The organism is Stenotrophomonas beteli (assembly GCF_001431665.1).
Classification (GTDB): domain Bacteria; phylum Pseudomonadota; class Gammaproteobacteria; order Xanthomonadales; family Xanthomonadaceae; genus Stenotrophomonas; species Stenotrophomonas beteli.
Genome location: NZ_LLXV01000040.1, coordinates 1 through 54100, shown reverse-complemented (window position 1 = coordinate 54100; position 54100 = coordinate 1). Strand labels below are relative to the sequence as shown.

At 67.4% G+C, this 54100-nt stretch carries 55 protein-coding genes, 2 tRNA genes and 1 pseudogene (1 of these 58 cut by a window edge); 22 read left to right on the top strand and 36 right to left on the bottom strand.

Annotated features, from left to right (window positions below):
- Positions 1-144 carry the 5' portion of a DUF4287 domain-containing protein gene (locus ARC23_RS10855; RefSeq protein ID WP_057497244.1) on the bottom strand. 69 nt of this gene lie to the left of the window's left edge, so only the first 144 of its 213 coding nucleotides appear in the window; its start codon is at positions 142-144; its stop codon lies off the left edge, out of view.
- 93 nt (positions 145-237) lie between these two features.
- Here ARC23_RS10855 and ARC23_RS10850 point away from each other — a divergent pair, with 93 nt between their 5' ends.
- Positions 238-1137, top strand: coding sequence for a LysR family transcriptional regulator (locus ARC23_RS10850; protein WP_057497243.1), 900 nt, complete (start codon positions 238-240; stop codon positions 1135-1137).
- A 42-nt stretch (positions 1138-1179) separates the two neighbouring features.
- Here the strand turns inward: ARC23_RS10850 and ARC23_RS10845 are convergent, their stop codons facing one another.
- The 4 genes from ARC23_RS10845 to ARC23_RS10830 all read right to left on the bottom strand — a co-directional run bounded on the left by ARC23_RS10845 (position 1180) and on the right by ARC23_RS10830 (position 5319).
- Complete coding sequence (locus ARC23_RS10845) at positions 1180-2163, bottom strand: aldo/keto reductase (RefSeq protein WP_057497242.1); 984 nt, start codon at positions 2161-2163, stop codon at positions 1180-1182.
- 111 nt (positions 2164-2274) lie between these two features.
- Complete coding sequence (locus tag ARC23_RS10840) at positions 2275-2916, bottom strand: hypothetical protein (RefSeq protein WP_152985249.1); 642 nt, start codon at positions 2914-2916, stop codon at positions 2275-2277.
- A gap of 122 nt (positions 2917-3038) precedes the next feature.
- Positions 3039-4181 (bottom strand): PilT/PilU family type 4a pilus ATPase, encoded by a 1143-nt coding sequence (locus ARC23_RS10835; RefSeq protein ID WP_080393071.1) that lies wholly within the window; start codon positions 4179-4181, stop codon positions 3039-3041.
- Between the two features lie 100 nt (positions 4182-4281).
- Positions 4282-5319: a type IV pilus twitching motility protein PilT gene (locus tag ARC23_RS10830; RefSeq protein WP_006422551.1), complete on the bottom strand. Its 1038-nt coding sequence runs from the start codon at positions 5317-5319 to the stop codon at positions 4282-4284.
- A gap of 87 nt (positions 5320-5406) precedes the next feature.
- On the opposite strand from ARC23_RS10830, the gene ARC23_RS10825 reads away from it, so the two are divergent.
- Both ARC23_RS10825 and proC read left to right on the top strand, forming a co-directional pair.
- On the top strand, positions 5407-6084 hold the full coding sequence (locus ARC23_RS10825; RefSeq protein ID WP_057497240.1) for a YggS family pyridoxal phosphate-dependent enzyme: 678 nt from the start codon (positions 5407-5409) through the stop codon (positions 6082-6084).
- 18 nt (positions 6085-6102) lie between these two features.
- Positions 6103-6924, top strand: coding sequence for a pyrroline-5-carboxylate reductase (gene proC / locus ARC23_RS10820; RefSeq protein WP_057497239.1), 822 nt, complete (start codon positions 6103-6105; stop codon positions 6922-6924).
- A gap of 60 nt (positions 6925-6984) precedes the next feature.
- Here proC and ARC23_RS10815 read toward each other — a convergent pair whose 3' ends face one another.
- Positions 6985-7860, bottom strand: coding sequence for a LysR family transcriptional regulator (locus tag ARC23_RS10815; protein WP_057497238.1), 876 nt, complete (start codon positions 7858-7860; stop codon positions 6985-6987).
- 71 nt (positions 7861-7931) lie between these two features.
- Here ARC23_RS10815 and ARC23_RS10810 point away from each other — a divergent pair.
- Positions 7932-8561, top strand: a pseudogene (locus ARC23_RS10810) (short chain dehydrogenase); the annotation flags it as partial.
- 67 nt (positions 8562-8628) lie between these two features.
- On the opposite strand, the gene soxR reads toward ARC23_RS10810, so the two are convergent.
- Positions 8629-9063: a redox-sensitive transcriptional activator SoxR gene (gene soxR, locus ARC23_RS10805; RefSeq protein ID WP_057497236.1), complete on the bottom strand. Its 435-nt coding sequence runs from the start codon at positions 9061-9063 to the stop codon at positions 8629-8631.
- 80 nt (positions 9064-9143) lie between these two features.
- Between soxR and ARC23_RS20995 the strand changes: the two genes are divergently transcribed.
- Positions 9144-9287 carry a hypothetical protein gene (locus ARC23_RS20995; RefSeq protein WP_160321656.1) on the top strand — a complete coding sequence of 48 codons (144 nt, stop codon included), beginning with the start codon at positions 9144-9146 and terminating at the stop codon, positions 9285-9287.
- Positions 9288-9355: 68 nt separating this feature from the next.
- Here ARC23_RS20995 and ARC23_RS10795 read toward each other — a convergent pair whose 3' ends face one another.
- Together ARC23_RS10795 and ARC23_RS10790 are read right to left on the bottom strand one after the other, a co-directional pair.
- Positions 9356-11368 (bottom strand): esterase/lipase family protein, encoded by a 2013-nt coding sequence (locus ARC23_RS10795; RefSeq protein ID WP_057497234.1) that lies wholly within the window; start codon positions 11366-11368, stop codon positions 9356-9358.
- Positions 11368-12342, bottom strand: a complete 975-nt coding sequence (locus ARC23_RS10790) for an Lnb N-terminal periplasmic domain-containing protein (protein ID WP_057497233.1) — start codon at positions 12340-12342, stop codon at positions 11368-11370. The genes ARC23_RS10795 and ARC23_RS10790 overlap by 1 nt, the downstream gene beginning before the upstream one ends.
- Before the next feature lie 171 nt (positions 12343-12513).
- On the opposite strand from ARC23_RS10790, the gene ARC23_RS10785 reads away from it, so the two are divergent.
- Complete coding sequence (locus ARC23_RS10785) at positions 12514-12918, top strand: GFA family protein (protein WP_014646209.1); 405 nt, start codon at positions 12514-12516, stop codon at positions 12916-12918.
- 279 nt (positions 12919-13197) lie between these two features.
- Here the strand turns inward: ARC23_RS10785 and ARC23_RS10780 are convergent, their stop codons facing one another.
- Positions 13198-14715: an MFS transporter gene (locus ARC23_RS10780; protein WP_057497268.1), complete on the bottom strand. Its 1518-nt coding sequence runs from the start codon at positions 14713-14715 to the stop codon at positions 13198-13200.
- Positions 14716-14821: 106 nt separating this feature from the next.
- Between ARC23_RS10780 and ARC23_RS10775 the strand changes: the two genes are divergently transcribed.
- Positions 14822-15739 (top strand): LysR family transcriptional regulator, encoded by a 918-nt coding sequence (locus ARC23_RS10775; RefSeq protein WP_057497267.1) that lies wholly within the window; start codon positions 14822-14824, stop codon positions 15737-15739.
- 55 nt (positions 15740-15794) lie between these two features.
- Here ARC23_RS10775 and ARC23_RS10770 read toward each other — a convergent pair whose 3' ends face one another.
- A complete protein-coding gene (locus tag ARC23_RS10770) occupies positions 15795-16658 on the bottom strand; it encodes a DMT family transporter (RefSeq protein WP_057497232.1) in 864 nt (287 codons plus the stop codon).
- Positions 16659-16790: 132 nt separating this feature from the next.
- Between ARC23_RS10770 and ARC23_RS10765 the strand changes: the two genes are divergently transcribed.
- The gene (locus ARC23_RS10765; protein ID WP_057497231.1) at positions 16791-18170 is read left to right on the top strand and encodes an aminotransferase-like domain-containing protein; all 1380 of its coding nucleotides are present in this window, start codon (positions 16791-16793) and stop codon (positions 18168-18170) included.
- On the opposite strand, the gene ARC23_RS10760 is transcribed toward ARC23_RS10765, so the two are convergent.
- Positions 18109-19053 (bottom strand): LysR substrate-binding domain-containing protein, encoded by a 945-nt coding sequence (locus ARC23_RS10760; protein WP_057497230.1) that lies wholly within the window; start codon positions 19051-19053, stop codon positions 18109-18111. The genes ARC23_RS10765 and ARC23_RS10760 overlap by 62 nt on opposite strands.
- A 115-nt stretch (positions 19054-19168) precedes the next feature.
- On the opposite strand from ARC23_RS10760, the gene ARC23_RS10755 reads away from it, so the two are divergent.
- Positions 19169-19867: a glutathione S-transferase family protein gene (locus ARC23_RS10755; RefSeq protein ID WP_057497229.1), complete on the top strand. Its 699-nt coding sequence runs from the start codon at positions 19169-19171 to the stop codon at positions 19865-19867.
- 87 nt (positions 19868-19954) lie between these two features.
- The gene (locus ARC23_RS10750) at positions 19955-20629 is read left to right on the top strand and encodes a class I SAM-dependent methyltransferase (RefSeq protein WP_057497228.1); all 675 of its coding nucleotides are present in this window, start codon (positions 19955-19957) and stop codon (positions 20627-20629) included.
- A 3-nt stretch (positions 20630-20632) separates the two neighbouring features.
- On the opposite strand, the gene smqnr is transcribed toward ARC23_RS10750, so the two are convergent.
- Positions 20633-21280: a SmQnr family pentapeptide repeat protein gene (gene smqnr, locus ARC23_RS10745; RefSeq protein ID WP_057497227.1), complete on the bottom strand. Its 648-nt coding sequence runs from the start codon at positions 21278-21280 to the stop codon at positions 20633-20635.
- Between the two features lie 160 nt (positions 21281-21440).
- Between smqnr and ARC23_RS10740 the strand changes: the two genes are divergently transcribed.
- Both ARC23_RS10740 and ARC23_RS10735 read left to right on the top strand, forming a co-directional pair.
- Positions 21441-22217, top strand: coding sequence for a DeoR/GlpR family DNA-binding transcription regulator (locus tag ARC23_RS10740; RefSeq protein ID WP_057497226.1), 777 nt, complete (start codon positions 21441-21443; stop codon positions 22215-22217).
- Positions 22218-22228: 11 nt separating this feature from the next.
- Positions 22229-23362: an MFS transporter gene (locus ARC23_RS10735; protein ID WP_057497225.1), complete on the top strand. Its 1134-nt coding sequence runs from the start codon at positions 22229-22231 to the stop codon at positions 23360-23362.
- Between the two features lie 9 nt (positions 23363-23371).
- Here the strand turns inward: ARC23_RS10735 and ARC23_RS10730 are convergent, their stop codons facing one another.
- From ARC23_RS10730 to ARC23_RS10715, 4 genes are all read right to left on the bottom strand, one after another.
- On the bottom strand, positions 23372-24877 hold the full coding sequence (locus tag ARC23_RS10730; RefSeq protein WP_057497224.1) for a PepSY domain-containing protein: 1506 nt from the start codon (positions 24875-24877) through the stop codon (positions 23372-23374).
- Between the two features lie 11 nt (positions 24878-24888).
- Complete coding sequence (locus tag ARC23_RS10725) at positions 24889-27027, bottom strand: TonB-dependent receptor (RefSeq protein WP_057497223.1); 2139 nt, start codon at positions 27025-27027, stop codon at positions 24889-24891.
- A gap of 128 nt (positions 27028-27155) precedes the next feature.
- A complete protein-coding gene (locus ARC23_RS10720) occupies positions 27156-27542 on the bottom strand; it encodes a DUF2946 family protein (RefSeq protein ID WP_057497222.1) in 387 nt (128 codons plus the stop codon).
- Between the two features lie 168 nt (positions 27543-27710).
- A complete protein-coding gene (locus ARC23_RS10715; protein ID WP_057497221.1) occupies positions 27711-28091 on the bottom strand; it encodes a tautomerase family protein in 381 nt (126 codons plus the stop codon).
- Between the two features lie 276 nt (positions 28092-28367).
- On the opposite strand from ARC23_RS10715, the gene ARC23_RS10710 reads away from it, so the two are divergent.
- The 4 genes from ARC23_RS10710 to ARC23_RS10695 all read left to right on the top strand — a co-directional run bounded on the left by ARC23_RS10710 (position 28368) and on the right by ARC23_RS10695 (position 31572).
- Positions 28368-29450 carry a NucA/NucB deoxyribonuclease domain-containing protein gene (locus ARC23_RS10710; RefSeq protein ID WP_057497220.1) on the top strand — a complete coding sequence of 361 codons (1083 nt, stop codon included), beginning with the start codon at positions 28368-28370 and terminating at the stop codon, positions 29448-29450.
- Positions 29447-30082, top strand: a complete 636-nt coding sequence (locus ARC23_RS10705; RefSeq protein WP_080393070.1) for an SMI1/KNR4 family protein — start codon at positions 29447-29449, stop codon at positions 30080-30082. The genes ARC23_RS10710 and ARC23_RS10705 overlap by 4 nt, the downstream gene beginning before the upstream one ends.
- 466 nt (positions 30083-30548) lie before the next feature.
- Positions 30549-30956, top strand: coding sequence for a hypothetical protein (locus ARC23_RS10700; RefSeq protein ID WP_057497218.1), 408 nt, complete (start codon positions 30549-30551; stop codon positions 30954-30956).
- A 52-nt stretch (positions 30957-31008) separates the two neighbouring features.
- Positions 31009-31572: a hypothetical protein gene (locus tag ARC23_RS10695; RefSeq protein WP_057497217.1), complete on the top strand. Its 564-nt coding sequence runs from the start codon at positions 31009-31011 to the stop codon at positions 31570-31572.
- Positions 31573-31657: 85 nt separating this feature from the next.
- Here the strand turns inward: ARC23_RS10695 and ARC23_RS10690 are convergent.
- The 14 genes from ARC23_RS10690 to ARC23_RS10625 form a co-directional block, all read right to left on the bottom strand.
- Positions 31658-31732: transfer RNA gene (locus tag ARC23_RS10690), tRNA-Val, on the bottom strand.
- Positions 31733-31902: 170 nt separating this feature from the next.
- On the bottom strand, positions 31903-32256 hold the full coding sequence (locus ARC23_RS10685; protein ID WP_057497216.1) for a PilZ domain-containing protein: 354 nt from the start codon (positions 32254-32256) through the stop codon (positions 31903-31905).
- Positions 32253-33209: a DNA polymerase III subunit delta' gene (locus ARC23_RS10680; protein WP_057497215.1), complete on the bottom strand. Its 957-nt coding sequence runs from the start codon at positions 33207-33209 to the stop codon at positions 32253-32255. The genes ARC23_RS10685 and ARC23_RS10680 overlap by 4 nt, the downstream gene beginning before the upstream one ends.
- Complete coding sequence (gene tmk, locus ARC23_RS10675) at positions 33206-33871, bottom strand: dTMP kinase (RefSeq protein ID WP_057497214.1); 666 nt, start codon at positions 33869-33871, stop codon at positions 33206-33208. The genes ARC23_RS10680 and tmk overlap by 4 nt, the downstream gene beginning before the upstream one ends.
- On the bottom strand, positions 33868-34929 hold the full coding sequence (gene mltG, locus ARC23_RS10670) for an endolytic transglycosylase MltG (RefSeq protein ID WP_057497213.1): 1062 nt from the start codon (positions 34927-34929) through the stop codon (positions 33868-33870). Before mltG ends, tmk begins: the two co-directional genes overlap by 4 nt.
- A gap of 165 nt (positions 34930-35094) precedes the next feature.
- Positions 35095-36459, bottom strand: a complete 1365-nt coding sequence (locus ARC23_RS10665; protein WP_057497212.1) for an aminodeoxychorismate synthase component I — start codon at positions 36457-36459, stop codon at positions 35095-35097.
- 213 nt (positions 36460-36672) lie between these two features.
- Positions 36673-37935 (bottom strand): beta-ketoacyl-ACP synthase II, encoded by a 1263-nt coding sequence (gene fabF / locus ARC23_RS10660; protein ID WP_057497211.1) that lies wholly within the window; start codon positions 37933-37935, stop codon positions 36673-36675.
- A 143-nt stretch (positions 37936-38078) separates the two neighbouring features.
- Complete coding sequence (gene acpP / locus ARC23_RS10655) at positions 38079-38318, bottom strand: acyl carrier protein (protein ID WP_005415509.1); 240 nt, start codon at positions 38316-38318, stop codon at positions 38079-38081.
- A 152-nt stretch (positions 38319-38470) separates the two neighbouring features.
- Complete coding sequence (gene fabG, locus ARC23_RS10650) at positions 38471-39214, bottom strand: 3-oxoacyl-ACP reductase FabG (RefSeq protein ID WP_057497210.1); 744 nt, start codon at positions 39212-39214, stop codon at positions 38471-38473.
- 82 nt (positions 39215-39296) lie between these two features.
- A complete protein-coding gene (gene fabD, locus ARC23_RS10645; RefSeq protein ID WP_057497209.1) occupies positions 39297-40241 on the bottom strand; it encodes an ACP S-malonyltransferase in 945 nt (314 codons plus the stop codon).
- Between the two features lie 159 nt (positions 40242-40400).
- Positions 40401-41183 carry a BUD32 family EKC/KEOPS complex subunit gene (locus ARC23_RS10640; RefSeq protein WP_057497208.1) on the bottom strand — a complete coding sequence of 261 codons (783 nt, stop codon included), beginning with the start codon at positions 41181-41183 and terminating at the stop codon, positions 40401-40403.
- Positions 41184-41258: 75 nt separating this feature from the next.
- Positions 41259-42236 carry a beta-ketoacyl-ACP synthase III gene (locus tag ARC23_RS10635; RefSeq protein WP_057497207.1) on the bottom strand — a complete coding sequence of 326 codons (978 nt, stop codon included), beginning with the start codon at positions 42234-42236 and terminating at the stop codon, positions 41259-41261.
- Between the two features lie 91 nt (positions 42237-42327).
- Complete coding sequence (gene rpmF, locus ARC23_RS10630; protein ID WP_005408308.1) at positions 42328-42522, bottom strand: 50S ribosomal protein L32; 195 nt, start codon at positions 42520-42522, stop codon at positions 42328-42330.
- A 107-nt stretch (positions 42523-42629) separates the two neighbouring features.
- Positions 42630-43139, bottom strand: a complete 510-nt coding sequence (locus ARC23_RS10625) for a YceD family protein (RefSeq protein ID WP_019659501.1) — start codon at positions 43137-43139, stop codon at positions 42630-42632.
- Between the two features lie 114 nt (positions 43140-43253).
- Between ARC23_RS10625 and ARC23_RS10620 the strand changes: the two genes are divergently transcribed.
- On the top strand, positions 43254-43823 hold the full coding sequence (locus tag ARC23_RS10620; RefSeq protein WP_057497206.1) for a Maf family protein: 570 nt from the start codon (positions 43254-43256) through the stop codon (positions 43821-43823).
- A 124-nt stretch (positions 43824-43947) separates the two neighbouring features.
- Here ARC23_RS10620 and ARC23_RS10615 read toward each other — a convergent pair whose 3' ends face one another.
- On the bottom strand, positions 43948-45783 hold the full coding sequence (locus tag ARC23_RS10615; RefSeq protein ID WP_057497205.1) for a glycosyltransferase family 39 protein: 1836 nt from the start codon (positions 45781-45783) through the stop codon (positions 43948-43950).
- Positions 45784-45824: 41 nt separating this feature from the next.
- On the opposite strand from ARC23_RS10615, the gene ARC23_RS10610 reads away from it, so the two are divergent.
- From ARC23_RS10610 to ARC23_RS10595, 4 genes are read left to right on the top strand one after another with little or no spacing between them, the layout of a single operon-like run.
- The gene (locus tag ARC23_RS10610; protein WP_057497266.1) at positions 45825-46778 is read left to right on the top strand and encodes an AAA family ATPase; all 954 of its coding nucleotides are present in this window, start codon (positions 45825-45827) and stop codon (positions 46776-46778) included.
- A 2-nt stretch (positions 46779-46780) separates the two neighbouring features.
- Positions 46781-47725: a DUF58 domain-containing protein gene (locus ARC23_RS10605; RefSeq protein WP_057497204.1), complete on the top strand. Its 945-nt coding sequence runs from the start codon at positions 46781-46783 to the stop codon at positions 47723-47725.
- Positions 47718-49667, top strand: a complete 1950-nt coding sequence (locus ARC23_RS10600; protein ID WP_057497203.1) for a transglutaminase TgpA family protein — start codon at positions 47718-47720, stop codon at positions 49665-49667. Before ARC23_RS10605 ends, ARC23_RS10600 begins: the two co-directional genes overlap by 8 nt.
- Positions 49664-50191: a Slp family lipoprotein gene (locus tag ARC23_RS10595; protein WP_005408301.1), complete on the top strand. Its 528-nt coding sequence runs from the start codon at positions 49664-49666 to the stop codon at positions 50189-50191. The genes ARC23_RS10600 and ARC23_RS10595 overlap by 4 nt, the downstream gene beginning before the upstream one ends.
- 76 nt (positions 50192-50267) lie before the next feature.
- Here the strand turns inward: ARC23_RS10595 and ARC23_RS10590 are convergent, their stop codons facing one another.
- The 4 genes from ARC23_RS10590 to dnaX form a co-directional block, all read right to left on the bottom strand.
- Entirely contained in the window at positions 50268-50627 is a 360-nt protein-coding gene (locus ARC23_RS10590) for a histidine triad nucleotide-binding protein (protein ID WP_057497202.1), read from the bottom strand.
- Positions 50628-50694: 67 nt separating this feature from the next.
- Positions 50695-51294, bottom strand: coding sequence for a recombination mediator RecR (recR, locus tag ARC23_RS10585; RefSeq protein ID WP_049441038.1), 600 nt, complete (start codon positions 51292-51294; stop codon positions 50695-50697).
- 82 nt (positions 51295-51376) lie between these two features.
- Positions 51377-51697: a YbaB/EbfC family nucleoid-associated protein gene (locus ARC23_RS10580; protein ID WP_019659509.1), complete on the bottom strand. Its 321-nt coding sequence runs from the start codon at positions 51695-51697 to the stop codon at positions 51377-51379.
- Between the two features lie 6 nt (positions 51698-51703).
- Complete coding sequence (dnaX, locus tag ARC23_RS10575) at positions 51704-53734, bottom strand: DNA polymerase III subunit gamma/tau (protein WP_057497265.1); 2031 nt, start codon at positions 53732-53734, stop codon at positions 51704-51706.
- Between the two features lie 161 nt (positions 53735-53895).
- Here dnaX and ARC23_RS10570 point away from each other — a divergent pair.
- A tRNA-Ser gene (locus ARC23_RS10570) sits at positions 53896-53988 on the top strand.
- Positions 53989-54100: the final 112 nt, after the last annotated feature.

Genomic DNA, 54100 nt, shown 5'->3' with positions numbered 1-54100 from the left:
CTTCAGCAAGCCGACCAGCTCCATGTGCTTGAGTCCCTTCTGTTTCGACAGCAGGCCGAACCAATGTGCCACCGGCTGGCCGTAGGTCTTCTCGATGGAGGGGAAATACGAGGCCGGGCCTTTCGGCTTGGTGTCAGTGCCCACGCGGAAGCTCCTTCTGTTGGATGTACCGGTACGACGAACCCGGGAGCCGGAAATCGACGGATCCGTTCAATCCGGGAGCCGTATCATCCCCTCATGCCCCGCGAAAACCTCAACGACCTGCAGGCCTTCGTCCACGTTGCCCGCGAGGGCAGCTTCACCAAGGCCGCCGCGCAGCTGGGCGTCTCCCAGTCCGCGCTCAGCCATGCCATGCGCGGGCTGGAACAGCGCCTGGGCGTGCGCCTGCTGACCCGTACCACCCGCAGCGTGTCCACCACCGAAGCTGGCGCCCGCCTGCTCGAGACCCTCGCTCCGCGCCTGGCCGAGATCGAGGATGGGCTGGCCGCACTGGCCGAGTACCGCGAACGTCCAGCCGGCACCATCCGCATCAACGCCACCGGCCATGCCGCCGAGTACCTTGCCTGGCCGCGGCTGGCGCCGTTGTTGCAGCGTTATCCGGACCTCAAGGTGGAACTGACCACCGACTACGGCCTGGCCGACATCGTCGCCGAGCGCTACGACATCGGCATCCGTCTCGGCGAGCGGCTGGCGCGCGACATGATCGCGGTGCCGATCAGCCCGCCGCTGCGCATGCGCGTGGTCGGCGCGCCCAGCTACTTCCGTCGGAACGCGGCGCCACGGCATCCGCACGAGCTGGCCGACCACAACTGCGTCACCCTGCGCCTGCCCACGCACGGCGGTCTGATGCCGTGGGATTTCGGCAAGCACGGCAACGAACTGAGCGTGCGCGTAAGTGGCCAGTGGATCTTCAACAGCATGGGCATGACCCGCACCGCGGCACTGGCCGGCAGCGGCCTGGCCTGGCTGCCGGAAGACCAGGTGCAGCCGATGCTGGACGATGGGCGACTGCAGTCGGTGCTGGACGACTGGTGCCCGCACTTCGATGGCTACTACGCGTATTACCCGTCGCGCCGCCACGTCACCGTGGCGATGCGGACGGTGCTGGATGCGCTGCGTGGGCCGATGAAGGGGTGAGGGTCAAGGAGTGCGGACCAACGGTCCGCACCCACCTGGTGATCAACCCTTGGCCTGTGCCGCACGCTGCGCGTTGTAGCGCTCGCCAACGATCGACACTTCGTCCAGCGCCTGCGCGATGCGTTGCAGTTCTTCCGGCGCCAGCTGCAGGTCGGCCGCGCCCAGGTTTTCTTCCAGGCGATGAACCTTGGTGGTGCCCGGGATCGGCACGATCCACGGCGCCTGCGCGAGCAGCCAGGCCAGGGCCACCTGCGCCGGCGTCGCACCGCGCGCTGCCGCGATCGTGCTGATGCGATCCACCAGCGCCTGGTTGGCGCGGCGCGCCTCCACTTGGAAACGCGGCACGCTGTTGCGGAAGTCGTTGGCGTCGAAGGTCGTATCGGCGTTGATTGCACCGGTCAGGAAGCCACGGCCGAGCGGGCTGAACGGCACGAAGCCGATGCCCAGTTCCTGCAGCGTCGGCAGCAGCTCGCGCTCCGGTTCGCGCCACCACAGCGAGTACTCACTTTGCACGGCGGCGACCGGCTGCACCGCATGCGCGCGACGCACGGTGGCGGCGCTGGCCTCGGACAGCCCGAAGTGCCCGACCTTGCCCTCGGCGATCAGGTCGCGCACGGTGCCGGCCACATCTTCGATCGGCACGTTCGGGTCGACGCGGTGCTGGTAGAACAGGTCGATATGGTCGGTACGCAGGCGCTTGAGGCTGGCTTCAGCCACGGCACGGATGTTCTCCGGACGGCTGTCGAGGCCGTCATCGGTGCGCGCGTCCTTGAAACCGAACTTGGTGGCGATCACCAGCCTGTCGCGGTAAGGCGCCAGCGCCTGGCCAAGCAGCTCTTCATTGGTATACGGGCCGTACACCTCGGCGGTATCGAAGAAGGTCACGCCGCGCTCGACGGCGGCCTCCAGCAGGGCGATGCCTTGGCTCTGCTCGACCGGCTGGCCGTAGGCATGGGTCAGGCCCATGCAGCCCAGGCCGAGGGCGGAAACCTTCAGGCCGCTTCGGCCAAGTTCACGTGTCTGCATCGTCGTGCTCCAGAGGGGAAGTACTGACGATACGCCTGTCGTGGGGCTGGAGTGAGCCAGCCCGGCCGCAGTCGGTCATGACTGGAATTCATCAATCGCCTGCGGTGCCCGTCATTCCATGCCCTGCAGGGTGTCAGTGCAACCCGCCAGTTCCACCATCATCCTGCCGGTGTTGCGGAACGCCGGATCCCGCGGCACCCATCGCGCGAACCAACGCTGCTCGCCGTCCACCACGGACTCGAACATCCACGTTGAGCCATCAAGCCCGGCGCTCGCGTCTTCGCCCTGCAACAGCGCAAACGCGGCGGCGATGGCCTTCCATTCCTGCGCACTCAGCGCGCGCGGTGCAGCGCACGTGCCGCCCTTGATGACGGTGGATGGACGCCCGGGCGACGATCCGGGAATCTCGAAATCGCGCACACTGCGGCCGACGATCCAAGCTTGACCCGCCGCGTTGCGCTGTGCGCGAACGACCACGCCCGGGAAGAATGCAGGATCCCAGACAAAGCGATATGCCTGTGCCGGCACGCTGCCACAGCGGAACGACGGCTCCGGCAAGCCATCGAGATCCCGCAACCGGGCATCATAGATCCTCCTCGCTGACCCGGTGAAATCGATGAACGGTGGCAAGTCTCCGCCGCGCTTCGCCGCAGGCGGTGGCAGCAGATACCAGGCATGTGCCTGCGGATCGTCGCAGCCCTCGGCCGGGGCAGCCGGTTCGGGGGTACGGGCACAGCCGGCCTGCAGCAGCACGGCGATGGCCAGTATCACGCTCGCAGTCGCACGCATGCAGGCCTCCCTGGCAGGTTCACGCCGGCGTGCATCCGGCGCTGCGGTCATCCCGGAGCAGGGGGCGCCCGCAGGCGCCCGTCCGGTCACCGGATCTCGGAAATCTCCACGCCATCCAGCCCCTGCGACAGGGTGCGCGCGTCGCCGCCCTGGCTGAGCTTGATGCGCAGGCGCACCTCGTTCTGCGAGTCGGCGTAGCGCAGTGCATCCTCGTAGCTGATCTCGCCGGCCTGGTACAGCTCGAACAGGCTCTGGTCGAAGGTCTTCATGCCCAGCTGGACCGAGTCCTTCATCACTTCCTTCAGCTTGTGGATCTCGCCGTCGCGGATGTAGTCCTGCACCAGCGGCGTGCCCAGCAGGATCTCCATCGCCACCTTGCGCGAGCGGCCATCGGGCGAAGGCACCAGCTGCTGCGCGACCACGCCCTTGAGGTTCAGCGACAGGTCCATCAGCAACTGGTTGCGGCGGTCTTCCGGGAAGAAGTTGATGATGCGGTCCATCGCCTGGTTGGCGTTGTTGGCATGCAGCGTGCACAGCACCAGATGGCCGGTTTCAGCGAAGGCGATGGCATGATCCATGCCCTCGCGTGTGCGCACCTCGCCGATCATGATCACGTCCGGCGCCTGGCGCAGGGTGTTCTTCAACGCCGCTTCCCAGCTGTCGGTATCGATGCCGACTTCGCGCTGGGTGATGATGCAGCCTTCGTGCTTGTGCACGAATTCGATCGGGTCTTCAATGGTGATGATATGGCCGGTCGAATTATGGTTGCGGTAGCCGATCATCGCCGCCAGCGACGTCGATTTACCGGTACCGGTGGCACCGACGAACAGGATGATGCCGCGCTTGGTCATCGCCAGCGTCTTGATGATCGGCGGCAGGCTCAGCTCTTCCACGGTCGGGATGCGCGTCTCGATGCGACGCAGCACCATGCCCACCTGGTTGCGCTGGTAGAAGCAGCTGACACGGAAGCGGCCGACACCGGACAGGCCGATGGCGAAGTTGCATTCGTGGGTCTTCTCGAATTCCTCGCGCTGCGCCGGGGTCATCACATTGAGGACCAGGTCGCGGCTCTGCTGCGGCGTCAGTGGCGTCTGCGTGATCGGCGAGATCTTGCCGTTGACCTTCATCGCCGGCGGCATGCCTGCGGTGATGAACAGGTCCGAGGCGCGCTGGTGCGCCATCAGCTTGAGGAATGAAGTGAAATCGATGGTGGTCGCGGTGCTGTTCACGGCGGGCTCCCAGAAGGGCGTGTACCAGGAAACGGTCGGTGGAGGAAACAACACGGTGGCGGCCGCGGCATGGCGCGCACCGCCCCGTCGCTGCCCCGCCTTACTCGAACAGGCGCTTGTCCTTGGCGTAGTCGCGGGCCTGGTTGCGGGTGATCAGGCTGCGCTTGACCAGGTCCTGCAGGTGCTGGTCCAGGGTCATCATGCCGTACTGCTGGCCGGTCTGGATGGCCGAATACATCTGCGCCACCTTGTCCTCGCGGATCAGGTTGCGGATGGCCGGGGTGCCCACCATGATTTCCCACGCTGCGGTACGACCGCCGCCGACCTTCTTCAGCAGCGCCTGCGAAATCACCGCGCGCAGCGACTCGGACAGCATCGAGCGCACCATCGGCTTTTCGCCGGCCGGGAACACGTCGATGATGCGGTCGATGGTCTTGGCCGCCGAGCTGGTGTGCAGGGTGCCGAACACCAGGTGGCCGGTTTCCGCGGCGGTCAGCGCCAGGCGGATGGTTTCCAGGTCGCGAAGTTCGCCGACCAGGATGATGTCCGGGTCCTCGCGCAGTGCCGAGCGCAGCGCTTCGTTGAAGCCATGCGTATCGCGGTGCACTTCGCGCTGGTTGATCAGGCATTTCTGCGAGGTGTGCACGAATTCGATCGGATCCTCGACGGTGAGGATGTGGCCGTATTCGTTCTTGTTGATGTAGTCGATCATCGCCGCCAGCGTGGTCGACTTGCCCGAGCCGGTCGGACCAGTCACAAGGATCAGGCCCTGCGGCTGCTGGATCACTTCGCGGAACAGCGGCGGGCAGGCCAGGTCCTCGAGGGTGAGCACCTCGGACGGAATGGTACGGAACACCGCACCGGCACCGCGGTTCTGGTTGAACGCGTTCACACGGAAGCGCGCCAGCGACGGGATCTCGAAGGAGAAGTCCACTTCGAGGAATTCCTCGTAATCGCGGCGCTGCTTGTCGGACATGATGTCGTACACCAGCGCATGGACCTGCTTGTGGTCCAGGGCCGGAATGTTGATCCGGCGCACGTCGCCGTCCACGCGGATCATCGGCGGCAGGCCTGCGGACAGGTGCAGGTCGGACGCTTTGTTCTTTACGGAAAACGCCAGCAGTTCGGCGATATCCATGAGCGGCTACTCCCCAATAACGGCTTCGACTGGAAGGATCTTTCCCCGGGCGGCAGTATAGCCTCCTGATTCAACGGAACGCGTCACGTGGCCACTCCCCTGCCCCAGATCCTGAGCAACCTGCATGCCGCCGCCGAGGCGGCCGGCCGGCCTGATCCGCGCCTGCTGGCCGTGTCCAAGACCCAACCGGCCGAGGCCGTGGCCGCGCTGGCCGCGCAGGGCCAGCAGGCCTTCGGCGAAAACTATGTGCAGGAAGCGCTGGCCAAGATGCAGGCGCTGCAGCACCTGGCGCTGGAGTGGCACCTGATCGGGCACCTGCAGTCGAACAAGGCCGATGCCGTGGCCAGCCATTTCGACTGGGTACAGAGCGTGGACCGGCCCAAGCTGGTGACCGCGCTGGCGCGCCATCGCCCGGCCGCACGCGGCCCGCTGAACGTGCTGATCCAGGTCAACATCGACGACGAATCCAGCAAGCACGGCTGTGCGCCGGAGGCTGTCGAGGCATTGGCCGCCGCGATTGCCGCTGAGCCCAACCTGCGCCTGCGTGGCCTGATGGCGATTCCCGCGCCATGGCCCGAGGCCGAGCGTCGCCGCGATGCATTCGTGCGCATGCGCACACTTTTCCAGGCGCTGGCCGCCCGGCACGCGCAGGTCGATACGCTGTCGATGGGCATGAGCAGCGACTACGCCGACGCCATCGCCGAGGGCGCCACCCTGGTGCGCATCGGCACCGCCCTGTTCGGCGCCCGCCCGCGCCCGGCCTGACATTCGAAGGAGACCTCCATGGCAACTGATTCCATCACCTTCATCGGCGGCGGCAACATGGCCCGCAGCCTGATCGCCGGCCTGATCCGCCAGGGCGTGCCGTCCACGCACATCCATGTGGCCGAACCGGTTGCCGCGCTGCGCGAGTCGCTGGCGGCGGACTTCGGCGTGCAGGTGCATGACAACGCAACCGAGGCCGCCGCACAGGGCGGCACCTGGCTGCTGGCGGTCAAGCCGCAGGTGCTGCGCGAGGTCTGCCAGTCGCTGCAGGCGCTGGCCCAGGCGAACCGGCCGCTGGTGGTGTCGATTGCCGCCGGCATCACCAGCGCGCAACTGGAGCGCTGGCTGGGTGGCAATCTGCCGGTGGTGCGTGCAATGCCGAACACGCCCGCCCTGCTCGGCGCCGGCGTGACCGGCCTGTACGCCACGCCGTCGGTGGATGCGCAGCAGCACGCGCAGGCCGAACAGGTGCTGGCCAGTGCCGGGCGCACGGTGTGGATCGACAGCGAAGCGCTGATGGATTCGGTCACCGCGGTCTCCGGCAGCGGACCGGCCTATGTGTTCCTGCTGGCCGAAGCGATGGAAGCGGCGGGTATCGCCCAGGGCCTGCCGGCCGACGCCGCGCGCACGCTGGTGGTGCAGACCCTGCTGGGCGCCTCGCGCATGCTGGATGAGGCCGGCGAAAGCCCGGCCGAGCTTCGCCGCCGCGTGACCTCGCCCAACGGCACCACCCAGGCCGCGATCGAGCGCTTCCAGGCCGGGGGGTTCGAAGCGCTGGTGGACACCGCACTGCGCGCCGCGCAGGTGCGTGGGCAGGAACTGTCTGCGGCGAATGATTGATCCCCTGGGGTCAGATCCCTTTGCCGAGGCAAAGGGATCTGACCCCATCTACCCCGCTGATCATTGCCCCAACGTGGTCATGACGAAATCGACGAAGCACTGCAACCGCGGCCGCGGGCGGCGGTCGGGCAGGTAGATCAGGTGCATCGGCCGCGGTTCGGGCAGGTAGTCGCGCAGCAGCGGCTTCAACCGCCCCGCCGCGATCTCGCCAGCCAGCAACGCCGTCGGCTGCAACACCAGACCCGCCCCGGCCACTGCGGCTTCGCGCAGCGCGAACCCGTCGTTGCAGGTCAGGCGCGCCTCCCAGTCCACCTGTTCGCCATTGGCCAGCTGCCAACCATGGCCACCGCGCCAGGCCAGGTGGCTCAGGCAGTCATGCCCGGCCAGATCTGCCGGCGTACGCGGCGTACCACGCCTTCGCAGGTACGACGGTGCCGCGCACAGGCTCATCGCATACGGCGGCAGCGGCCGCGCCACCACCTCCTGCGATGGCAGCGGCCCGACCCGTATCGCCACATCGAAGCCGTCCTCGATCAGATCCACACGGCGGTTGCTCAGATCCAGTTCGATGTTCAACTGCGGCTGCGCGCGCAGCAGGCCGGCCAACTGCGGCGCCAGCACGCAGCTGCCCCAGGTGGTGGGTGCGCTGACCCGCAGCAGCCCGCGCGGTTGAACCTGCAGGCCGGCCACGTCGGCCTCGGCCTGCTGCACCTGCTCCAGCACCTGCCGGCACCCGGCCAGGTAGGTACTGCCGGCTTCGGTCAGGCGCTGGCGACGGGTGTTCCGTTGCAGCAACGCGGTGCCCAGGTGCGCCTCCAGCTGCTGGATGTACTTGCCGACCATCACCGCCGACACCTGCAGCTGTTCGGCAGCCCCTGCAAAGCTGCCGCGCTCGGCGACCGCGACGAAGGCCTGCATGCAGCGAAGGGTGTCCATTACTAATCCAGGGTTAGGAATCTGCGAATCATACGCCGCTTACCAAACCCCACTGTGACGGCGCAGACTGCGCTCACTCCCTCACGCAAGGAACGGCCATGAAGATCCTCCTCGTCGGTGCCAGTGGCACCCTCGGCCAGGCAGTCGCCCGACAGCTCAGCCAACAGCACCAGATCCTCGCTGCCGGCCGCCACAGCGGCGAGCTGCGTGTGGACCTGACCGATGACGCCAGCGTCGCCGAACTGTTCGCGCGGACCGGCCCGGTCGATGCGGTGATCTCCACCACCGGCTCGGTGCATTTCGGCCCGTTGCAGCAGATGACGCCAGCACAGTTCAACACCGGCCTGCAGGACAAGCTGCTGGGGCAGGTGCGGCTGGCACTGGCCGCCCAGCACCACCTCAACGCCGGTGGCTCGATCACCCTGACCAGCGGCATCATCAGCGCCCAACCGATCCGCGACGGCGTCAACGCCACCGCAGTGAATGCGGCGCTGGAAGGCTTCGTGCGCGCCGCCGCACTGGAGCTGCTGCCGCGCGGCCTGCGCATCAACGTGGTCAGCCCGAACGTGCTGATCGAATCGATGGCCGCCTATGGCCCCTATTTCCCCGGCTTCGAAGCGGTCAGCGCGCAGCGCGCGGCGCTGGCCTTCCAGCGCGCGGTGGAAGGCATCCAGAGCGGAGAGACCCTCACGGTCTGGTAAGAAAAACGGGACGGAGGGGATTAAGTCGTTTGTGCACTTGCGACTTAATCCCCTCCGTCCCCTTTTTTCATTCCCAGCGCATCGGGCCGTCACCGCCTTCGCCGAGGATGTCCTCGGGGTTGGCCAGGCGGCAGCGCTTCAGCGACAGGCAACCGCAGCCGATGCAGCCGGTCAGTTCATCGCGCAGCAGCTGCAGCATGTGGATGCGCTCTTCCAGTTCGGTGCGCCAGCGAGCAGACAGCTTGGCCCAGTCGGCCTTGGTGGGTGTCCGTCCCTCCGGCAGGCTCTCGAACGCCCGCGCGACCGCCTCCAGCGGCATGCCCACCCGTTGCGCCACACGGATCACCGCCAGCCGGCGCAGCACGTCGCGGTTGTAGCGGCGCTGGTTGCCGGCGGTGCGCAGGCTGCTGATCAGGCCCTTGCGCTCGTAGAAGTGCAACGCGGAAATGGCCACGCCACTGCGCTGGGAAACCTCTCCCACGCTCAATTCCTGGGATGCCATGCCTTGACCTCAACTACGGTTGAGGTGTCATGCTGCAATCTTCGCCGCTCGTTGACAAGCGCGGCCCGCGCCCGCCTGGCATGAACACAACACTTGCGCCCGCCGACACGCACCCGCCGGCCGCCGCCTCGATCCTGTCCACCCGCTACCGCGCCACCACCCTCGGCATGGCAGTGCTGGCTGCGGGGATCGCGCGGCGGGTGCAGGCAGCCGCGTTGCGGTAGTGCCGGCCGCTGGCCGGCAACCTCCGCAGGCGCTGGAATCCCGTGATGGTGCCGGCCAGCGGCCGGCACTACCGGGTCCCTGCCCCCACGTCATCGATATCCCGGTGCAGGATGCGGCGCACTTCCAGCACCGCCTGCGGCGTCTCCTGCACGCTGTGCCCGGAGATGATCACCTTCTCCGACAGCGCGCCCGGCAGGTGCGCACTCCAGTACGGCACCAGCCCATCGTCGGACTTCTGCACCGGAAGTTCCGGTTTGCGCTGGGCGATGATCGAGTGGTACTTCAGGCCCGCCTCGATCGGCAGCTGTGCGGCGGCTTTCACGAACGGATCGCTGGCCTTGAGGTTGTCGATGCTGTTGGGGATCTTCGGCTTGGCGGTGCCATCGACCTGCTGCTCAGCCTGTGCCAGCGCCATGAATACGTCCTCGAACTTGCCGAGTATGGTCAGCGGCAGGCGTACCAGGCGCCCGATCAGGCGCCCGACCTTGTTGCCGGCGATATCCGTGCCCTGGTGCGGCGCGGCGATGAAGATCGCGCGTTCCACGTTCGGCTGCGCCTTGAAGTGCAGCAGTGGCCCCAGCTTGGCCTGCACCCGCTTCAGGCGTTCGCCCTTCAGGTCGTAGTTGGCCAGCAGGTCATCCCACAGCACATCACCCGAGTCGCTCACCAGCAGGCGCGCGAGCACGCCGCCCATGCTGTGGCCGATGTAGACCATGTCCTTCGACGCACGCGTGCTGCCGTTGGGGTCGAAGTGCTTGAGCGTGTCATTGAACGCGTTGGCGATCTCATAGCGGTTCAGCGCGATCGGTGCGTTGGTCGGGTAGTAGACCTGCCACACCTGGAACTGCTGGCGCAGCTCGGCGTCGCCCATGATCTCGTTGGCCAGGTTCACCCAGGCTTCCGGGCTGCTGGCCAGGCCATGCAGCATGAAGATGATGCGGCGGTTCGGATCCCACGGCTGCATCAGGTAGATATGTGGTTCGCCGATGCCCTCGCTCATGCCGAACAGGGTGCGCAGCGACTGCCGGGCGAAGCCACTCTGCGCCAGCCACAGGCCATAGGCGGCGGTGAAGTTGCCGGCCAGCGGCACCTGCTCGCCATGCAGGGTGATGCGCTCGGTGGCTTCGGGCGAGTAAGCGTCCAACTCGACCCGGCGCGTGCGCATCACATCGTCCAGGTTGCTGCCCTCGAAGCGCAGCAGCGCGGTGACGTTGATCGAGGACATCTCGCTGAACTCGGGTACCGAATCATCATGCCGATGGCGGCGGCGACGACCCTCGTCATCGGCATCATCCGCCGCCGTTTCCGCCTTGGGCCCCTCCGCCGGCGCAACCAGCTTCGGCGGGTCCATCACCATCACCAGTTCGGCGCCGAAGCCATCGCGGCGATAGGTGCTGCGCAGGCCGACGAAGCTGACCGTGCCGGCCGGCACCAGCTGCGCCGGGATGCTCTTCAGGTTCAACTGCTGGTAGTTGGAGGCCAGCGACCAGCTGCCGACCGAGATCGGCTTCGTGTAGTCCTCGCCCGCCAATGCTGCGGCACGCGCGCGCACGAACAGCACCACCGCCGCTTTTTCAGCCGCGTAGTTGTAGTAGTCGCGCACCTGCGTCTGCCGGTCCTCGAAGGCGCGGTCGGACGGCGAGCGCCCGCTGTAGAACAGGTACGCATACGCGTAGCGCGCGGCCTCCAGCCAGGCGTCCAGCGCCTCGTCGCTCATCGGTGGATCGCCGGCAGCGGTCTTCTTCGGCGTCAGTGCGAGCGCGGCCTTCACCCACAGCTCGGACAGCGCCGACAGGCGCTGCTCGACGTTGAGGCCATCGGTCATCAGCAGCGTGCTGCGGCAGACCAGGAAGTCTTTTTCGCACTGCGACTCGTCCAGGCCTGCCGCGCTGAGCGTCTCGCGCGCGGCCGGGCTGAGCTTGCCGGTATTGAGCACATCGGCACGCTTGTTGACCAGCGAATCGCTGGATTTGACCTGCTTGACGGTGACCATCGCGCAACCGCTGCTGCCCAGCAGCAGGAAGGCGGCGAACAACACCGGCAGCAGGCGCTGCCAGCGGAACGGGAAGAGTGGGGTCATTACTGCGGGTCCTGCTCGGTGCCAGGCACGCCCTGGCGGATCACGGTGGAGAAATGCGCGCCGTCGCCCAAGTCCAGCGCACGCTGGGTGATGCGACCCTTGTCGTGCAGCTCGGCGTACGGCACACCTGGGGTCAAGGCCCCCACCTCCTGCGCGTACTCGGCCAGATAGCCGGACAGCAGCAGGCGGTAGTCCAGCGGCAGGCGCGGCGCGATGTGGCGGGCCAGGTCGAAGACGATGGTGGTGCAGTTGCTGGTCAGCGTGTTGTAGAAGCCCGGCTTCGCATCCAGCTCGCGCGCCTGCGCGATGTAGGCCGCGAACAGTTCCTTCAGTTGCGCGCGGTCCATGCCATGCAGGCGGTACAGGTAAACATCCTCGCCACGCGCGTTGGTGCGGGTGCGGATGATGTCGGTCTCCTCCGAGGCGACCAGGGTCATCTCGAATTTGCGGAAGAAGCCGCCCAGCGCCGAGAACGATTCACCCCGTTCCTTGCGGATCTCCAGCGAGAACACCACATGGCGGCCATCGTCGAAGCCGAACGAGATGAGGGTGTGGGCAATGGCCGGGCCCATCCAGTACGACAGCACCAGGTCGGCCGAGCGCAGCTGGTCCAGATCGTACGTGCGGCGCACCCACCGCGCGTCGTAGTCGGTCTCGCTGCGCCAGGTGAAGTCACGCACGTTGTCCAGCACCACATGGCGGCCATCGAAAGACACCACGTGCAGGCGCTGGGCAACGTCGTCGGCCCATACCCGGTCCTGGCGCGGGGTGAGCAGCAACCACCACAGGCCGGCCAGTGCCAGCGAAGCGCCGAACGCCAGGCCCAGCCGACGGTTGCTGCGACCTCGTGCAACCCGCCACGACGCCCGCAGCGCAACCAGCAGCCACAGCACCGCAATGCCATTGGCCAGCCAGCCCGGCCCGGGCATCTGATAGGCCAGCAGGCCGGTCACCCACAACGCTGCCAGCGCCATGGCACTTCCTGTCATCCAACGTCCTGCGGCTCTCACTGGCATCCTGTCGCGGTCCCGAAGCCGCATAGTTAGCCACAAGCGGGTTCACCGTGGCATCTACGGCCCGTTCAGGCACGCCGGCGCACCGTCTGCGACGGCCCCCGCGGCCAGATAGATCAAACAGGAGCAATGATGGGCATCACTTCCGTGGCCGGCGTTCCGGTCCAACCCCAGCACCGCGCAACCTGCCACTGCGGCACGGTCGAGCTGCTGCTGGACCTGCCGGACGGCATCGTCGATCCCCGCCGCTGCGACTGCTCGATGTGCCGGCGCCGTGGCGCCATCGCCGCCAGCGTCCCCCGCCAGGGCCTGCAGGTGGTGCGCGGGCAGCATCACCTGCAGAAGTACCAGTTCAACACCCATGTCGCCGAACACTACTTCTGCGGGGTGTGCGGCATCTACACCCATCACCGGCGGCGCTCCAACCCCGACCAGTACGGCTACAACGTGGCGTGCCTGGAAGGCATCGACCCGTTCGCGCTGGGGGTGATCCCGGTCAGCGATGGGGTCAACCACCCATCAGACCGCACCGGCTAGTGGCGGGTGCGCCGCAGCGGCGCGGCGATCTTCTGCCAGGGTGCCATGCCGCTGCGCCCGGCCCGCGCCGGGCGTTTCAGCCAGGGCCGGCGTGACGGTGCCTGTGGCGCGTCCTCGACCGGGGGAGGAAGGGGTCTACGGCCGGGCCAGAGATGGTCGAGCAGCCACATGGCGGGTCTCCGTGGGGGACGGGGACAATCAAGACTAGGCCCGGGTAGGCATAGGCGGCGTGAGCGGGACACGACAACGGGATGACGGCGCAGGCCGGTGATGTGCCTGCTACGCCGTGTTCCCGACCAACGCGCCTGTGCGTTTCCGCAGCAACAGGTGCAACAGCACGGCACAGGCGGCGGTCAGCAGCGCCAGTACACGCAGCAGTTGTGCCAGCGCCTCGCCACTGACCTGCCGCAGCTGCTCGCCCCCCATCGCAGGCAGCAGCGCCGCCGCCTGCGCCCGGGACCCGCTCGCCAGGTAAGCACCGGCACGCGCCAACGACACCGGCGAAGCCCCTTGCAGCTGTTGATCGATCAGCAGCGCCAGCAGCGCCGTCACCGCGGCCAACGCGACGCCTTCGCCGGCCACCCGCACGGTTCCGAATATGCCGGCGGCCATGCCGGCACGTTGCACCGGTACCACGCTCACCGACAGTCCATCCATCAGCCCCCACGGCAAAGCGGTGCCTGCGCCGACCAGCATCAGCAGCGGCACCCACTGCAAGGGCGAGGGGTGCGATGCCTGCCGCGACAGCAGGTACAGGCCGGCGGCACACAGCAGCAGACCCAGTGTGCACAGCCGCGCGCTTCCCATGCGTTCGGCCCATCGCGCGGCCAGCATCGGCAACACCAGCATCGGCGCGGAAAGCGCCAGCATCTGCAGCCCTACCCGTGTCGCACTCTGGCCATGCACGCCCAGCAGTTGCAGAGGCAGTATGACCAGCAGCACCACGTAGCCAAAGCAGGTCGCCACCGGCAGCAGCTGGACACCGAGGAACGCCGATTGCGAGAACAGCGAGAGATCCAGCAACGGTGAGGGGTGCCGCCGTTCGATGCAGACGAACGCACCGCCCGACAGCAGCGTCGCCAGCAGCGCCAGCTGCACGCGCGCGGCATGCAGGCCGAACTCGCCCAGCCACAGCAGGGCCAGGGTCAACGCCGCCAGCGTCAGACTGAAACTCAGCATGCCGCCGATATCCAGCGGTCGGCGCTCGCCATGGCTTTCAGGCAACGCGCGTGCTCCCAGGCCGAAGGCCATCAGCGTCAGCACACCGCCCGTGGCGAACACGCTGCGCCATCCCAGTGCCTGCAGCAGCAGGCCCGCGAGCAGGGGCCCCAACGCCAGCCCCATGCCGAACGTCGTACCCAGCAGGGCGAAGACACGGGCACGCGCCGGCCCCTGCCAGGCCTGTGCCAACAGCGCCGTGCCGGATGCCAACGCCGCTGCAGCCGCAACACCCTGCAATCCGCGCGCCAGATCCAACCACAGCAGCGCGGGAGCAAGGCAGACCACGGCCGTGGCGAGGGTGAAGCCCACCGTGCCCAACAGGAACAGCCGCCGGCGGCCATAACGATCGGCCAGGCCGCCCGCAGCGAGCAGCAGGCTGCCGAAGGTGAGCATGAAGGCGTTGGTGACCCAGGCCAGCGCGGTGGGCGATGCTGCCGCGGAACGCGCCAGCGCCGGCACCGCAACCGCACCGGCAGAGAAGGACAACGGCAATGCCAGCGCGGCCAGGCAGACGGCAAGCAGCGTCCAACGCTGCTGCGCGCGGGCAGGTACAGGGAACATCGAAACCGGGGCCATGCGGGCCTCCATCCATCGGGGGCATTGATGATGGACAGGCCGTTATTCCAGAAAAACAGGCTTGATGGACGTTGATTGCGGCCAGATGTTCCGCAATGATGCCTTCATGGACTCCATCTCCGCCCTGCTCGCCTTCGTCCGCACCGCCGAGGCCGGCAGCATCGTCGGTGCCGCCCGCGTACTCGGCCTGTCCGCCTCGGCGGTCGGCAAGCGCATCGCCCGCCTCGAACTCGACCTGGGCACGCGCCTGTTCCAGCGCACCACCCGCCGCGTGCACCTCACCGACGAAGGCGAACTGCTGCTGCAGCGCTGCCGGCGTGCACTGGACGAACTTTCCGAAGCGCAGGCTGACCTGGCGCAGCGACAGCACGCCCCCAGCGGGCTGCTGCGCATCGGTCTGCCCACCATCGGCTACCGCTTCCTGCTGCCGGTGCTGCCCGGCTTCCAGCAACGCTACCCGCAGGTGCAGCTGGAACTGGACTTCAACGACCGCATCGTCGATGTGGTCAGCGAAGGCCTGGACGCGGTGATACGCAGCGGCGAACTGGCCGATTCCAGCCTGACCGCACGCCGCCTGGGCGGATTCCGCTTCATCCTCTGTGCGGCGCCGGGCTACCTGCAGGCGCACGGCGCTCCCGGCGACGTGGGCGACCTTGGCAGGCATTCCGCACTGCGCTTCCGTTACCCCACCACTGGAAAGCTGCATCCGTGGCAGCTGCCGGGCATCGAAGGCGATGCCGGGGCGCGCGCTCCCACGTCGATGACCTGCAACAACATGGAAGCCGTGCTGGCCGCTGCAATCGGAGGCATGGGCCTGGCCTGGATGCCCGACTTCCTCGCCGCTGACGCGCTGGCCGATGGCCGCCTGCAACGGGTACTGCCCGCGCTGCCCACGCACCAGGGGCAGTTCTCGCTGCTCTGGCCCGGTGGGCGCCATCCCAGCGCACGCTTGCGCGTGTTCATCGACTATGCCGTTGCGCATCTTTTCCGCGGCTCCCCAGAAAAGGGGACGGAGGGAATTTAGTCGTAATCGGTTCTGCCATGCCTGAAACGACTTAATCCCCTCCGTCACCTTTTTCCTAGCGGCTGAAGCGGCGCGCGCCAGCCACGCAGATCATCGCGACCACGGTCACCAGCACCATGCTGGCGCTGACCGATTCGTGCAGCAGCAGCGCGGCCAGCGCTAGGCCGAAGAACGGCTGCAGCAGCTGCAGCTGGCCGACGGCGGCGATGCCGCCCTGCGCGAGCCCGCGGTACCAGAACAGGAAGCCGATCAGCATGCTGAACACCGCCACATAACCCAATGCGCACCATGCCGAGGCACCGACCGCCGTGAACGAGGCCGGGCGCATCAGCACCGCCAACGGCAGCATCACCGGCAAGGCCAGCAGCAACGCCCAGCTGATCACCTGCCAACCGCCGAGATGACGGGCGAGCCGTCCGCCTTCGGCATAGCCCAACCCGCACACCACGATTGCCGCCAGCATCAGCAGGTCGGCCTGCAAGGACGCCTCGATGCCGTTGCGCACCGCATAACCGACCACGCAGGCGCTGCCCAGCAGCGAGAACAACCAGAACGCCGGGCGTGGCCGCTCGCCACCGCGCAGCACGCCGAATAGCGCAGTGCTCAGCGGCAGCAGGCCGAGGAACACGATGGTGTGCGCCGACGACGCATGGCGCAGCGCGAGCGCGGTCAGCAGCGGAAAACCGACCACTACCCCAAGGCTGACCACCGCCAGTCCAGGCAGGTCACTTCGGCGTGGCCATGGCTGGCGCAGCATCAGCAGCAGGCCCAGGCCGAGCACGGCAGCGATGGTGGCGCGCGCGGCAGTGACGAACCCCGCATCCAACTGCAGCACCGCCAGACGGGTGGCCGGCAATGAGCCAGCGAAGATCACCACCCCGATGAAGCCATTGATCCAACCACTCGCCGACCGTTCCACGCCTGTGATCCTGAAGTGCCAGGCGACGCCTGGCGGAGCCTGTATGGAAGCATCCGGAGCAGAACCGCCCCAGCTACAATCCAGTACAGTGGCAAAGAACTGTACTGCCCACACATCCACTACAGTGCTGCCATGACAGGTCCGCTTACCCGCATCGAATCGGTCATCCAGGCCGTCCGCAACCGCATCACCTCACGCGTGGATGGACCCGGCTCCCGCCTGCCTTCGGTGCGCGCGCAGGCGGCCGCGATGGCGGTCTCAGTCTCCACCGTGGTTGAAGCCTACGAGCGCCTGGCGGCCGAGGGCCTGATCAGTGCGCGCGCAGGATCGGGCTTCTACGTCAGCGGGCCGGCCGCGCCGCTGGCGCTGGCCGAAATGGCCCCCCGCCTCGACCGCGCGGTGGACCCGTTGTGGGTGTCGCGGCAGTCGCTGGAAACCCCACCGGGCCACCTCAAGCCCGGATGCGGCTGGATGCCCAGTGACTGGCTGTATCACGATGGCATGCGGCGCGGCCTGCGTCGGCTGGCACGTGCCGGTGCCATGCAGCTGGCCGACTACGCCAGTCCCCTCGGGCTGCCCGCATTGCGCCAGCTGCTGCAACGGCGCAGCGCGACGCTGGGCATCGATGCACCGATGGAGCAGATCCTGCTGACCGAATCCGGGACACACGCGGTCGACCTGATCTGCCGTTTCCTGCTCAAGCCCGGTGACTGCGTGCTGGTCGATGACCCGAGCTACTTCAATTACCACGCGCTGCTCAAGGCACACCAGGTGCAGGCAGTGGGCGTGCCGTACACGCCCAACGGCCCGGACCCTGAAGCGTTCGGACGCGCATTGCAGGACCATTCGCCGCGGCTGTACATCACCAATTCCGGACTGCACAACCCGACCGGCGCGGTGCTTTCAGCCAACACCGCGCACCGCCTGCTGGGCCTGGCTGAACGCAGCGAACTGATCATCGTCGAGGATGACATCTTCGCCGACTTCGAACTGCAACCCGCGCCGCGGCTGGCCGCACTCGATGGGCTGTCGCGGGTGATCCACGTCGGCAGCTTCTCCAAGACGCTGTCGGCAGCCTCGCGCTGCGGCTACATCGCTGCGCGCCACGACTGGATCGAGGCGTTGACCGACCTGAAGCTGGCGACCAGCTTCGGCGGTGGCCATCTGGCCGCGCAGTTGATGCATATCGCGCTGACCGACAGCGGCTACCGCCGCCACATGCAGTCAGTGCGCTCGCGCCTGGCCGATGCGCGTCGGCACACGCTGCGCAAGCTGCAGGCGCTGGGCATTACGCCGTGGCTGCAACCGGAAGCCGGCCTGTTCCTGTGGTGCCAGCTGCCCGATGGTCGCGACGCCGCTGCGCTGGCGCGGCAGTGCCTGCGCGAGGGCATCGTGCTGGCGCCGGGCAATGCATTCAGCCAGTCGCAGCGTGCGGCCGACTATCTGCGCTTCAACGTTTCGCAGTGCCAGGACCCGCGGATCTGGCAGGTGCTGGCGCGCGCGCTGCGTTGAGCTGGTAATGCGCGACCAGCGCATCCACCACCACGCGCACACCCGGCAACTGCCCACGACGATGCGGCAGCAGCACGCTGGTGGTGACTTCGCCGGCATGCCACGCCGGCAGGACCTGCTGCAGGCGGCCCGCAGCAATCGCTGCGGCGCACAGGCTGTGCGGCAACACCGTGATGCCAAGGCCCGCTTCGGCCGCCGCGACGAGAAGCTGCGACTCGTTGCCGACCAGCGCCACCTGCGGTTCCACCTGCACGGTGCGGGCGTCGGCGCTGTGCAGCGTCCAGCGCGTTGCGTGGCGCGCGGTCAGCAGGCCGGCATGCGCGCGTAGCTGCTCGGGAGTGTCCACTGCCGGCGCGGTGACCAGATAACCAGGCGACGCCACCAGCACGATGGGTTCGCTACCGAGCATACGCTGCACCAACCCGGAATCCGGCAGTGGACCAAAGTGGCTGCGCAGGGCGATGTCGATGCCTTCCTGCGCCAGGTCGATGAAACGATCACTCACTTCAACTTCGATGCGCAGCCGTGGATAGCGGCGGGCCAGCGCAGGCAGGCACGCGGCGAGCTCGCTCTGCACCACCGGAATGGAAGCACTGATGCGCACGGTGCCGCTCGGTTCGGCCTGGCGATCGCGGACGATGGCCTCGGCAGCCTCCACCTCGGACAACGCCGCGCGTGCGCGTTCGAAGAACGCCTGGCCGACCTCGGTCAGCGCAAAGCGGCGCGAACTTCGCTGCAGCAGGCGCACCTCGAGCTGTTCTTCCAGCAGCGCCACGCGCTTGCTCAGGGTCGAGCGCGGCAGGCCCAGATGGCGGCCGCCTGCAGCGAACCCGCCCTGTTCCACTGCGGTCACGAACAGGGCCAGATCGTTGAGGTTGAGCATGCGCAACGTCCACAGATGTGGACTTCAGGATGCCATTCGGACGGCTTCCGGGGCAATGTCCACGCAGGCACGCTTTCCTCACCCGCCGCATCGCGGCTTGAACCGGAAACCTGCCATGACCCCGATCCTCTTCTACGGCGTACCCTCGGGCTGCTCGTTCGGCTCCATCGTCGCCCTGGAATGGCTGCGCCAGCCGTATCACCTGTGTCGCATCGACATGCCCGGCCAGGTGCAGGGCGAAGACTACCGCCGCCTCAATCCACTGGGCGAAACCCCGACCCTGCGCACCGCGCAGGGCGAACTGCTCAGCGAGAGCCTGGCCATCCTCAACCACCTGGCCGCGAAGGGCATCACGCAGGGGCTGGGCTTCGCACAGGGCACGTCCGGCTTCGACCGCCTCAACCACCGGCTGGCCTATCTCAACACCAGCTTCTTCGGTGCCTACGCGCCGCTCTGGCATGCGCTCGAACACGCCGAGGGTACCGAGGGCGAGGCGCTGCGTGCCTATGGCACCACCAAGGTGCGCCACGCCCACCAGGCGCTGGAGCAGATGATCGGCATGGGCCCGTGGCTGCTGGGCGAACAGCGCAGCTTTGCCGATGCCTACTTCGCCGGCATCGCGCGCTGGAACGATTACCACCAGGTGGTCGACCGCCGCGAGTTCCCCAGGGTGCAGCAGCTGTTCGAGCGCCTGCAGGACGACGCCGGCGTGCGGTTCGCCCACGCCATCGAAGCGCAGCGACCGGCAGCCAGCAGCGGCGGCTTCCTCGGCGAGGTGGAACTGCACGACGTGCTTGAGGCCGCCACGGCCTGAGCCCGGTCGTGACTGTGCGGCAGCGACGCGCAATGCCGCTTGCGCGCCTTGCTACAGTGGCCTGTCCCCCGCCGCAGGAACCCGCGCATGTCCACGTTTTCCGACCCGCAGGCGGTGGCCCGCTATGCCGAAGCGCCACTGCGCCAGGTGCCCGGCTTCCTCGCGTTGCAGCAGATGAGCCGCCTGCTGCTGGCCGAACGCGTGCCTGCACACGGCCGCGTGCTGGTGCTCGGTGCCGGGGGCGGGCTGGAGCTGAAAGCCTTCGCCGAAGCGCAGCCGGGCTGGCAGTTGCTGGGCGTGGACCCGGCCGCGCCGATGCTGGCCCTGGCCGAGCAGACACTGGGTCCGCTGATGCCGCGCGTGCAGCTGCTGGAAGGCTACATCGACGATGCGCCCGATCTGCGCTTCGATGGGGCCAGCTGCCTGTTGACTCTGCACTTCCTCGATGCGGGGCAGCGCCTGCACACGCTGCGCGAGCTGCACCGGCGCCTGCAGCCCGGCGCGCCGCTGGTGGTGGCCCACCACAGCGTGCCGCAGGATCCGGCCGGCAAGCTGCGCTGGTTGCAGCGCTACGCAGCGTTCGCCGAAGCCTCGGGCGTTGCCCACGCCGATGCACAGCGCGCGATCGACGCCATTGCCGAGCGGCTGCCGCTGCTGGCCCCCGAGCAGGAGGTCGCCCTGCTGCAGGAGGCCGGCTTCGACGGCGTGGAACTGTTCTATGCCGGCTTCAGCTTCAAGGGCTGGGTGGCGTACGCCGGGTGATGCCTACGGCACTACCGTGATGCCGATGCGCTGCATCAACAGCGCCACCTGCTGGACATCCAGCGTAGCGCCACGCAGGTTGGTGCTGCGCAGGTCCAGCTCACCCAGCTCCGAGTGGGTCAGGTCGCAGTCGGTGAAGTTGGCGCTGTTCCAGTCGATGCCCTCGAACTGGCCGCCGGACAGGTCCGAGCCGGCGAAGCTGGCGCCGCTCACGTTCGCACCGTCCCAGCGGTTTTCCCACAGTTCGCATTTCTCCAGCGTCACCCGCGAGAAATTGGCATAGCGCAGGTTCGACTTCTTGATGAACGCGCTGCAGAACCAGCTCCGCGTGGTGATCTGGTTCATGAAGCTGGCGCTGCTGAAATCCGCGCCCTGCGCGCGGCACTCGCTGATTTCCAGGCCCAGTGCCTTGATGAAATTGAAGTGGCACATGCTGATGTCGCAGCTGCGGAAGCTCGCTTCCTTCAGCGTGGCGCCGTTGAAGCGGCAGCCGGCGCGGCTGTCGGCATCGTAGAAGCTGCAGTTGATGAACTCGGTAGCGGTCAGGTCCGCGCCGGAAAAATCGCATTCGTGGAACTGCTGGTCGGCCACTTTCTGGCCGGTGTACTGGTCTGCGCCGATGCGCAGCTTGCGGTGAACGGTGGGGGACATCAGGGATTCCATGCCAAGCGCCCCACCATGATGCCGGTACCCAAAGGCGATCCATAGATCCCGGGCGCCGGCGGGTTCACCGGTCGTCCAGCCGCCCTGTGTCCACCCAGGCCGAATGCACGTTGTTGCACGTTAATGCACGAACGTGCAGACTTGCGGCATGAGCTCCGACCCCGCCCCCCTCCCCGCCCAGCGCACCCTGCAGATCCTCGAGGAACTGCGCCAGAAGGGCCGCGTGGTCGCCGCCGAGCTGGCACGCCGCTATGCCGTTTCCGAAGATTCGATCCGCCGCGACCTGCGCGAGCTGGCCGCGCAGGGCCTCTGCCAGCGCGTCTACGGCGGCGCCGTGCTGCCCTCGCCAAAGGAACGCCCGCTGCGCGAGCGCCTGACCCGCGACCGAGGCGACAAGGCCGAGCTGGCCGCCCGTGTCTGCGCATTGCTGCAACCCGGCCAGGTGGTACTGCTTGATGCCGGTTCGACCAACCTGGCCATCGCCCAGCAATTGCCGCCCGAACTCGGGCTGACAGTGATCACCAATGCCCCGCAGATCGCCACCGCCGCCAGCCTGCTTGAAGGCACCTCGGTGCAGCTGATCGGCGGCCGCCTGGCCAGCGGTGGCGGTGCGGTCGGTGCCGAAGCGCTGGCCCAGGTGCAGCGCCTGCGTGCCGATGTGTACCTGCCCGGCCCCTGCGCGGTGGACGGCGACACCGGCGTGTGGGCGATGGATCCGGAAGAAGCCACGCTGAAGCGCGCGATGGTGGCCTGCAGCAGCCGGATCATCGTCGCCGCCACCACTGAAAAGCTCGGTGCGCGCGGCCACTGGCAGATCGCCAGCCTCGACGAGATCGACGACCTGGTGCTCACCACCACCGCACCACCCGCACTGGCAGCTCGCTTCCGCGCCGCCGGCATCGCCGTGCACCCGACTCCGCCCTGACCGTACCGCTCATGTCCCTTGCCAACCGCGCGCGTGCCGAACAGCACGCGACCCGCGCTGCGTTCTTCATTCCCGGCTTCGCCACCGCGCTGTGGGCCACCCTGGTGCCGTTCGCCAAGGCGCGCACCGGGATCAACGACGCCACGCTGGGGCTGGTGCTGCTCTGCCTCGGTGCCGGTTCGCTGCTGGCGATGCCGTTGTCCGGCGTGCTCGCCGCGCGCCTCGGTTGCCGCCGGGTGATGGTGGCCAGCAGCCTGCTGATCTGCCTGACCGTGCCCGGCCTGGCGCTGGCCGGTTCAGCGTGGACGCTGGGCCTGGTGTTGTTCGTGTTCGGTGCTGCGGTGGGCGCGATGGACTGCACGATGAACGTGCAGGCCGTCATCGTCGAGCGCGCAGCACGGCGGGTGATGATGTCCGGCTTCCATGCCTTCTTCAGCATCGGCGGCTTCCTCGGCGCGGCGATGATGACCCTGTTGCTCTCTGCGCAGCTGCCCCCGCTGGCATCGGTGCTGATCGGCGTGGGCGCCCTGCTGTTGGCGATGCTGCTTTCGGCGGCCTACTGGCACAGCGAACGCATGCCGCACGACACACCGATGCTGGCCCTGCCGCACGGCATCGTGCTGTTCATCGGCGTGCTGGCGTTCGTGGCCTTCCTTGGCGAAGGTGCGATGCTGGACTGGAGCGCGGTGTTTCTCAGCGATGTGCGTCGCGTCGATGCCAGCCTTGCCGGTGTCGGCTACGTGACCTTCACCCTGACCATGACCGTTGCGCGCCTGTTCGGCGATGCACTGGTGGCGCGCGTGGGCCGCCAGCGCGCGATCGTGTTCGGCGCACTGCTTGCCGCTGCGGGCGTGCTGGTGCTGACCCTGGTCACGCCGTGGCAGGCGTCGCTGGTTGGCTATGTGCTGGTCGGCCTCGGCTGCGCCAACATCGCACCGGCGCTGTTCTCGCTGGCCGGCCATCAGACGCGCATGCCCGGCGCGCTGGCGATCACCGCCGTTTCCACGCTGGGCTTTGCCGGCATCCTTGCCGGACCGGCGCTGATCGGTTTTGCCGCCAACCACTTCGGCCTGATCGCCGCGTTCGTCGGCGTGGCCACCGCCCTGTTGCTGGTGGCCGTGTCCACGCGCTGGCTGCGGGTGTAGCCCAGGGCATCAGTGCCGCCTGCGCCGCAACTTCATCCGCAATCGCCGATAGCCGATCACCGTCGCCGTGGCACACAGCGCGGTGCCAGCAGCGCTCAGCAGCAGCAACACCGCCAGCCGGGCACCGTCCTGGCGCAGCATCGCCGGCAGGTCCCAGCTGTGCAGGAAGTAGAACAGCCAGCGCCCCACCCGCTCGCGATGCCCCATCGTCAGCAACGGATCGCCGGTCGCCAGATCGAGATAGACGCGCGTGGCCTCCGCGTCGCCAAAGTCGACCACTGCCACCGGAAAGCGGCGTACCGCTGCACCATTCATGGCCTCTGGCGCACGCGGATAGAAGTAGGCATCCGCTGCCTGCTGCACCATGAAGCCCGGCATCGGCGCGTCGGACAGCGCCCGCACCTTCTGCTGCAGCCACGCCGCCGGCAGCAGCCGCGCAACCTGCAGATGCCCATTGCCGCCGGACACGATGCGGGTCTCGCTCTGCCCGTCCAGCAGCACCGCGAACAGCTCACCACTGATCCGTCGCCACTGGATCTCCACCGGCCGGAAGCGCCCAGCTTCGGCCACCGCCAGAAGCTTCGCAGGATCACCCAGCGCACCGTCCACCGCCACCGCGCCGCCACGGTAGCGCTCAACATCGATCGCTTCACGCGTACTGCTGAAGACACCCAGTGGGTTCATCGACATCAGCCCGCTGAAGATCCAGGTGAACACGAACGCCGCAGCCACCAGCCCGATCAGATGGTGCCAGCGCATCCACGGCTCGACGTACGGCGTCTTCGCACCGGAACGATAGTGCCCACGGAAACGCCAGCGCCACACCCCCACCACGATGCCGCTGATCGCCGCCACGGTGCACAGTGCGGACAGCACGATCACCACCCAGGTCCACACCGGATCCACCGACTGCATGCGCAGGAAGTACAGCCAGTGCAGCCAGGCGCCCACGTAGTTCCAGCGTTGCTGCACACGCGGCGCGTCCAGCACCACCTCGCCCGTGTGCGAAGACACATACAGGTCACCGGGCTGCGTACCACCCACTTCCACCCGGTACAGTGGCCGATGCGCGTCCAGCGCGCGCGAATGCGTCCAGCGGTCCTGGTCCACACGTATCGCACCCACGAACGCCTGGCCGCCTGCGAACTGCGCAGCGGACGCTTCGGCACGCTGTGCCGACACCGGCAGCAGAGCCTGGCCGGTCACAGCAGACCAGGCGCCCACGTTGCTGCCGCTTCGCACCACATACGCCGGCTCGCCACGCAGCGTGGTCAATGCCACGGCCTCCGGCTCGGCCTGCACCGCGACCGGCAGTACCGACAGCCCCTGCAGTTCGCGAGCGTCCCCCAGCACCGGCAACGCCGCCAGCCGCTCACCAGGTGTCAGCTTCGGGTAACCGATGAACAGCATCACCATGCCGCTGACGAACCACAGCAGCATCAGCAGGCATCCGCCGATGCCCAGCCAGCGATGCACAAGATAGGTCCAGCGCTTGACGGTGGATCGCAGCGTCATCGCCAGCGCCCTCAGAAGCGATGATCGACGGTGAACTCGACGCGCCGGTCCGCACCCAGCAGCCACTGCGTGCTGGTGTAGTACGCGGTGGTGTAGTACGCCTTGTCGAACACGTTGAACAATCGCGCCGACAGCCGCGTGCGCGGTGCCGCCTGCCAGGTCAGTGCCAGGTCGGTGGTGCTGTAGCCGGGCAGCTCCAATGTGTTGGCGTTGTCGGCGTAGCGCTTGCCGACGTAGCGCACGCCACCCGCCGCACTCCAGTCCGGTGCGAACTGCCAGCTCAGCCACACATTGGCCAGGCGCTCGGCTACGTTCGGCGGCACGTTGCCATCGCGCGAGACCAGCACCGCCGGCGAACCCGTGGTTTCCAGGAAGTCCTCGAACTCGGCCTTCAGCACCGTGGCGTTGGCATCCAGCGACCAGTGCGGCGCGACGTTCCAGTTCAGCGACGCCTCAATGCCGCGCGAGGTCTGCGCGCCCACCTGCACCCGCCGATCCGGCACCCGCGGGTCGCGGCTGAGCAGCCCGGTCTTGCGGATGCGGTACGCCGCCAGCGTCCACTCGCCACCGTCGAAGGCCTGCTTCAGGCCCACCTCGAGCTGCCGCCCCTTGGCCAGATCGAAGGCACCGTTGGCCGGGCTGATCATCAACAGGCCACTGACCGGGTCTGCCGCCTGCGAGTACTGCGCATACAGGCTCAGCGTCGGCTGCAGCGCAAATACCGTACCCGCACGCCAGCCGGTGCTGCTGTAGGTCTTCGAGAACGCGTTCTGGCCGCTGATCAGATCGGTGCGATCGATGCGCGCACGGTCGTGGCGCAGCCCACCCAGCACCGACCAGCGCTCGCTCAGCGCCAGCCGGTCCTCCACGAACAGCGCGTACTGCTCGGCACGGTTGCGGTAGCGCGGCAGGTTCGGCGCATCGCTGGCGAACTGGCCCGGTACCGGATCGAACGGATCGACCGGGCCCGAGCTGCCGGCATAGGTGTTGTTGGTGTGCTTGAAGTGCGCGCGGTTGGCATCCAGGCCCACCGCGAAGGCGTTGGCCAGGCCGCCTATATTCCCTTGCACACGCAGCGTCGAGGTCAGCCCGGTCTGATCCTGGTTATGGGTAATCTCGGTATTGCCCGAGCGATCGATCAAGCCGGTAGCGCGGTTGTAGACATAGGCTTCGGCATTGCGCCAATCGCGCTGGCTGTCGATCTGATAGACGCGCGTACGCCATTCAAGGTTCGCGTTCGGCGTCCACAGTGCATCGAGCTGCGTCCAGCGGTCACGGAAGCGGATCTCGCTGTCGTCCACGTTGTAGTTGCGATGGCGCAACGCCTCCAGCTGGCGGCCCTCGACCAGTGGCGTGCCGAAGTAGCGCATCGGTTGCTGGTAGCCCTGCGCGTGGGTCAAGGTCAGCTGCAGGTCGGTACGCGGCTGCCACAGCAGTGCACCGGAGAATGTCGCATCGTTGTTGCGGCCACGATCAACCCAGCCACCGCTGTAGTTGCCACTCACGTCCAGCCGATAGGCCAGCTCGGGCGTCAGCGCGCCACCACTGCCGAAGCCCAGGCGCGCGGTGTCCTCACTGCCCAGCGTCAGGCTGATCTCGTTTTCAATAACACCGCGCGAAGGCTTCTTCGGCACGATGTTGATCACGCCGCCGATCGCACCGTCGCCATGGATCACCGACGCCGGCCCGCGCAGCACTTCGATGCGCTCGATCGACCAGGTATCGAACGGGAAGGTGATGCCCACGCCGCCGTACTGGCGCAGCCCGTCGTACAGCCGCATCACCGAAGCGCCGTCGGTGAAGCCGCGGCTGGACAGCGCGCTCAGGCCGTTGCCCGGGTGCGGCATCGCACTGATCGCGCCCGCCCGGCTGATCGCGTCGTTGAGGTGGCTGTCGCCGCGCTGCTCCAGCTGCTCGCGCGAAATCACCGTCAGGCTGGCCGGTGTCTGCAGCACGCTCAGGCCCAACGCAGAGCCGGCGCTGGCAGTGGAGGACAGCTCGCCGCTGCGGGTATCGACCACCCGCACGGTATCCAGCGTGGTCGGGGGTGCCGCGTCGGCGGCAAGCAGCGACGCGGCATGCAGGAGCAGCGCGCACAGGACAGGGAGCGTCGCCCTGCGCAGGCGCGCGGAGTTGGGGTTCGTTTTCATTTGTTCACGGCGTGCAGAGCCACCCCGCAGTGCGCGGCAGCTCAAGGCGTTCGGGAAACGCGCACGCAGTAGTGCCAGGCCATGCCTGGCAGCTCGGAAGAATCAGTCCAAGGGCGTGCGCGCAGGGCTCAGGCAGCCATCAAGGCCGGCGGCCCGCGCGCTCCCAATGTGCCGCTGATCCGTTGCGGCAACGTCCGCACCGCACCGCGCAGCGCGCGGCACACCGGTGCCATCGGCGCCAACAGCAGCACTGCCGCCACCAACAGCGTGATCAACCGCGCTGCGATCAGGCAGTAATCACAATCCACACCCCTCTCATGATCGGCATGTGGATCGGCAGCCGGCTTCTTTGCAGAGTCGCCGTGCGGCATCACCATCGCGTGGTGGTCGTGATGGCCTTCCATCGCGTGCTGTGCGTGCTGGGAATGATCCATCGCCGCCACCGGCACCGCCGCGGCCACGTGCCCGTGCGCCAGCCAGCGGCTCACCAGCGGGGCGAGCAGCACCAGCAGCATGGCAAGCCATGCCAGGGCCTGGAACCGGCGGTGGAGAGCAGAACGGCGCACGCCGCCATTCTACGGGGCCACGGCCAACCCTGGACCCCGTTCAGGCTTTGGCCCCTGCGACACGGTGACGCAGGGTCCAGCACCGGTTCGCAGTGGATGCCTTTCGCTTCCCGCCCATCAACTCACATACTGCGCCACGCCGTTCCCGAACGACCAGTTCTCCCGCTTCACCTCCACCAGATTGATGAACACGTCCTCGCGGCGTATGCCCACCGCCGCATGCAGGCCGTCGGCAATGCCCAGGTACAGCGCCTTCTTCTGCTCCAGCGTGCGCCCCTCGTTCCAGGTGATCTGGATGCAGATGAAATCGTCGGTGCGGTCCACGCCCAGGTAGCCGGGATCGTAGATCAGCGTGCCGGGCGCGTGTTCCTGGAAGATCTGGAAGCGGTCGTTCTCCGGCACGCCCACCGCGCGCATGGCCTGGTAGATGGCTTCACCGACGCGTTGCAGGTAGTCGGCGGATTTGCCTTTGCGAAGATCGATGCGGGCGAGCGGCATGGCGGGCTCCAGGAGCATGGCGGGGTGTCCCTGCGGATGGGAGCACGCCACAGAGGGCGCGGCAAGGGCTGCTCGACTGTCGCGTTGGGCCAGGGGTGAGCAGGCCAATGTGACCGGCCACCCGCGCGGCGGTGATCGGTGCCACACCCGGGCCGTGCCGGGCATCACACCCCAGCCGACGGCCGGGATATTCCTACGCTCCTCCTCCTGTGGGCAGGCGCATCAAGGGTCACCGGCACCTTCTGCCGGTGAGTTGTCCAACCCAAGGAGAACCGGATGAAACTGACGCCACTGGCCCTGGCCTTGGCCCTGGCCGCGACGCTGTGCGGGTTCACCGCACACGCACAGCAGGAAGATGACTGCCCCAGCGACGCGCAGATGATCGCCACCATGTCCTTCACCGAGCTTGAGCGGTACGAAGCGGACATGCGCAATGAAGAGCCTTCGTTCGAGGAGCTCTGCAAGGATGCCACCGACAAGGACGAGGAGGAGGCGACAGGTTCGCGGCGGCATTACTGTGTCAAGCGAACCGCGCGCTACGTGTCCTACAACACCGACATCGGCGCAGAGGAATATTCGGACGTCACGATGTATGACTACGCCTACCTCCCACGCACAGGCACCACGTGGACGCATCGGGTGCGCGTGGTGATCCAGGACGTGCTGGGCGAGGCGTCCAAGGGGCTGACCATGGCCCCCTTCCTGTACTGCGGCAGCTGTACCGACAGGCAGCAGTTCCAGTTGATCACCATTGGCGGGCAAGGCGCCTATGACTTTGCTGCGACGCTCAGCATGGACACGGAGGATGGGCGCACCAGCCAGAACACCCAGCTGATCCTGACCCGCTTCAACGTGGACCAGACGCCGATTGAGATGTCGGCGCCGGAACTGCGGTGCGAGAGACTGGCGAACAGCCACTCCGGCTGTCGGCATCCCGGTTATCCGGGCGTTCTTGAACTCAGCCTTTCGGACCCGGACGTTGATGAGTCCGCGGCCCACATTCTTGCGGCACAGGCTGCACTGCCCAACAACATCGGGCGCTGGGATCCTGACCCCGCACTTCGGGGGAAGGCCATGACGCGTATGCGAAACGATACCGCAAGACTGGCGAATCAACGCGCGAGCAAAGTGCTTTGCATGCAGAGGTTCCCGGGACTGCCGGGGGCAGGAAAGGATTGCGACGAGTATCCCTTCGCATCGACTTATCAGGGTGCCAGTCTCGTGCCAGAGGACCAGATGTCCGTCCATTACCTGGATTCATCGGACAACCGACGCGTCGGCGGGAAACTTGGTCAGTTCTATTGTGGGAGCGAGCGCATCGTCGATGGTGAAGAGTTCTGGGTGAGGATCATCCCATGAGTACACAGAGAGAACACCCTCGCGTTCCCGCCAGTGCAGATGATTGGCTCGATCTTCTCACCCGGCTCAGTCAACAAGCGCTTTCCACGCTGGAAGAACGGCTCGCCGCGCCAGAAATTGACATGGGCATGCAACCGTTCGCCGAGTGGTACCCGGACAGTCCTTTGGCGGATGTAGCCCGGCGCGCGCTGACGGGAACCCTCGATTGGTGTGGCGTGCCCGGCGCCAGCGAACAGGCCATCGTTGATGCTGAAAAGCGCCTGGGTGTCAGATTGCCAAAGAGCTATCGCGATTTCCTGAAGGTCAGCAACGGTTTCGCGATGCCAGGACGCTTCATCGACATCCTGTTGCCCGTCGAATTGATCCGCCCGTTCGGGCAGGACAACGAGGAGATCGTGCAGATCCGTCGCGAATTGGTCGTGGATCCGGTGGTAGAGGCGTTCGAGTACCACCTGGACCGCGCCATACAGGTCAGCGGCACGCCGCAGATGGGCGATGACTTCATCCTGCTCGACACCCATCACTCCACAGCACTGAATGAGTGCGATGCGCACCTCTACAGCCGTGTTGATATCGATTGGTACGCATCGTTTGCACACCTGATGGCGGAGAAAGCAACGTTCAACTTGTGACCCCATTGCACCCTCCTTCGGGAGGGTGAACCACCGCACGCTGACGTTTTTGCCCCTGCCGGGTCAGCGAGTCACGTCACGTGCGCAGATCGACACTGTCCGGCTTGCCCCTGCGCACACGCGAGGGCGGCAGTGGCGCACAGAACTGGAGATGCCCGCGTTGTCGCCGTTTCAATGCAACTTTCCTTACTGACTTGTCAGTCAGGGCAGTTCGATGATGGCCCCGCCGAGGCAAAGCGCCTGGGTCGGGATTGGCGTCTCGAATAAACGAACAAACTTCCACCGTTGCGGTTCACGCCGCAGCAGAGAGAATGCACCGATTGCCTTCAATGGCGGCCGGTGCGTGGGGATCGACAGATCCGCCAGGCCTTCTTCTCGGTGGAAGTTCGTTTGCCTTGGTACGCCAACCCGCACCGTCCGCCCCCTTCACTCGGGAAGGGGGCTCCACGCCAGTGAGGGTTCCGCCATGACCAACCGCACCGCCGTCCATCCCCGCCTGCACGCTCTGATAGGCGACATCGCCGCCAACATGCCCGACGATCTCGCACGCGAGATCGAGTGCGCCCTGAACGAGCAGAGCCTGCCTGCGCAGTCGCCCACGTTCTTCACCTGCCTCAATGCCATCAACCATGCCGACGGCGATGACGGACAGCCGTGCGGCAGCCTCACCCTGTGTGCCAGCAATCACGCCTCGCTCCGCCGCTCGATGTCCGGGCTCGGCGCATTGCTCGATCTGCTGCAGGCGGCCGACCGGGCGCGCAACGAAGGCGGCCCGGACCAGCAGTTGGGCGCTTTCCATACCGACGGGCTGATCGTGGCCGCGCGGCAGCTGGTGCGCCAGGCACATCACTGCCTCTCCGGCGGCGACGCCTGACCGGCCCGGATGCGCCCCCGCTACAATCGCGCAGGGAACACTGGAGGCCGCAATGGACGCCGAACACCTGGAGTACTTCAAGGCCGCCCTGGAGGGACGCGCAACCGTGGGCTGGAACGTCTGGTTCGCCGCCAACCAGCAGGCGCTGGCACAACAGCTGAGCCGCGCCGCGCTGCTGCGCTTGAAATTCAGCCAGCTGGACGAAGCCGAACGCCTGCTCGCCGAGGCCGGCATCGTGCCCCGCAGCACAGCGGGCAAACGCTACGAAATGTACTGCGCCCAGTTGTCGGCGGACGTGGTGGACGCCAACGGTCGCCCGCTGCCTGCCCTCTGGCGGGCGGCACACGGCGGTGCCATCGGCCTGCTGGCCGATGGTGAGCAGGAGGCCGGCCAGGCGAAGCTGCTCGCGGAGTTCCGCCGCGTCCGCAAGCGCGGGCTGCAACAGGCCCATGAATGGTTGGCCGATCTGTGCTTTGAAGGCGAAATGGAGCTGACCAGCGGCAATGCCCAGGTGGGCCGTAGTCTGCTGGCGGTGGTGGTGCAGGCCGGCAGCGGCCACGACCTGCTGGATGGCACGGCGATGATCGCGCGCGAGCTGCTGGACGGACACGGCTGAAACGATGTGCGTTTCCGGCTGATCCTGCCGGATGGCAGGCAACAAAAAAGCCCCCATTGCTGGAGGCTTCTTTCGTTCTGCAACATGGTGGGCGGTACAGGGATCGAACCTGTGACCCTTGCCGTGTGAAGGCAATGCTCTACCGCTGAGCTAACCGCCCGGTGTGTTGCTGAGCCGCTCATTATAGGGGCTTTTCAGAGGCCGTCAACAGTTTTTCACATTCGTGTTCACGGGTGTTTTCGGGGTGCGCAGCCGAGCATGGCTCGGCTCTACAGAACAGCGTGTTCACGGCGTTTCGGGGCACGCAGCCGGGCATGACCCGGCGCTACCTCACATCGTATGGGTCGGCTTGTCCGAACCGGTCAGGCCGGCCAGCAGGGTCTCGATCTTGTGGCGCACGCTCTCGCCTTCGGCACCGTCGGCCAGCTGCACGCCGATGCCGGCGGTGCGGTTGCCCTGCGCGCCGGCCGGGGTCACCCAGATCACCTTGCCGGCCACCGGCAGGCGCTCGCTGGAATCGGGCAGGGTCAGCAGCAGGAACACCTCGTCGCCCAGGAAGTAGCGCTTGGGCGTGGGCACGAAGATGCCGCCGTTTTTCACGAACGGCATGTACGCGCTGTACAGCGCGGCTTTGTCCTTCACAGCCAGGGACAGGATGCCCTGGCGGGCGTTGCTGGCACTCATCGATTTCCCCTTGCGGCAGGCCGCTCGTTCACCTTGTTCCAGGCCAGCAGCAACTCGACCACCGCAAGGTCTGCACGCACCGTGGTGCGCAGCAGGTCGCGGGTGCGGTTGGCCGCATCGAACCAGGCTGCAAGCTTGTGCAATCGCTCCGGCGTGGTCAAGGCATCGGTGCTGGCCTGGGCCAGCGCCAGGTCGGCAGCGAAGCGCAGGCGCAGCGCCGCGTTGTCATCACCGCACCACTTCTGCGCCAGCTCCACCGCGCCGGTCTTGCCGGCGGCCAGCTGTTCCAGATCTCGACCGACTTCGCGGCGCAGGCTCAGGCCGTCTTCGCGCAGCCAGTTGTCGGCCTGGCCGGGATGGCCGCGCGCGGCCTCCAGTGCTTCGCGCGCCGATGCTTCGCTGTGGCCCTGCTGCTGCAGCCAGGCCAGTGCTTCGTGCTGCGGCGGCAGCTTGAATTCCAGGCGTTGGCAACGGCTGCGGATGGTCTGCGGCAGGCGTGCCGGGTCGCTGCTGATCAGCCACAGGTAGCGGCCGGGCTGCGGCTCTTCCAGGGTTTTCAGCAGCGCGTTGGCGGCCGAGCGGTTGATCGCATCGGCCGGATCGACGATCACCACCTGCGCCACGCCGTATTGCGGGGTCAGCGCCAGCGTGTCGGTGATCTCGCGCACCTGCTCGATGACGATCTCGGTGCGCAGCTTGTCGCCGCTCTTGTTCGGAATGAAGCTCACCAGCTGCAGGTCCGGGTGGGTACCGGCAGCGATCAGCTGGCGCGTGCGCGTGGCATGGGCAGCATCACCGCGGGCCAGCACGTGGTCGGCCAGCGCCAGGGCCACCTCGCGCTTGCCCAGCCCGGCCGGGCCGCAGATCAGCAGGCCATGGCCGAGGCGACCGGCGTCGAGCGCGGCCACGGTCTGGTCGAAGGCACGCTGCTGCCACGGCGAAAACGTGCTCATGCGCCCTCCCCGTCCTGCCGCCAGCGCTCGATACGTGCGACCACATCGGCGGCCACGCGTTCCTGCACCTGGCCGGCGTCGATCACGGCGAAGCGCTGCGGATCCTGCTGTGCGCGGCTGCGGAACACTTCGCGCACCCGCTGGAAGAAATCGTCCTGCTCGCTCTCGATGCGGTCCGGCCACAGGTCACGGCCATTCGCGCGGGCGCGACCCACCGCCACATCCACATCCAGCAGCAGGGTCAGGCCCGGCAGCAGGCCGACCGCGCGGCGCTCCAGGTCGGCAATCCACTGCGGATCCAGGCCACGGCCACCGCCCTGGTAGGCGTAGCTGGAATCGGTGAAGCGATCGCTCAGCACGTAGGCGCCGCGCTGCAGTGCTGGCTGGATCACCTGGCGCACATGCTGCGCGCGTGCGGCAAACACCAGCAGCAGCTCGGCCTCGGCGCTGAGCGGTTCGGCAGCGATCTCGGCATCGGGCTTCAGCACCAGGCCGCGGATGCGCTCGGCCAGCGGCGTACCGCCCGGTTCGCGGGTCAGCACCACCTCATGGCCGTGGCTGCGCAGGCAGTCGCGGATGGCATTGATGGCGGTGGTCTTGCCCGCGCCCTCGCCGCCTTCCAGGCTGACGAAACGCGGGTGGCGAAGCAGCGCGGGACTCATTGCGCCGGGGTCTCCTGGGTACGTTGCTGGCGCAGCTGCTGCAGGTAGCGGGCTACGGCGGCGTTGTGCTGGTCCAGGCTGGGCGAGAACACGTGCGCGCCACTGCCATCGCCGACGGCGACGAAGTACAGCGCGTCGCCCGGTGCGGGCTGTGCGGCCGCCATCAGCGCATCGCGGCTGGGCATGGCGATCGGGGTCGGGGTCAGGCCGGCACGGGTATAGGTGTTGTACGGCGTATCGGTAGTCAGGTCGCGACGGCGGATGTTGCCGTCATACGCCGCACCGAGGCCGTAGATCACGGTCGGGTCGGTCTGCAGGCGCATGCCGATCTTCAGGCGGCGCATGAACACCCCGGCAATCTGCGGCCGCTCGCTGGCCAGCGCGGTCTCCTTCTCGATGATCGAGGCCAGCGTCAGCAGTTCGTAGGGCGTGTTGATCGGCAGGTCCGGCGCGCGGCTTTCCCAGGCTTCATCCAGCGCCTTTTCCATTGCGGCGTGGGCGCGCTTGAGCACGTCCAGGTCGCTGTCGCCGCGCTGGTAAACGTAGGTCTCCGGCAGGAAGCGGCCTTCCGGGTGTTGCCCACCGAAGCCGAGGCGCTGCATCAACGCGGCGTCATCCAGGGTATCGGTGGTGTGCAGCAGCGGCTCGGCACGCTTCAGTGCGGCACGCAGCTGGCGGATGTTCCAGCCCTCGACAATGGTGACACGGTGCTGCAGCACCTTACCGGCGCGCATGCGCAGCAGCAGCTCGCGCGGGGTCAGCTCGCCACTGAGCGCGTACTCGCCCACCTTCAGCTTGCCGGCGGCATCCAGCTGGCGCGCCAGCAGCTGCCACTGGGTGTCCTGGCCCTCGTCAACGCCGGCATCGCGCAGCTTGCGCAGCACGCTGTTCATGCCATCGCCACTGGCGATGACCACGCTCTCGGCGGTCGGGGTGATCGGGGCATCGGCGAACCGGGTCTGCTGGTAGAAGAACCACGCGCCCGCGCCGGCCACGACGGCGGCCAACACCACCACCAGCGTTACCACGAACAGACACCCGCGCTTGGCTCCCGCCATGGACTACCTCTGAACTCGATTCCGTCGTGCAGGATACCGTGCCGGTGGATTGGGGTCATGACCGGGGCCACACGCCCGTACCGGCCAACGGTCGGCACCCACCAGCACACGGGCACCCTCCGGTACCGGTCGAGCCGGCCGCTGGCCGGCACTACAGGAACACGCCTAACCCTGCTGGCCCAGCGCGCGCAGCAGGCCGCGGGCCTTGGCGCGGGTCTCATCCAGTTCCTTGTCCGGGTCCGAATCGACCACGATGCCGGCGCCGGTGCGGAAGCTCACCTCGTGGCCGTCCACTTCGGCGGTGCGGATCAGGATGTTCAGGTCCAGGTCGCCATCGCGGTTCAGCCAGCCGAACGCGCCGGTGTAGGCACCACGCGGCACCTGCTCCAGCTCGCTGATGATCTGCATGCAGCGCACCTTGGGGCAGCCGGTGATGGTGCCGCCCGGGAACGTGGCGGCGATCACCTCGCCGGGGGTGACCTCCGGGCGCAGATGGCCGCTGACGTTGCTGACGATGTGGTGCACGTGGGCGTAACTTTCCACGGTCATCAGTTCGTCGACCACCACCGTGCCCGGCAGGCAGATGCGGCCCAGGTCGTTGCGCTCCAGGTCGATCAGCATCACGTGCTCGGCACGCTCCTTGGGGTGGCCGACCAGCTCCTGGATGCGCGCGGCATCATCGTCGCCCTCGAAGCGCGGACGCGTGCCGGCAATCGGCCGGGTCTGCGCATGCCCGGCATGCACCGATACCAGCCGCTCCGGTGAGGAACTGACCACGTGGCGGCCAAGCGCGCTGAACAGCCCGGCAAATGGTGCCGGATTGGCGCGGCGCAGCTGCGCGTACAACGCCTGCGGGCTGACTGGCGCGGCGAACTGCGCGCTCCAGCGCCGCGACAGGTTCACCTGGAACACATCGCCGGCGCGCAGGTAGTCGATCACCCGGCGCACGCCATCGGTGAAGCGCTGCGGCGCATCCTCGCCCACCGACTGCGGCGGCTGCCAGCCCTGCCCGGCCTCGGGCAGCGCGGCCGAGGCCAGCGCCACCAGCGCATCCAGCAGCGCCTGCTCGCCGGCTTCGGCGATCACGAAGCTGGCATCGTTGTGATGGTCGTGCAGCACCGCTGCCGGGCAGCGCAGTGCCAGCGCAGTCGGGCGGCCGTCCTCGCGCGCACGCGTTGGCAGCACCGGTTCGATCTGGCTGGCCACCTCGTAATCCAGCATCAGCGCCCAACCGCCGCGGAACGGCAGGCTGTGGCTGCCGTCATGCGGCAGGCGCTCATGCTGCCAGGCGCGGTCCAGTGCCTGCAGGAACGTGCCGGGCTGCACCACGTCGTGCTGGTCGCGCACCCGGCCGTCGGCATCCAGCCGCAGGCCATCGCCCTGCGCGGCCAGCAGCAGGCTCCAGCGGCCCTGGGCGGTGCCCGAGGCGGTGGATTCCATCAGCAGCGGGAAGCGCGCCGGGTCGTGCTGCTGCAGGGCCAGCAGATCGATCGGGTGCGGCAGCGGGTGGATCAGCGGTGCGTGGGTCATAGCGGCCAGTTCGGGGGATCAGATGCACGGAAGCCGCCTTGCGGCGGCTCCGTGGTGCACGGCGTTGATCCGTTTGTCGGATTGCCGATAGGTAGAGTCGACTGTCAGTCGACTGCTTTCCCATCAACGATCACCGCGGCGGATCGAAAGGCAGTCGACTAACCGTCGACTCTACCAATGCGACGTCGAGCATGGCCCGACGCCACAACTCGGTCAGACGCGCTTGAAGATCAGCGTGCCGTTGGTGCCGCCGAAGCCGAAGCCATTGGACATCACCACGTCCACCTTGGCCTGGCGCGCCTCGTTGGGCACGTAGTCCAGGTCACAGCCTTCGCCCGGCTGTTGCAGATTGATGGTCGGCGGAATGACGTTGTCCTGCAGCGCCATCACCGAGAAGATCGCTTCCACGCCGCCGGCAGCACCCAGCAGGTGGCCGGTCATCGACTTGGTGGAGCTGACCATCATCTTGTAGGCATGGTCGCCGAAGGCGGTCTTCATCGCCATGGTTTCGCCCAGGTCGCCCAGCGGCGTGGAGGTGCCGTGCGCGTTGAGGTAACCCACCTGTTCCGGGGTCACGCCGGCGTCCTTCATGGCCATGACCATGCAGCGCGCGGCACCTTCGCCGTTCTCGCTCGGTGCGGTCATGTGGTACGCGTCGGAGCTGGCGCCGAAGCCGGCCAGTTCACAGTAGATCTTCGCGCCACGCGCCTTGGCGTGCTCGTACTCTTCCAGGATCAGGATGCCGGCGCCGTCACCCAGCACGAAGCCGTCACGGTCCTTGTCCCACGGGCGCGAGGCCTGTTCCGGGGCGTCGTTGCGGGTGCTCATGGCCTTCATCGCGCAGAAGCCGCCCACGGCGGTCGGCGACGAGCCACGTTCGGCACCACCGACCACCATCACGTCGGCGTCGCCGTACTGGATCATGCGCATCGCGGTACCGATGGAATGGTTCGAGGTCGCGCACGCCGACACCGCCGAGAACGACGGGCCCTTCAGGCCGGTGATGATGCTCAGCTGGCCCGGCAGCATGTTGATGATGGTCTTGGGCACATAGAAGGGCGAGATCTTCTTGCCTTCGTGGAACTCGATGGTCTGCTCTTCGATGCCGAGCAGGCCGCCGATGCCGGCGCCGACGATGGCGCCGATGCGCTCGGCATTGGCGTCGGTGATTTCCAGGCCCGAATCGTGCAGGGCCATGAACGAGGCACCGAGGCCGTAATGGATGAACGGGTCCATCTTCTTGGCATCCTTGCCGCTGACCCGGAACTTGCCGAACAGTTCATTGTCGGCGGTGATGTCGAATCCCTTGACCTCACCTGCAATCTTGGTGGTGAACCGATCCAGGTAGGCATCAGAAACGTTGGTCAGCGGACCGATGCCCGAACGACCGTGGGTGATGCCTTCCCAGCTGCTGGCCAGATCATTGCCCAACGGCGAGACGATACCCAGGCCGGTTACGACGACGCGACGCTTCATTGCTGTTTCTCCTGACCCGGATGATTTCTGCGGGTAGCTCGGTTTGCTTCGATGTGATGCCCAAACACACGGGGCCGCAACAGCGGCCCCATGGGGTGCGGTGCGCGGCGAGGATCAACCCGCACGCGCACTGCCGTCTGACATCAGGCCTTGACGTGGGCCTTGATGTAGTCGATGGCGGCCTGCACGGTGCTGATCTTCTCGGCTTCTTCGTCCGGGATCTCGCACTCGAATTCTTCTTCCAGGGCCATCACCAGCTCGACGGTGTCCAGCGAGTCAGCGCCCAGGTCATCGACGAACGATGCGCTGTTGGTGACTTCTTCTTCCTTGACGCCAAGCTGTTCGACGACGATTTTCTTGACGCGTTCTTCGATGGTGCTCATGGGATCTCGCTCCAGATGGAGTTGTGGTTCAAAAGTGGTCGCCATCAAAGGCGATGGCCGTGGGATAGTGTAGTGGAAACCGGCGCGGCCTTGCATCGCAGCAAAAACCTCAGCAGATCAACCACTTGCGGCGCAATCCCTGCGCCCCTTGCTTACGGCATGTACATGCCGCCGTTCACATGGAGGGTTTCGCCGGTGATGTAACCGGCAGCCGGGCTGGCCAGGAAGGCCACCGCATGGGCGATGTCTTCCGGCGAACCCAGGCGTTCGAGGGCGATGTCGTTGATCAGCGCGGTACGCGCTTCTTCCGGCAACGCCTTGGTCATGTCGGTGTCGATGAAGCCGGGTGCGACAACATTGACGGTGACACCGCGCGAACCGATTTCCTTGGCCAGCGACTTGCTGAAGCCGATGATGCCGGCCTTGGCGGCGGCGTAGTTGGCCTGGCCGGCATTGCCAGTCACACCCACCACCGATGCGATGTTGATGATGCGGCCCTTGCGCGCCTTCATCATGCCGCGCATCACCGCCTTGCTGGTGCGGAACACGCTGGTCAGGTTGGTGTCGATGATCGATGCCCAGTCCTCGTCCTTCATGCGCATCAGCAGATTGTCGCGGGTGATGCCGGCGTTGTTGACCAGGATCGAGATCGGGCCGAATTCCTTGGCAATGCCGTCGAGCACGCTGTGCAGCGCAGCGGCATCGGTGACGTTCAGCGCACGGCCGTGACCGCCGTGGGCGGCCAGGCGCTCACCGATCGCGGCAGCGCCGGATTCGGTGGTGGCGGTGCCGATGACGGTGGCGCCCTGGGCGGCCAGCAGATCGGCGATGGCGGCACCAATGCCACGGCTGGCACCGGTGACCAGTGCGATTTCACCCTGCAGGGGCTTGCTCATGATGTTTTCCTCAGGCGGGAGCGGCCGCCGCACCCGGACCGCTTGCAGCGGCCACCGGTACGGTCGGCAGGAACAGGGAAGGTCAGGCCGACCATGCCTCGCGGGCGGCTTCGAAGTCGCCCGGCGTGGCCAGCGGACGGCCGTCGATGGCCTTGTCGATGCGCTTGACCAGGCCGGTCAGCACCTTGCCCGGGCCGCACTCGGCAACCTGGGTGACGCCACGGGCGGCCAGCGCCTGCACGCAGCCGGTCCACTGCACCGGCTGGTACAGCTGCTGCACCAGCGCGGTACGGATGGCATCCACGCCCTCGTGCACCTTGGCATCGACGTTCTGCACCACCGGCAGCTGCGGCACCTGCCAGGACAGGCCGGCCATCACTTCGGCGAGGCGGTTGGCCGCTTCGCGCATCAACGGGGTGTGCGAGGGCACGCTGACGGCCAGCTTGACCGCCTTGCGCACGCCCTTCTCGGCCAGCAACGCCAGCGCGCGGTCCACCGCCTCGGCGTCGCCGCCGATCACGATCTGGCCCGGCGAATTGAAATTGGCCGGCACCACCACCTGGCTGCCCGCGGCTTCGGCGCAGACGTCGAGCACCAGCTGGTCTTCAGCGCCGAGCACGGCGGCCATGGCGCCGACGCCGGCCGGTGCGGCTTCCTGCATCAGCTGGCCGCGCAGGCGCACCAGGTGCGCACCGTCATGCAGGCTCAGCGCGCCGGAAGCGACCAGCGCGGTGTACTCGCCCAGGCTGTGGCCGGCCAGCACCGACGGGCGCGGACCGCCCACGGCGTTCCAGGCGCGCCACACACCGATGCTTGCGGCCAGCAGGGCCGGCTGGGTGTATTCGGTACGGTTGAGCATTTCCTCCGGGCCGCCCTGGGACAGCGCCCACAGGTCGACGCCGGCACCATCGGATGCCTCGGTGAAGGCGTCACGCACCTGCGGGTGCAGTTCAGCCAGCTCGGCCACCATGCCCACAGACTGCGAGCCCTGGCCGGGGAAGACAAAAGCGAGGGTGGATACGGTCACGCGGTCATCCGCTTGTTGCAATCGAAGCGGGCCATGATAAGGGGGAACATGCCGTGTCGTCTGTACGTGCGCGTATGCACGCGTATGGTGAATGGCCGGGCAAGCGCAACGGGGTCAGATCCCTTTTCCTGCGGAAAAGGGATCTGACCCCTATCAGCCTCAGCAGAACAGCTGCAGCACGTCCAGATCGCCGTCGGCCAGGAAATCCACGCACAGGCCCACCAGCATCAGCACCCCGGCGGTGCTGGCGCCGTGGGTGATGAAGATCGAATGGGCCAGCGCGCGCGCTGAGCGGCCCAGCTTCATGCAGATCCGGGCCAGGCTGCGCAGGCGGCCACTGACCGCATGCACATGCTCGCGCACCGGCGCCTGGACCTCGCCCATCGCCTCGGCCATCATCGCCTGCAAGCGCTCGGGACGGTCGGCGTAGTACTTGGCCACGCCGTAGCCGAACATCAGCCAGTCGCGGGCCTGCGCTTCGGACAGCGCCATCACTTCCAGCGGATCTTCCTCGAAGTCGATGAAGCCGACCTTTTCACCATCCCAGGTGAGATTACGCGGCAGCGGCTGGCCGAAGTAGGCGCCGCGCGCGTGGGCTGCGGCAATGGCCAGCATGGCGGCCATCACCAGGCGGTCGCGCTGGGCGTCATCGGCCTCGCGCAGGCAGGTATTGAACGAGCTGCCGTTATCGCCGATCACCAGCGCGGCATGGCCACTGCCCAGCACATCGGGCACGTTCACGCCCTGCGCCTGCAGCTCACCCAGGCGACGGGCCTCGGTTTCGCGCGCGGCATCGCCGCCGCGGTGCGGTGGCGGGCGCAGTGCGTCCAGATGAAAACGGCGGGCGATGACATTGAGCAGGCCCAGGGCCAGTGCGCGGCTTCCCTTGCCGTACTGCTTCAGCCAGGCGCGCTGCCCTTCAATGACGATGGGCTCAACCATGACAGGACCTCCTAAACGCGTTACGGCCCCAGAGGGGCCGTAACGACAGACTTCACGTTGTCGTAACTTGCACTATCAATAGCGCAGCAGGGCCGAACCCCAGGTGAAGCCGCCACCAAAGGCTTCCAGCAGCAGCAGCTGGCCACGCTCGACCTTGCCCGAGCGCACCGCGGCGTCCAGCGCCAGCGGCACCGAGCCGGACGAGGTGTTGCCGTGCTTGTCGACGGTCACCACCACCTGGTCCATCGACATCTCCAGGCGCTTGGCGGTGGCTTCGATGATGCGCAGGTTGGCCTGGTGCGGGATCAGCCAATCCAGGTCGGACTTGTCCAGGCCATTGGCGGCCAGGGTCTCGTCCACGACCGAGTCCAACGCCTTGACGGCGTACTTGAACACGTCGTTGCCCTTCATGTTGATGGTGCCACCGCCGTTGGCGCCGTCCTTGAAGCCGGTCGAAACGCCGACCGGGTTCCACAGAAGTTCCTTCTTGCTGCCATCGGCATGCAGGTGGGTGCTGAGAATGCCGGTTTCTTCGTCGGCCTTGAGCACCACGGCGCCAGCGCCATCACCGAACAGCACGCAGGTGGTGCGATCGTTCCAGTCGACCATGCGGGTCAGCGTTTCGGTGCCGATCACCAGCACATGCCTGCAATCGCCGGAACGGATGAACTTGTCGGCCACGCCCAACGCGAACACGAAGCCCGAGCAGGCCGCATTGACGTCGAAAGCAGGGCAGCCCGCCACACCGAGCTTGGCCTGGATCAGGCACGCGGTGGAGGGGAAAATGAGGTCAGGCGTGGTCGTGCCGACCACGATCATGTCGAGCTGCGAAGCGTCGATGCCGGCCGCTTCAAGTGCGCGCAGCGCGGCCTGGTAGCCGAGATCGCTGGTGGTTTCGCCTTCGGCCGCGATGTGCCGTTCACGAATTCCGGTGCGCGACTGGATCCACTCATCCGAGGTTTCGACCATTTTTTCCAGGTCGGCGTTGGTCAGGACTTTCTCCGGCAAATAGCTACCGGTGCCCGCGATCCTCGAGTAGATCCGCTTGCTCATCATGTTTCCTGTTGCGCGGGCCGCCGATCACCGGCACGCCCGGGAAAGAAGGCAAAGGCCGCTGCCCGGAGGCAGCGGCCTTCCCGGCACATCAATCTTCTTCGACGGCCGAGGTCTTGGTCTGGATGACCTTCTTGCCGCGGTAGAAACCGTCAGCAGTGATGTGGTGACGCAGATGCACTTCGCCGGTGGTCGGGTCGGTCGACAGCTGCTTGGCGCTCAGGGCGTCATGCGAACGACGCTGGCCGCGACGGGACGGGGTAACACGGGATTTCTGGACAGCCATGGGATTGCTCCAAACTCGGTTCGTTTTGCTTCGTCGTTTCGTCGCACAGGACGCCAGCGCCCAGCACACTTTTCGCTTTCGCCGCAGCCGCCGACGACAACCGGCTGCTATTGTTTCTTCAATGCCGCCAACGCCGCAAACGGGTTGGCCTTCTTCGTTTCTTCTTCGCTCGGCGCCCAGTCCTTGTCGACTGCTTCACCGTCGGGCGACAGCGGTACCACCGGCACCGCCAGCACCAATTCGTCCTCGACCAGATCCAGCGGCTTGAGCTGGCCATCTTCCGGCACCAGCAACGCCTCGTATTCCTCCGGCAGGGACGATTCCTCGTCCTCGTCGCGGATCAGGCCAAGCCTCTGGGTCACCTTCACCGGCAACAGGAATCGCTGCATGCTGCGCTGACAGGTCAGCGGCAACGCGGTATCGATGGTCAGTTCCACATAGGATACCCGCAAGACGTCGTCGCGACCGAATTCAAGCGAGTAGACACACTCACCGTCGGTATCGGCGACCAACCCCTGCAGGCGGGTCAATTCAGCCAGGGACACCTGACCGTCGAAGCGCCTTCGCGCTACAACCATCCGCCAGGCATCCAGCGTTTCGGGCACGTTCGCGGACATAAGCCGCTGAATACTAAGGATCGGGGCGGCAACTGTCAAATGCCCGCCATACAGGGTCTTGCTGTAGGCGCCAGCGACGGGCCAGACTGCCCCGCCCTGCCCCGGTATTGTCGCATGTCACTGGTCCTGGCCTCCACGTCCCGCTACCGCCGCGAGCTGCTGCAACGGCTGGGACTGCCTTTTGACTGCGTGCGCCCGGAGGTTGACGAGACCCCGCTGCGCGGCGAGGCACCGCAGGCCCTGGCCGTCCGCCTGGCCGCCGCCAAGGCCGCCGAGGTGGCCGCCCGCCTTCCCGGCGCCTGGGTGATCGGCTCGGACCAGGTGGCGGACCTGAACGGACAGCCGCTGGGCAAGCCCGGCACGGCCGAGGCCGCCTGCGCACAGCTGGCGGCCATGTCCGGGCAGACGGTGCGCTTCCATACCGCCATCAGTCTCACTCGCGACGGAGAATCGCGGGCTGCGCTCGACATGACCGAGGTGCGCTTCCGCACGCTGGAACAGGCGGAGATCGCCCGCTACGTGGCCGCCGAACAACCGCTGGACTGCGCCGGCAGCTTCAAATGCGAGGGCCTGGGCATCAGCCTGTTCGAGGCGATCGACAACCGCGACCCGAGCGCACTGATCGGCCTGCCGCTGATCGCGCTGTGCGGGTTGCTGCGCAAGGCAGGGTTTGCGGTGCCGTGAACTGCGGGGGGCGCGCCCCTCGATCTGTAGAGTCGAGCCATGCTCGACTGCTTTTTTCGAGGCCGCCCGCCATCTGAAGCGGAAGCAGCCGAGCATCGGCTCGGCTCTACAGGACCAGAGGACCTCAACGAACCTCGAACGGCTGCTCCTGCCATTCTTCAACACTGCCATCACGCCCGTGCAGGCGCAGGCCCAGCCAATGCCGGCCCGGTTGCAGCGTCGTGGTATCGAGCACCGAATCGAAACCCACCGCCGGATGTTGCGGATCGGTGCTCTCCGGCCAGGTGTGACGGACATCGAACACACGCCCATAACGCGCATCGCCGATGCGGCGGCCATCGACCAGGATCTCCACGCGCTCCAGCCCGGCACCATCCTTGAACGCCCACCCCTTGATTGCCAGCGTGCCGGACACCGGCTGACCGTTGGCCGGCGAATCCAGCCACGCCATTGCCGGGGTGACGCAGGGGCCCGGCGCGCGCTGCGCGGGCAGGCGGAACAACAGGAAGCGCTGGAATCCATGATCGCTGCTGACCACACGCGGCGCAGGCAACGGTCCCACCTGCTCGCAGATGGCGTGGTAGCGCGCCAGCAGATCGCGATAGCGCTGATCGCTGGGTGACAGCACCAGCAGCATCGGCGCACCGCGCTGGCCATCGTGCAGCAGGTTCCACTGCGCCAGCTGCGCGGTCCGCCCGTGCTTGTCGTTGAGCGGATGCGGCAGCACCTCGATGTCACCGGCATGCAGCTGGAAGCCCAGTTCGGCGCCCACCTTGAAGTTGCCCGCCAGGATGCGCGTGCCCTGCGGCATCTGCCGCAGTTCGTCGCGCACGGCCACCGCCAGTGGCTGCCAACCGGCGAAGTTGCGCGGGTAGTACTTGCTGCCGGCCAGCTGTTCGCGCAGCGCCGGGGTCGACGCCATCAGGTAGTAGCCGAAGGCCAGCACTGCACCAGCCGCCGCCAGCCACCACCCGGCGCGGCGCAGCAAGCGCGGCCAGCCGTTGAGCACCACCGGCACCGCCACCAGCAGCGCCAGGTAGCCCGGCAGCGGCCAGTGGAAGCTGATCCGTTCAACGTCGGTGAAGAAGCCCAGCACGAAGATGCCCAGCGTCGACACGCCGCCGACCAGGCCGAAGTAACGCCACTGCACGCGCGCGCCGCCACCGCTGCGGGTACCGGCCAGCGCCACCTTCCACATCGCGATGCACAGGATCGGCGTCACCAGCATCGGCTGGATCACCAGGAACCAGAGCCCGTTCCACTCGAAGGCCCAGGGATGACGTTCGACCACCTGGAACTTCAGGCCGGCATCGTGGTTGTCCGCGTTCCACGCCAGCAGCGGCAGCCACGCCAGCACGCCCACCGCCAATGCCACCCAGACGCGCGGATCGGCCAGCATGCGCCGGCCCTGCGGCAGCGCCAGCAAGGCGATGAAGCCAACGCCGATGACGCCGATGAAACGGTAGTGGCTGAGCGCACCGATCAGCAGGCCCAGTGCCAGCTTCATCGCCGAGGACGCATCCACGCTGTGCAGCAGTCGTGCGCCGGCACTCAGGCAGATCACCGCCGCCAGCGCCATCGGCACGTCCGGCACCGCCAGCAGGCCCAGCGTGGCCGACAACGGCATCAACAAGGTCAAGCTGCCGGCCTGCCAGCCGGCGACATTGCCGAACCAGCGCGTTGCGATGCGTACCACCAGCAACGGCAGCAGGGCACCGATGGCCAGGAACGGCAGCCGCAACCCGAGCACGTGGCCTCCGCCGATCTCCACGCCCAGCCGCGCCAGCCATGCGGTCAATCCGGGCAGATCGGAATAGGCGGCGGCCAGGTGCTGGCCTTCCTGCCAATAGAAGGCTTCATCGACAAAAAGCGGCAAGCGCGCAGCCACCACCAGCTTGGCCGCTGTGACCAGCGTCCATAACCAGAGAAATATCGTCCGTGCGCGCTGTTCGCCTTGCATTGCTCTATGGATAATCGATGGATTCCAGACGTGAGACGATCATGCCAGCTTCGTCCCCCAATCCCAGCATGCTACCCGATCAACTGCGCCAGGCCCTGCGGGAGGCACAGGATCAGGTCAACGCACTGGTGCTGGGCAAGGTGCCGGAAGTCAGGCTGGCCTTTGTCGCGCTGCTCTCCGGCGGTCACCTGCTCATCGAGGATCTGCCCGGCCTGGGCAAGACCACGCTGGCGCATGCGCTGGCCAGCAGCCTGGGCCTCGGCTTCCAGCGCGTGCAGTTCACCTCCGATCTGCTGCCGGCCGATGTGCTCGGCGTATCGGTGTACGAGGCCGGCAGCCGCCAGTTCCAGTTCCATCCGGGCCCGGTGTTCACCCATGTGCTGCTGGCCGACGAGATCAACCGTGCACCACCACGCACTCAAAGCGCCCTGCTGGAAGCCATGGCCGAACAGCAGGTCACGCTGGACGGGCAGACCCATCCACTGCCCGATCCGTTCTTCGTGATCGCCACCCAGAACCCGGTCGATCTGTCCGGCACGTTCCCGTTGCCGGACTCGCAGCTGGACCGCTTCCTGCTGCGCCTGGCGATGGGCTATCCCAGTGCACAGGCCGAACGCGAGCTGCTGCGGGGGACCGATCGCCGCGACCTGATCGCGCGTGCCGTGCCGAAGCTGGATGACCACCAGGTGCGTGCACTGCGCGAGGCGGTCGGCCAGGTGCATGCCAGCGACGCGCTGATCGACTACGTGCAGGCACTGCTGACCCGCAGCCGCCAGCACGCCGGCGTACGCGTCGGCCTGTCGCCGCGCGCCGGCCTGGCGCTGCTGCGCGCGGCCCGGGCGCACGCGCTGCTGCTCGGCCGCAACCACGTGGTTCCCGAGGATGTACAGACCCTGTTCGTGGCGGTGGCCGGGCATCGGCTGGTTGCCGAGGCCGAGTCCAGTTCCGGGCCGGCCATGGCGCGGGCGATCCTGCAGACCGTCGCGGTGGATTGAGCATGGCCTCGCGTTGGGCACGCCTCCAGCTGCTGGCCCGCCCACGCAGTCCCGAAGCCCTGCCGCAGCGGCTGGACCGCCACCGCATCTATGTGCTGCCCACCCGCTTCGGGCTGTTCGTCGCTGCCGTGTTGTCGGCGATGCTGCTGGGAGCATTGAACTACAACAACAACCCGGCACTGCTGCTGGCGCTGCTGCTGGCCGCTGCGGCCATCGCCAGCGCCATCGCCGCGCACCTGCAGCTGTCCGGTGTCCAGGTCGATGCGATCGCCGCCGAGCCGGTGCCGGCCGGCCAGCCGCTGCGCCTGCGGGTGGACCTGTCGCTGCGCGATCCGCGCGCACGGCATGGGCTGCATCTGCAACTGGGCGACAGCCAGGCCTGGGCATCGCTGCCGGCGCACGGCCGCTGCGAGGTGGAACTGGATGTTCCCAGCGAGCGACGCGGTTGGCTGGAACTGCCGCGCATCCGCCTGTCCACCACCCAGCCGCTGGGGCTGGTGCGGGCGTGGTCATGGGTGTGGCCGGAACAACCGCTGCTGGTCCACCCGCTGGCCGAAACGATGGCACCGGCGCTGCCCGAAAGCGGCAACGACCCGCTGCATACCCGCGCCCACGCCAGCGGTGAAGAACTGCACCAGCTGCGCGCCTACCGCACCGGCGATGCCCCGCGCAGCATTTCCTGGAAGCACTCGGCACGTCGTGACAGCCTGCTGGTGCGTGAGTATGAAAAGCCCATCGGTATCGACGTGGTGCTGGACTGGCACACGCTGGCCCCCCTGGGCGGCGAAGCACGCATCGCGCGGTTGGCACGCTGGGTCGACAGCGCCGAGCGCGAAGGCCGCCGCTACACGCTGCTGCTGCCGGCACATCCGCCCTTCGGGCCCGGCCAGGGCGCCAGCCACCATCAGCTGTGCCTGCGAGCACTGGCCCTGATGCCCCATGACTGACACCGCCATCGAACTTGATCGCGCCACGCGCAACGCGACGCTCGCCAGTGCCGCGCTGGCGCTGCTTCCCTTGTTGCTGCAGCTGCCGCCGGTACTGGCGACGGTGATCGCCGTGGCCGCTCTGCTGACCGCCGTGCTGTCGTGGCGGCGCGTGCTGCCGATGCCCCTGCGCCTGCTGCTGGTGCTGGGCATGCTTGCGGCGATCGTGTGGCAGATGGGCCTGGTGCGACCTGGACGCGATACCGGCTGTGCCCTGCTGGCCGCGATGCTGGCCATCAAATCCAGCGAGCTGCGCAGCCTGCGCGATGCCCGCAGCCTGCTCGGATTCGCCCTGTTCTCGCCCTTTGCCGCGTTCCTGCTCGACCAGGGGCCGCTGACGACCACCCTGGCCGCGCTGGCCGGGGTCAGCGCGCTGATGGCACTGCAACGACTGGCACAGGATGAGGGCCACGCCGGCCGCCTGCCGCTGCGTGGCCAGCTGCGGGGCGTCGGCCGCCTGCTGGCGATCGGCCTGCCGCTGGCACTGGCCTGCTTCTGGCTGTTCCCGCGGCTGGCCACCCCGCTATGGGGCGTGCCCGAGCGCGCGGTGGGGACGCCGGGGCTGTCCGACAGCATGGAACCGGGCCAATGGCTGGACCTGATGTCCGACGACACACCGGCACTGCGCGTGCAGTTCTTCGGCGCGACGCCGGAGCCGGCACAGCGTTACTGGCGTGGCCCGGTACTGACCGCCTTCGATGGCCGGCGCTGGACCCGGGACCGTGCCAGCGCGCGACGGCCGGCACCGCAGGTCGATGCCGCCACCACCGGATGGGACTACCAGATCGACTATGAGCCCACCGACCGCCGCCAGCTGGTAGCGCTGGATCTGCCCAGCCGGGCACCGGCGGGCAGCCAGCTCGATGCCGACATGAGCCTGGGCAGCGAACGCCCGCTCACCTCGCTCAGCCGCTGGCGCCTGCACTCGGCGCCGGTGCAGCGCTTCGACACCAGCCTGTCGCCCTACCTGCGCCACGCCACCCTGCAGCTGCCCGCCGGCTTCAACCCGCGCACGGCGACGTTGGCCCGGCAGTGGCGGCAGCAGGCCGGCGCCGACGATGAAGCCCTCGTGCGCCGCGCACTGCAGTGGATCAGCACCGACTTCTCCTACACGCTGGATACGCCGCCGGCCGGCCGCGACCCGGTGGATGAGTTCCTGTTCGATCAGAAGGCCGGCTTCTGCGAACACTTCAGCTCCTCCTTCGTGGTGCTGATGCGCAATGCCGGCATTCCCGCGCGCGTGGTGACCGGCTTCGCCGGCGGTGCCCGCAACCCGATCGGCGATTACTGGGTGGTGCGACGGATGGACGCACACGCCTGGGCCGAAGTGTGGCTGCCGCAGCGCGGCTGGGTGCGCATCGATCCGACCGCTGCGGTGGCGCCGGAGCGCATCCTCGATACGCTTGACGACCGCCTGCTGGCGGCCTCCGACACCCCGCTGCAGCAGCGCTGGCTGCAACTGGGCCAGGTGGGCGACTGGCTGCGCCGCGGCTGGAACGACCTGGTGCTGTCCTTCGACGCCCAGCGCCAGCAGCAACTGCTCAAGCCGTTGGGCCTGGACAATCTGGCGCCTGCCCAGCTGCTGGCCGGCTTTGTGATCGCCGCGTTGATGGCGCTGGCCTGGATGGCATGGCTGCTGGCCCGGGGCGAACGCGAGCGCGACCCGCTGCTGCGCGCCTGGCACCGGCTGGCCCGTCGCTACGCTCGCCTCGGGCTGGCCCGGGAGCCACACGAAACCGCGCGCGACTGGGCGCTGCGGGTGCATGCCGCGCGGCCCGATCCGGCGCTGCTCGCACTCAGCCAGCGTTTCGCTGACGCGCGTTACGCTGGAACTTGCACCGACCTCGCTTCATTATTGCGGGACCTGCGCAGGCATCGCCCGACTTCCGGAGCCTCCCCATGAACACCAAGTTCCTTCTCACCGCTGTGGCCACGCTGGCCCTGTCGGCCTGCGCCACGGCCCCCAAGCCGCTGCAGGGACAGTTCAGCCTGGTCTCCCCGCGCGACTCGGTCGCCACCCAGCAGGTCGGCACGCCGGTCCGTTGGGGCGGCCGCATCATCGAAACCAAGCCCGGCCAGGGCGAGACCTGCTTCCAGATCATTTCGCGCCCGCTCAATGGCAGTGGCCGTCCGAATACCACGTCATCCGACGCCAGCGATGGCCGCTTCATTGCCTGCCGCGCCGGCTTCTACGACCCGGCCGTGTTCGAAGCCGGGCGCGATGTGACCTTCATCGGCAAGATCGATGGCTACCAGAACACCCGCATCGGCGAATACGACTACCGCCTGCCGAAGCTGTCGGCCGACGTGATCTACCTGTGGCCGGAACAGCGCCAGGTGGATGTGGTGCCCTACCCCTACGGCCCGTGGGGCCCGGGCCCCTATGGCCCGTACTGGGGCGGCTACGGCCGTTGGGGCTGGTGGTGATCACCGCCCGCCACGTTTGACGGAAAAGGCCGCCCAAGGGCGGCCTTTTCCGTCCACGCATGGCGTGGATAGAGCTTCAACGCCCCGGCGCACCGAAATGCCCCAGCGGCGCACCGGCCAGCAGGTGCATGTGGATGTGGAACACGGTCTGCCCGGCATGCTCGCGGCAGTTCATCACGATGCGGTAGCCATCCTGTGCCAAACCCTCGCGGCGCGCGTACTCGGCGGCGGCCAGGGCCAGCTTGCCGATCAGGTGCGCCTGCGACGGCTGCAGGTCATCCAGGGTGGGGATGATCTCGTTCTTCGGAATGAACAACACATGCACCGGTGCCTGCGGCGCGATGTCCTTGAACCCCAGCACCTCATCATCCTCATAGACGATGGTGGCCGGAATCTCGCGGCGGATGATCTTGCTGAAGAGGGTTTCGGTGCTCATGGTCGGCCTCGGCGGAGATGTCATCGGCATTGTAGGCCGGCCGCGCCGGGCAATGCCCGGCCCGCGCTCAATCGCGGAACTCGCTGCGCGTTCCGAACGCATGCGACAGCGTGCCGCGGTCGACGTACTCCAGCTCACCGCCCAGCGGCAGCCCCTGCGCCAGGCGGCTGGGCTGCACCTTGCGCGCCCGCGCCAGCTGCGCCAGGTAGTGCGCCGTCGCCTCACCCTCGACCGTGGCACTGGTGGCGATGATCAGCTCCTGCACCTCGCCTTCGGCCAGGCGTTGCTCCAGCTGCTCCAGGCCCAGCTCACGCGGTCCGATGCCATCGAGCGGCGACAGCCTGCCCTGCAGCACGAAGTACACACCGCGGAAGCCGGTGGCGTTCTCGATGGCCAGCCGATCGGCCGGCGATTCGACCACGCACAGCTGGCTGCGCTCACGGCTGCTGTTGGCGCAGGTCGGGCACAGCTCGGTTTCGCTGAAATCGCGGCACTGCGCGCAATGACCAATGCGCTCTACCGCCAGCGCCAGCGCCTCGGCCAGGCGCTGCCCACCTTCGCGCTCACGTTCGAGCAGGTGGTAGGCCATGCGCTGGGCGGTCTTCTGGCCCACGCCAGGCAGCACCCGCAGCGCATCGATCAGTTGTTCAAGCAGGGGTGCGGACACGGCGGCATGCTTTCAGGGCGTCGAGCAAGCTCGACAGCTACAGGGTCCGTGGCACCCGGTTACGCGGGTGCCACGCTGAAAATCAGAACGGCAGCTTCATGCCCGGCGGCAGCTGCATGCCGGCGGTGGCCGAGCCCATCTTCGACTTCGACTCGGCATCGATCTTGTTCGAAGCATCGTTGAAGGCGGCGGCGATCAGGTCTTCCAGCATTTCCGGATCGCTGGTCAGCGACGGATCGATGCGCACCTTGCGGCATTCCTTGGCGCCGGTCAGCGTCACGCTGACCATGCCGCCACCGGCGCTGCCGGTCACTTCGATCCTGGCGATTTCTTCCTGGGCCTTCTGCAGGTTCTCCTGCATCTTCTGGGCCTGCTGCATCAGTTGGGCGATGTTTCCGCGCATGGTGTCTTACTCGTCAAAAGTACGGATGGAATCGGAAACGACCCGCGCACCGTGCTGTTGGATCAGCACCTGCACTTCCGGGTCGTCCATGAAAACGGCCTCTGCCAGCTGCTGCCGCTCGCCACGCTCGCGGTCGGCACGCTGGTGCAGGGTCTCAGCCGGAACGTGCTCGGCCTCCACGGTCTCGACCACGATCTTCGGCGCCTGGCCGAGGGCCTTGGCCAGCATCTCGCCCAGGGCGGCCAGCGCGCGCTCCGAACGCAGGTATTCAAATCCGGGCGAAAGGCCCAGTTTCAAGGTCCCGTGCTGGCAGCTGATGAACGCCGCGTTGGCGGCCAGCTGCCGCGACGGGCCGCTCAGGCCGCTGTTGGCCACCAGGTCCAGCCAGTCCTCGGCGGTGGCCAGCTCGCTGACGCCTTCCTGCGCCGCGGCCTTGAACATCGGGGCGGGCTCGGCGGGCGCGATGGCAATGCCTTCGGCGCGGAACGGACGCCCCGGCTCGGCGGGTGCGGCTTCAGCAGGCGCGACCGCCGGTGCCGGCGGCTCGTGCCAGGGGGCGACCATGGCCGCATCCGGGCCCGCCATCTCGGCCGCCAGCGCCGCATCACGGGCCTCGGCTTCGTCGGTGGCCCACGGCGGCAGGTCATCGCTCGCCCGAGTGTCAGCGGCGGCCGTCGGCAACGCTGCCTCCGCCTTCAGCGGCGGCGGCGACTCCGGTTCTTCCACCGGAACCGGCTCCGGCTCCGGGTCCGGTGTCGGCTGCGGGGCCGGGTCAGGTTCGGGTTCGGGCTCACGCGGCGCAGCCTGTGCCGTCGCGGGCGCCTGCGCTACGGCCTGGGCGGCCGAGGTGCCAGCGGCGGCCGGCGCCGCTTCGGGGGCAGCGGCGCCACCTCCGGCGGCAGTCCCCCCCGGCACGCCGCCGCCGGCAGCGTCGACCGACGTCGGCACCGGCGGTACGGCCGCGGCGGGACGGAACGCCAGCATGCGCAGCACGGCCATTTCAAAGCCCGCGCGCGGGCTCGGCGCCAGCGGCAGGTCACGACGGCCATTGAGCGCCATCTGGTACCAGAGCTGCACCACTTCCGGGCGCAGGCGCTCGGCGAATGCAGCCGCATCCAGGCCTTCCGCAGTTGCGGCACCCGGCACCAGCTGCTGCACCTGGATGCGGTGCAGGCCTTCGGCCAGCGCTTCCAGCACGCCACTCCAATCCGGCGAGAACTCGGCCAACGCGGCCACCACCTGCAGCAGGCGCGGGCCATCGCCCGCGGCCAGCGCATCGAGCATGGCCGTTACCTGGGTGCGATCGACAGTACCCAGCATGGTCCGCACCACGTCCTCGCGCAGTGCACCACCGGCGTAGGCGATGGCCTGGTCGAGCAGCGACAGCCCATCACGCAGGCTGCCGTCGGCGGCCTTGGCCAGCTGCACGATGGCACTGGCGTCGGCCTCGATTTCCTCGGCGGCCAGGATGCGGGTCATCTGGCCCTGGATCTGGTCTTCGTCCAGGCGCTTGAGGTTGAACTGCAGGCAACGGCTGAGCACGGTGACCGGCAGCTTCTGCGGGTCGGTGGTGGCCAGCAGGAACTTCACATGCTCCGGCGGCTCTTCCAGCGTCTTCAGCAGCGCGTTGAACGCCGCCTTGGACAGCATGTGCACTTCGTCGATCAGGTAGACCTTGAACTTGCCGCGCGAGGGCATGTACTGCGCGTTCTCGATCACTTCGCGCACGTCGTCCACGCCGGTGTTCGACGCGGCGTCGATTTCCAGCAGGTCGATGTAGCGGCCGGCGTCGATGTCCAGGCAGGCCGCGCACTGGCCGCATGGGTCGGCGCTGGTGCCCTGCTCGCAGTTCAGCGACTTGGCGAAGATGCGCGCGATGGTGGTCTTGCCCACGCCGCGGGTGCCGGTGAACAGGAACGCATGGTGGACCCGGCCGCTGTCCAGCGCATTGCTGAGCGCGCGGACCACGTGTTCCTGGCCCACCAGCTCGGCAAAACGCTTCGGACGCCACTTGCGGGCAAGGACGAGATAGGACATCGGGCCACCGTTTTCCATCGGATGTTCCATTGTGCCATGCCTGTCCAGCCCCCTCGCCTTCAACGCTGCGGGATGCCTCCCTGATCGGGGTGCTTGTGTCCCGCCGCGCCGCCCGCTAGAATCTGCGCCCCTGCTGAGGCGTTTGCCGATGGCAGGGATCCGGAGAGGTGTCCGAGTGGTTGAAGGAGCACGCCTGGAAAGTGTGTAAGCGTCTAAACCGCGCTTCGGGGGTTCGAATCCCCCTCTCTCCGCCAGATAACTGAAAAAGGCCGCCCCCTGGGCGGCCTTTTTCAGTTATCTGGCGCGGGACACGAAGTGCGCTGCGCGCGCTTCGCCCCAAACGTTGCCGGGCAACGCCTGGGCCCC

What these genes read in the sequence shown, in the direction of transcription:
- ARC23_RS10730 (WP_057497224.1), bottom strand. Translation starts at nt 24,877, where the DNA reads ATGACGCTGCGATCCACCGTCAAGCGCTGGACCTATCTTGTGCATCGC.
- smqnr (WP_057497227.1), bottom strand. Translation starts at nt 21,280, where the DNA reads ATGTCCCCCACCGTTCACCGCAAGCTGCGCATCGGCGCAGACCAGTAC.
- mltG (WP_057497213.1), bottom strand. Translation starts at nt 34,929, where the DNA reads ATGGCGGGAGCCAAGCGCGGGTGTCTGTTCGTGGTAACGCTGGTGGTG.
- ARC23_RS10685 (WP_057497216.1), bottom strand. Translation starts at nt 32,256, where the DNA reads ATGAGTGCCAGCAACGCCCGCCAGGGCATCCTGTCCCTGGCTGTGAAG.
- proC (WP_057497239.1), top strand. Translation starts at nt 6,103, where the DNA reads ATGGCAACTGATTCCATCACCTTCATCGGCGGCGGCAACATGGCCCGC.
- dnaX (WP_057497265.1), bottom strand. Translation starts at nt 53,734, where the DNA reads ATGTCCTATCTCGTCCTTGCCCGCAAGTGGCGTCCGAAGCGTTTTGCC.
- ARC23_RS10795 (WP_057497234.1), bottom strand. Translation starts at nt 11,368, where the DNA reads ATGACCCCACTCTTCCCGTTCCGCTGGCAGCGCCTGCTGCCGGTGTTG.
- tmk (WP_057497214.1), bottom strand. Translation starts at nt 33,871, where the DNA reads ATGAGTCCCGCGCTGCTTCGCCACCCGCGTTTCGTCAGCCTGGAAGGC.
- ARC23_RS10705 (WP_080393070.1), top strand. Translation starts at nt 29,447, where the DNA reads ATGAGTACACAGAGAGAACACCCTCGCGTTCCCGCCAGTGCAGATGAT.
- ARC23_RS10720 (WP_057497222.1), bottom strand. Translation starts at nt 27,542, where the DNA reads ATGCTGCTGGTGCTGCTCGCCCCGCTGGTGAGCCGCTGGCTGGCGCAC.
- ARC23_RS10725 (WP_057497223.1), bottom strand. Translation starts at nt 27,027, where the DNA reads ATGAAAACGAACCCCAACTCCGCGCGCCTGCGCAGGGCGACGCTCCCT.
- ARC23_RS10755 (WP_057497229.1), top strand. Translation starts at nt 19,169, where the DNA reads ATGACCCCGATCCTCTTCTACGGCGTACCCTCGGGCTGCTCGTTCGGC.
- ARC23_RS10760 (WP_057497230.1), bottom strand. Translation starts at nt 19,053, where the DNA reads ATGCTCAACCTCAACGATCTGGCCCTGTTCGTGACCGCAGTGGAACAG.
- ARC23_RS10765 (WP_057497231.1), top strand. Translation starts at nt 16,791, where the DNA reads ATGACAGGTCCGCTTACCCGCATCGAATCGGTCATCCAGGCCGTCCGC.
- ARC23_RS20995 (WP_160321656.1), top strand. Translation starts at nt 9,144, where the DNA reads ATGAACACAACACTTGCGCCCGCCGACACGCACCCGCCGGCCGCCGCC.
- ARC23_RS10615 (WP_057497205.1), bottom strand. Translation starts at nt 45,783, where the DNA reads ATGCAAGGCGAACAGCGCGCACGGACGATATTTCTCTGGTTATGGACG.
- ARC23_RS10710 (WP_057497220.1), top strand. Translation starts at nt 28,368, where the DNA reads ATGAAACTGACGCCACTGGCCCTGGCCTTGGCCCTGGCCGCGACGCTG.
- ARC23_RS10850 (WP_057497243.1), top strand. Translation starts at nt 238, where the DNA reads ATGCCCCGCGAAAACCTCAACGACCTGCAGGCCTTCGTCCACGTTGCC.
- ARC23_RS10665 (WP_057497212.1), bottom strand. Translation starts at nt 36,459, where the DNA reads ATGACCCACGCACCGCTGATCCACCCGCTGCCGCACCCGATCGATCTG.
- ARC23_RS10610 (WP_057497266.1), top strand. Translation starts at nt 45,825, where the DNA reads ATGCCAGCTTCGTCCCCCAATCCCAGCATGCTACCCGATCAACTGCGC.
- ARC23_RS10700 (WP_057497218.1), top strand. Translation starts at nt 30,549, where the DNA reads ATGACCAACCGCACCGCCGTCCATCCCCGCCTGCACGCTCTGATAGGC.
- ARC23_RS10830 (WP_006422551.1), bottom strand. Translation starts at nt 5,319, where the DNA reads ATGGATATCGCCGAACTGCTGGCGTTTTCCGTAAAGAACAAAGCGTCC.
- ARC23_RS10625 (WP_019659501.1), bottom strand. Translation starts at nt 43,139, where the DNA reads ATGTCCGCGAACGTGCCCGAAACGCTGGATGCCTGGCGGATGGTTGTA.
- fabG (WP_057497210.1), bottom strand. Translation starts at nt 39,214, where the DNA reads ATGAGCAAGCCCCTGCAGGGTGAAATCGCACTGGTCACCGGTGCCAGC.
- ARC23_RS10590 (WP_057497202.1), bottom strand. Translation starts at nt 50,627, where the DNA reads ATGAGCACCGAAACCCTCTTCAGCAAGATCATCCGCCGCGAGATTCCG.
- acpP (WP_005415509.1), bottom strand. Translation starts at nt 38,318, where the DNA reads ATGAGCACCATCGAAGAACGCGTCAAGAAAATCGTCGTCGAACAGCTT.
- ARC23_RS10595 (WP_005408301.1), top strand. Translation starts at nt 49,664, where the DNA reads ATGAACACCAAGTTCCTTCTCACCGCTGTGGCCACGCTGGCCCTGTCG.
- ARC23_RS10750 (WP_057497228.1), top strand. Translation starts at nt 19,955, where the DNA reads ATGTCCACGTTTTCCGACCCGCAGGCGGTGGCCCGCTATGCCGAAGCG.
- ARC23_RS10715 (WP_057497221.1), bottom strand. Translation starts at nt 28,091, where the DNA reads ATGCCGCTCGCCCGCATCGATCTTCGCAAAGGCAAATCCGCCGACTAC.
- soxR (WP_057497236.1), bottom strand. Translation starts at nt 9,063, where the DNA reads ATGGCATCCCAGGAATTGAGCGTGGGAGAGGTTTCCCAGCGCAGTGGC.
- ARC23_RS10605 (WP_057497204.1), top strand. Translation starts at nt 46,781, where the DNA reads ATGGCCTCGCGTTGGGCACGCCTCCAGCTGCTGGCCCGCCCACGCAGT.
- ARC23_RS10785 (WP_014646209.1), top strand. Translation starts at nt 12,514, where the DNA reads ATGGGCATCACTTCCGTGGCCGGCGTTCCGGTCCAACCCCAGCACCGC.
- ARC23_RS10680 (WP_057497215.1), bottom strand. Translation starts at nt 33,209, where the DNA reads ATGAGCACGTTTTCGCCGTGGCAGCAGCGTGCCTTCGACCAGACCGTG.
- ARC23_RS10845 (WP_057497242.1), bottom strand. Translation starts at nt 2,163, where the DNA reads ATGCAGACACGTGAACTTGGCCGAAGCGGCCTGAAGGTTTCCGCCCTC.
- fabF (WP_057497211.1), bottom strand. Translation starts at nt 37,935, where the DNA reads ATGAAGCGTCGCGTCGTCGTAACCGGCCTGGGTATCGTCTCGCCGTTG.
- ARC23_RS10640 (WP_057497208.1), bottom strand. Translation starts at nt 41,183, where the DNA reads ATGGTTGAGCCCATCGTCATTGAAGGGCAGCGCGCCTGGCTGAAGCAG.
- ARC23_RS10695 (WP_057497217.1), top strand. Translation starts at nt 31,009, where the DNA reads ATGGACGCCGAACACCTGGAGTACTTCAAGGCCGCCCTGGAGGGACGC.
- ARC23_RS10635 (WP_057497207.1), bottom strand. Translation starts at nt 42,236, where the DNA reads ATGAGCAAGCGGATCTACTCGAGGATCGCGGGCACCGGTAGCTATTTG.
- ARC23_RS10600 (WP_057497203.1), top strand. Translation starts at nt 47,718, where the DNA reads ATGACTGACACCGCCATCGAACTTGATCGCGCCACGCGCAACGCGACG.
- ARC23_RS10815 (WP_057497238.1), bottom strand. Translation starts at nt 7,860, where the DNA reads ATGGACACCCTTCGCTGCATGCAGGCCTTCGTCGCGGTCGCCGAGCGC.
- ARC23_RS10790 (WP_057497233.1), bottom strand. Translation starts at nt 12,342, where the DNA reads ATGGCGCTGGCAGCGTTGTGGGTGACCGGCCTGCTGGCCTATCAGATG.
- ARC23_RS10740 (WP_057497226.1), top strand. Translation starts at nt 21,441, where the DNA reads ATGAGCTCCGACCCCGCCCCCCTCCCCGCCCAGCGCACCCTGCAGATC.
- ARC23_RS10580 (WP_019659509.1), bottom strand. Translation starts at nt 51,697, where the DNA reads ATGCGCGGAAACATCGCCCAACTGATGCAGCAGGCCCAGAAGATGCAG.
- ARC23_RS10775 (WP_057497267.1), top strand. Translation starts at nt 14,822, where the DNA reads ATGGACTCCATCTCCGCCCTGCTCGCCTTCGTCCGCACCGCCGAGGCC.
- ARC23_RS10780 (WP_057497268.1), bottom strand. Translation starts at nt 14,715, where the DNA reads ATGGCCCCGGTTTCGATGTTCCCTGTACCTGCCCGCGCGCAGCAGCGT.
- ARC23_RS10735 (WP_057497225.1), top strand. Translation starts at nt 22,229, where the DNA reads ATGTCCCTTGCCAACCGCGCGCGTGCCGAACAGCACGCGACCCGCGCT.
- ARC23_RS10620 (WP_057497206.1), top strand. Translation starts at nt 43,254, where the DNA reads ATGTCACTGGTCCTGGCCTCCACGTCCCGCTACCGCCGCGAGCTGCTG.
- rpmF (WP_005408308.1), bottom strand. Translation starts at nt 42,522, where the DNA reads ATGGCTGTCCAGAAATCCCGTGTTACCCCGTCCCGTCGCGGCCAGCGT.